This window comes from Corynebacterium meitnerae, from assembly GCF_027570075.1.
Classification (GTDB): Bacteria; Actinomycetota; Actinomycetes; order Mycobacteriales; family Mycobacteriaceae; genus Corynebacterium; species Corynebacterium meitnerae.
Genome location: NZ_JAKMUS010000012.1, coordinates 1 through 56367 on the forward strand (window position 1 = coordinate 1; position 56367 = coordinate 56367).

Sequence of the window (56367 nt, forward strand, 5' to 3'; positions counted from 1 at the left end):
GGCGATGTAAAATTTTACACAGCTCCCCCTGGCCTCCCGCCCGCCCAGTGGTACAAAAGTGGGAATGTTTCGGGCGGTGGGTAGGCTGTAGGAATTGTTAACCCGCTAATGAACTCCTACGGCTGAGAACCCACGAAGGCTAGATGAAAAACAAGACCAACAAAAACGTTGTGCGCTACGGCATTTTCGCTGCCGTTGTCCTCATCCTGCTGTATTTGACCACGCTGATCGGGGATCCGACGCGTAATTACACACAGGTGGACACCTCGATCGCTCTTGAGCAGCTGAACACGAAGAACGTGAAAGAAGCTCAGATCGACGACCGGGAGCAGCGCGTCCGCTTGACTCTGCGTGAGCCCATCAAGGTGGAGGAGCGTGAGGGGATTGAGGAGATTCAGGCTCAGTACCCGGCGCGTACGACACCGGACATCTTTAATGCGGTGAAGGGCGCGGAGGCTGATAAGTACACCACGAATGTGACGCAGGAGTCCTTCCTGATGTCCATGCTCGGTTTCATGCTGCCGATGATTTTGGTCTTCGGCCTTATCTTCTTCTTCATGTACCGGATGCAGGCCGGTGGCGGCATGTTCGGCATCGGTGGTTCGCGGGCGAAGCAGCTGACCAAGGATATGCCGACGAATACGTTCGCGGATGTCGCTGGTGCTGATGAAGCGGTGGATGAGCTGCAGGAGATCAAGGACTTCTTGCAGGATCCGGAGATCTACGAGAAGTTGGGCGCGAAGATCCCGCGCGGTGTGCTTCTCTACGGCCCGCCGGGAACCGGTAAGACGCTGCTGGCCCGCGCCGTTGCTGGTGAGGCAGGGGTGCCGTTCTACTCCATTTCGGGTTCGGACTTTGTGGAGATGTTCGTTGGTGTCGGCGCCTCCCGCGTCCGCGACCTGTTCAAAACGGCGCGGGAGAACAGCCCGTGCATCATCTTCGTGGATGAGATTGACGCGGTGGGTCGCCAGCGCGGCTCCGGCACCGGTGGTGGCCACGATGAGCGTGAGCAGACGCTGAACCAGCTGCTCGTGGAGATGGATGGCTTCGGCGACCGCGAAGGCGTCATCCTCATCGCCGCCACGAACCGCCCGGACATTCTCGACCCGGCGTTGCTGCGCCCGGGCCGCTTCGACCGTCAGATCCCGGTGACCAACCCGGACCTCGCCGGCCGCGAGAAGATCCTGAACGTCCACGCGAAGAACAAGCCGTTGGGCCCGGACGCGGACTTGAAATCCCTGGCCAAGCGCACAGCCGGTATGAGCGGTGCGGATCTAGCCAACGTGCTCAACGAGGCCGCGCTGCTCACTGCCCGCATCGGCGGCAACGTGATCACGGCGGACGCACTCGAGGAAGCCACCGACCGCGTGATCGGCGGCCCGCGCCGCAGCTCCAAGGTCATCTCCGAGAAGGAGAAGAAGGTCACGGCCTACCACGAGGGCGGCCATACTCTCGCCGCGTGGGCGCTCAAGGACATTGAGCGCGTGTACAAGGTCACCATCCTCGCCCGTGGTCGCACCGGCGGCCACGCCATGACGGCGCCTGAAGATGACAAGGGCATGTACAACCGCGACGAGCTCTTCGCCCGCCTCGTCTTCGCCATGGGCGGCCGCGCCGCGGAGGAGCTCGTGTTCGGCGAGCCCACCACCGGCGCGTCCGCGGACATCGAGCAGGCCACGAAGATCGCCCGGGCGATGGTGATGGAATACGGCATGTCCTCCACGCTCGGCGCGGTCAAGTACGGCGACGAGGCCGGCGACCCGTTTGCCCGCGCGATGGGCGGCGGCGTGCTCGAGTATTCGCCAGCAGTCGCTGAGACGATCGATCGCGAAGTGCATGAGCTTATCGACGAAGCCCACTCCCGCGCCTACTCCATCCTCGAAGAACACCGCGACTACCTGGACACCCTCGCCTCCAAACTGCTGGAGAAGGAGACCCTGCGCCGCGGCGACCTGGAGGCCATCTTCGATGGCATCGAGCCGCAGGGCTCCGGTCTGCCGCCGGTGGATGCGCGCTTCGGCCGTCAGATTGGCCGCGAGCCGGTGAAGACCCCGGTAGAGATCGCAGAGGAGCGCGGCGAGGAGCCGCCGAAGAGGTTCTCGCTGCTGGAAGCATCGCAGCAGGCACGCGCCCGCCGTCAGGCTGAGCGTGAAGCGCAGAACGCACCGACCAGGCCGACCGCACCGACCGGGCCGCGCAAGCCAGGCACCCAGCCGCGTTACGACGGCCCCCAGCCCCCCGCCGACTGGTCCTTCCCCGGTGACAAGCGCGGACCCCAACCACACCCGGGCAACCGTGCGTACCCAGCTGGACCTGTCGGGCCGACAGGCCCAGCAGGAGCACAAGGCCCAGCAGGAAATGCGGACACCGAGGTCATCGGTTTCCGTCTGCCGGAGAACGAACAGCCGGACCATGAATGGGATGACCGCGAGGACCGTGACACCCGCGAGACCCGCGTGATCAAGAAAGACGCTGGCCCTCGCCACCTCAAGCCGGAGGAAGAAGAATAATGACTGATCCTTTGAATGCTGCGATTGCTCGCGCGGTGAACCCGAACGCGGGGGAGCCTGCGGAGAAGAGGCAGGCTGAGAAGAAGCCAGCGCCACAGGCTGAACAGCGCCCCGCTTTTGACCGGGCGCGCGCGGAGGCAGCGGTGCGTGAACTGCTGCTGGCGGTGGGCGAGGACCCGGACCGTGAAGGTCTGGTGGACACACCGGCGCGTGTGGCGCGGGCGTATGAAGAGGTGTTCGCAGGTTTGCACACGGATCCGACGACGGTGCTGGAAAAGACCTTCGCGGAAAACCACGAGGAGTTGGTGTTGGTGCGTGATGTGCCGATCTACTCCACGTGTGAGCACCACTTGGTGCCGTTCTACGGTGTCGCCCACATCGGGTACATCCCGGGGGAGGACGGCCATGTGACGGGCTTGTCCAAGCTGGCGCGACTGGCGGATATGTACGCCAAGCGGCCGCAGGTGCAGGAGAGGTTGACGAGTCAGATTGCGGATGCGCTCGTCGATAAGCTTGGGGCGCAATCTGTGATCGTGGTGATCGAATGTGAGCACCTGTGCATGGCCATGCGTGGGATCCGGAAGCCGGGCGCGACGACCACGACGTCGGCGGTGCGCGGCGGATTTAAGCGCAACGCGGCATCGCGCGCCGAAGTGTTGAGCCTGATCAGGGGTTAAAAATGGTCACTGTTGCAGATCTGACCACGCCCGGCCGCACGATGGTCATGGGCATTGTGAACGTCACGGAAGACAGTTTTTCCGACGGCGGGAAGTGGCTCGACCGCGACCGCGCGATCGCGCACGCGAAAGAGCTGGTGGCGCAGGGCGCGGACATGATCGATGTCGGCGCAGAATCCACCCGCCCGGGCGCGACGCGTGTGCCGGCCGAGGTGGAGGCGGAGCGCGCCAAAGAGGTGATCGCGGCGCTGCACGCGGAGGGAATCCGCACGTCGGTGGACACGATGCGCGCGTCGACGGCCCTTGCCGCGGCGGAAGCTGGCGTGGACATGATCAACGACGTCTCCGGTGGCCTGGCCGACCCGGACATGTACCGCGTCATGGCGGAGACCGCGCTGCCGGTGTGCCTGATGCACTGGCGGACGGTGGATAATGCGGATTTTGTGAATGCGTCGGGAAGCGCTGATCACGGCGGGGACGTGGTGGCCGATGTGCACGAGACGCTGAAACGCCTGACCGACAACGCCGTCGCCGCGGGCGTGGAGCACTCGCAGATTGTGCTCGACCCGGGCCTGGGCTTTGCCAAGACAGCGGCCGATAACTGGGCGCTGCTCAACGCGCTGCCGGAGTTCATCGCCGGTGACCTGCCGGTGCTCGTGGGGGCGTCGCGCAAGCGCTTCCTCACGGAGATCCGCGCGAACCGCGGGCTGGAGGCGAACCCGTCGCTGGCTGACCCGGCGACCGCCGCTGTTACCGCGATCAGCGCGCACCTCGGCGCGTGGGGCGTGCGCGTGCATGAGGTCGACGTCTCGCGCGACGCGGTCGACGTCGCTGCAGCTTGGCAAGGAGGAGCTCGTGGCTGACCGCATCCAACTCACCGGAATCAAGGTCTTCGCCGGGCACGGAGTTCTGCCGCACGAGGCGGAATTCGGCCAGCCATTTCTGCTGGACATCACGTGTTGGCTCGACTTCGCTGACGCCGCGCGCACGGATGACCTGACCAAAACCATCAACTACGCCGAGCTCGCCGCGGGCGCAGTCCGGATCGCGCAAGGCACGCGCCGGGAACTCATCGAAACGGTGGCCACGGAGATCGCCGACGACGCCCTCGCGCGCTACGAGCAGCTCCACGCCGTCGAGGTCACCGTGCACAAGCCGCATGCGCCAGTGGGCTTGCTTATCGACGATGTCGCTGTCACCGCCCGCCGCTCCCGCAAAACCCGAACCGTTCCTGGCCGGGAGGCGTAAACGCGATGCGTGCTGTCCTGTCCACCGGCTCCAACATGGAGGATTCCCGCGCCCACCTGGCTAGCGTGGCGCGCGCGTTCGCAGATGAGCTCGTCGCCGCCTCGCAGGTGTACCGCACCGCACCGTGGGGTGGGGTGGAGCAGGATGACTTCTTGAACCAGACGCTCATCGTGGACGTCGATTGCACGCCGCACGAACTGTTGGCGCGCTGCCAGGCCGCCGAGAACGCGGCGCACCGCGTGCGCGATGTGCGGTGGGGTCCGCGCACACTTGACGTGGACATCGTCGCGCTTTTCGACGACACGGGGCAGGAAATCTTCGTCGACACCCCCGACCTGATCGTCCCGCACCCGCGCGCGGATCAACGCGCTTTTGTCCTCGTGCCCTGGCTGGAACTCGATGAGCAGGCCACAATGGGTGGACAGAGTGTGCAGTCTCTGCTGCGCGCGCTTCCTAGTACCCCCGAGAACCACGTGAGTCCCGCATGACCCGCACGAACACGGCTGAACTCGTTGCTGTTGCCGGCTTCTTCGCCGCGGCGGCCGTTATTCTCGTGCGCCGGTTTTACGGCGCGTGGCAGACCGTGTCTCCGGTGTGGTCCCTGCCGTTGTGGGGATTCGCGCTGTTGTGTGTGTTTTTGACGGTGATGGTCCGGCGGCGTCGTGAAGAAGGCCGCGTGGGGTTGGATCGCTCGCAGATGAACCCGATGATGGTGGCGAACTTTATGGTCGTCGGTAAGGCTGCTGCCTGGGCTGGCGCGATTATTGGCGGCTGGTTCCTCGGCGTGGCGGTGTGGGTGATTCCGCGCGTGAACGTGCTGGCAGCAGCGGAGGCAGACCTGCCCGGAGTCATCGCGGGCACGCTTGGCGGCGTGGCGTTGGCTGTGGCGGGAGTGGTGCTGGAGAGGTCCTGTGAGGTGTCGCCACCAACCGAGGGTGAGCCTGCACGATAAGGTAGGCACCATGACTGGTGAGGACCGATCCCGCGACGGCGGCAATTTCTGGATGATCGTGCTGATCCTGCTCGCCCTCATCGCGACAGTGATCATGCTGTTCAGCAACTCTTCTGCATGGCTCCAAATTGCCCTCCTTGCCTCCCTGTGGGCGGCGATCATTGGTTTCCTGCTGGTGACGCGTGCCCGCAAGGACCGCGACCAGGCTGAAGCCCTCCTCGCCGCCCGTGAGCGCGAGTACGGCGCTGAGCTGGAAGCCCTGCGCGCCCACAACGAGGCAGCACGCGCCGCTGGTGGCTTGTCGCCCGCCGCTGATCCTGAGATCCTCCGCGAAATCCGCGCCGAGCTCGCCGCCCTGCGCGCCCAGCTTGAGGATCTTTCCGGCCGCGAGTTCGGTTACGAGCCCGCCGCCCTCCAGGCAGAGGCCCGCCGCATCATGGAGATTGAGGCGCGCGCCCAGCAGGCGCAGCCGGCTCAGCCTGCTCAACCCGCCCAACCTGCTCAACCCGCCCAGCCGGCCCAGCCAGATTCCACCTCCACCGAGGACACCACCCGCATCGCCCCCGTGCGTGACCGCGATGAGAACGAGGCGATCAACGCGCTGTCCCGCCCAACCCAGCCGGCCACCGCGCACATCAGTGGCGCCCCGTCGTCGGATGCTGTTGCTGGTCGCGTCGGTTCCCACCGCGCGCCGGAGGGCCGCAACCCGCTGACGGACCTGATCCGCGAGCGCCAGGAGGAGCGCGAGCGCGAAGAGCGTGAAGCCCGCGAACGCGCAGAGCAGGCCAAGCGAGCTGAGGCAGCAAGGCAGGCGGAGGCGGCAAAGCAGGCTGAGGCAGCAAGGCAGGCGGAGGCCGCAAAGCGCGCCGAAGCCGAAAAGCAGGCAGCGCAGGCAGCACAAGCCGCCCAAGCCGAGCAGGTCGAGCCGGAGGAGCCTGTGGAAGAGCGCCGCGGGCGTCGTCGCGCGGATGCGAACCGTGAGGGTGCGCTGACCGTCGCTGAGCTTCTCGCGCGCAGCAAGAAGAACAAGTAGAGGAGCGCGATGACGCAGCCACGCTTGACCATTGGGGTGCTCGGGGACAAGGAGACCGTCGAGCTGTTTGAGCGCGGCGGCCACACCGTGCGCCAGATCAACGGCGATGGGGATCACCTGGATGTGGACATGATTGTCCTGGATGTACCGGGTGTTCCGCTTGAGGTCATGGTGGATCGGTGGCTCGGCGAGGTGCGCCGCGGCCAGCTGGTCCTGCATACCTCGCTCGAGTATGGCGTGCAGGTGCTGGACCCGCTGGAGGTGCAAGGCGCGATCGTGATGGCGGCGCACCGCGTGTGGAAGGACTTCTGGGTCGCGTCCGCCGCCGACGAAATCGGGGAGTCGGTGCTCAGCCTGCTCATCCCGGAGATGGGCGGCAACCTCACCATGATTGAGGATTCGCAGCGCCCAGCCATCATGGCGGGTAAAAGGATGCTCAAGCTTGTCGACGTCGCCCGCCAAGACGCCTTCTCCCTCCTCGCCCACGCGCTTCCCGCCGTTGAGCTGGAAGTCGATGAATATTGGACGCTGCCCGGGGAAGGCCAAAACCTGCAGGTGAACGTGCCGCAGCTGGAGCAGATGTACCAGACCATCGAGGACCCGGGGGTGGGGAGGTTGTTTGTGGAGTTGGTGCGCAGAGAAGCATCGCGCAGCAGCGCGGCGGCCGTGGAGCTGTGGGCAATGGAGAAGAACTCGAAGTAGGGCCGTACCCTTGCGGGTATGACGTTTACACCGGGGAATGCGGTGGTCGTGACTGACCCCGCGCAGTTTGCTACGTATGGCCGGGCGTTCCGCAAGACCGGCAAGAGGGTTGTGTTGGTGCCGCTCGGCGCCGGGATTCATGCTGGTCACATCGCGTTGATTCGGGCGGCGAAGTCGCTGCTGGGAAGCATTGTTATGGTCACGTTTAGCGGCGAGGAGGTCCCGGAGGATTTCGCGCGCGAGGGCGTCGATGTGGTCTTCCACGGCAACTTCAACCCGCCGGTGCGCATCCGCCCGCAGCTGGATCACCTGGAGGATCCGGAGGAGATCAGCGCCAACATCACGCGAACGATCGCCGCGATCAACGCCGCGCACGCGAGCGATGTCGTGGTGGGGGAGAAGGATTTTGAGGAGCTCGTCGCGCTCCAGCAGGCAGTCAGCGCGCTCAACATGGAAGTGCAGCTGCATAGCTTGCCGACGATCCGCGCAACCGGCGGCGTCGCCATGTCCCTCCGCAATGACCGTGTCCCCGCTGACATGCAGGATGCTGCTCTGGCGCTGTCGGCGGCGTTGACCGCGGGTGCGCATGTGGCGGAGCGCGGCGTTGCCGCGATCGTGGAAACCGTGCGCGGCGTCCTCGAAGCCGGCGGCGTCACCCCCGATTACGTCGAGGTGCGCGATCTTGGCTTTGGCCCCGCGCCGGAAACCGGTGATGCGCGTCTGCTCGCCGCTGCCACGTTTGGCCCCGTGCGTCTGATCGACAGCGTGGGAGTTCCCGTCGGAGTCGGATTTAAAAACAGCTAACCCGCGCGAACGCGCTATGTTTATTGCAGCAACGCCCACCAGCCGGTGACGCCGGCCCGGAAAAGGAGAAGCCCACTACTGCCATGTCCCACCACAATTTCTATGAGTCCCTCGGTTTGGACCGTTCGAAGGATTCGGCCGCGCTGCGCGCCGAGATCAACGAGAAGTTAGGGGCCGGTGGGCTTACCGACGCATTGCGTGACGAACTCCAAGTCGCCTCCCAAGTTCTCGGCGACTCACGCCGCCGCGCCGCCTACGACTCCCGCCTGGATGACCCGAACGCGCCCACCATCACGGTGGCCGCGCTGCGTGAGTTGGCGCGCGTGGACTTCGGCCCTGAACCCAAGCCGGAGCCCAAGCCGGAGCCGAAGCCGGAGCCGAAGCCGGAACCGAAGCTGGTCAAGCCCAAGCCGAAGCAGTACTTCCCGGATACGGACCCGAGTGGCCGCGCGGTGACGGTGCAGCAGCCAGCGCAGCAGCCAGCACAGGCAGCACAGCCGCAGTCCCAGCCGTACGCCTACCCACCGCAGCCCCCGCAGGGTTACAGCTACCCGCCGCAGTACCAGCAGCAGTACCAACCACAATACCAGTCCCAGCCGGAGGAGAAGAAAAAGAAGAGCGGCGCCTCCGTCCCGCTCATCATGGCCATTGTGCTGGTGCTCGCCGGTATCGGCGCTGGTGGTTGGTGGCTCTGGGATAACGCGGGTGAGCCGTGGGAGGCGAATGACCAGGCGGTCGCCGACGCATTCCCGCGCATCCTGCCGGAGAAGAACGGCCAGCGTGGCTGGCAGAACATGAAGTGCGAATCCAAGGCGCCGGAGGACGGCCAGGAAGCTCGCATTCGCTGCTCCAACAAGGAGCTGGGTGTCAGCGTGATTGATTACGGCACGCCGGAAGCGCGCGATGCGGTGCTGCCGGAGGGGGAGCCGGACACGATCGGTAACGCGAAGTGCAGTGCTAAGTCCTACAAGATGGAAGGCGTGACTCCGCCGGCGTTCACCCTCGCGCCGGAGGGGGCGGATGGGCGCTACCTCCTCATCGTTAATGGCAATGAGGCTGAGTCCAAGCGCATGAACCTCAACATGTGCGATAAGACGCGCGAGTGATGTGGAAGAGGGCGGCGGTGGTGCTGGGGGCGTCGATAAGCTTGTGCTCCTGCACGACCATCGACGAACCGGAACAGGCGCTGATGACCTCGATCACGCCGACGCGTGAGGCGGATGTGCCGGTGAACCCGCAGGATTTTGAGCGCGCCGGGATGAGCGTGTTCAGCTACCGCGTCGGCGTGCACACCGGCGTGTGCGCGATCAGCCCGCACGGTGTGACCTGCCAGGGGCGTACCCCGCAGGACGCGCCGATGGTGACCGCGGTGCCGCTGCCGCCGCGCAAGGCTGATTCGATCTACGCGGGCGAGGACGGCATGCACTACACCGTGTTCGAAGGCGTCGGCCCGGCGCAGGGCGAATTGCGGCCTGGCCAGTCCATTCGCGTGAATGAGAACTTCTGCCACTACCCGGACGATGCGACGCTGCGCTGCACCTCCGGCGATGCGCTGAGCTACACCATCACCGACGAAGAGGGCGCGATTTATCCGAGCGGCCAGCTGGATGACCCGCCAGTGTGGACCCTGCCCGAGTATTGGTGAGCTAAACCGACTACGGTAGATACCCGTGACTACCCAGGACCTTTCAGAGCAGCAACAGATCCGCCGCGCAAAGCGCGAAAAGCTTCTTAGCGAGGGGCACGAGCCGTACCCCGTCGTCGTGGACCGCACCACGTCGCTGAAGGATCTGCGCAGCAAGTACAACGTTGTGACAGAAGAGTCGCCCGAGCTTATCGACGGCACCGTGACCCTCCAGCCCGGCGAAGAAACCGCCGACGAGGTGGCCGTTGCCGGACGCATCATGTTCCAGCGCAACACCGGCAAGCTGTGCTTTGCCACCCTCCAGGAGGGTGACGGCACCCAGCTGCAGGTCATGTTGTCCCTGGCTGAGGTCGGCGAGGAATCCCTGGCGGCGTGGAAGTCTGACACGGACTTGGGTGACATCGTGTCCGTGCGCGGCCGCGTCATCGCGTCGAAGCGCGGTGAGCTGTCCGTCATGGCGAAGTCCTGGCGCATGACGTCCAAGGCGCTGCGCCCACTGCCGGTCGCGTTCGCTGACATGAACGAAGAGCAGCGTGTGCGCCACCGCTACACCGACCTGATCATGCGCTCCGATGCCCGCAAGAACGCCATGACCCGCATCAAGGTCATCGCGGCTGTGCGTAAATTCCTCACGGGCCATGACTTCGTCGAGGTGGAAACCCCGATGCTGCAGACGCTGCACGGTGGTGCTGCGGCGCGCCCGTTCATCACGCGTTCCAACGCGCTGGACATGGACCTTTACCTGCGCATTGCGCCGGAGTTGTACCTCAAGCGTTGCGTCGTCGGTGGCATTGAGCGCGTCTTCGAGCTCAACCGCAACTTCCGCAACGAGGGCATTGACTCCTCCCACTCGCCGGAGTTCACCATGCTGGAGACCTACCAGGCATGGGGCACCTACAAGGACGGCGCGCAGACCATGAAGGACCTCGTGCAGTTCTGCGCGCAGGAAGTCTTCGGCTCCACCACCGTCACGCTTGCCGACGGCACCGAGTACGACCTCGGCGGCGAATGGAAGGTCATGGAGATGTACCCGTCTTTGAACGAGGCTTTGGCGCGCAAGTTCCCAGGGCAGCCGGAGGTCACCGTCGACTCTTCCGTTGAGGAGCTCAAGGGCATTGCCGACGTCATCGGCCTGAAGGTGCCCAAGGACGAGGGCTGGCTCCACGGCAAGCTCGTCGAGGAGATCTGGGAGCACCTGTGCTCCGACCAGCTCTACGAGCCGACCTTCGTGATCAACTTCCCGGTCGAGACCTCGCCTTTGACCCGCGACCACCGCGAGCAGCGCGGCGTGACCGAGAAATTCGACCTCTACGTCCGCGGATTTGAGCTGGCCACCGGCTACTCCGAGCTCGTTGACCCGGTCATCCAGCGCGAACGCTTCGAAGACCAGGCCCGCCTCGCCGCCCACGGCGACGACGAAGCCATGGTTCTCGACGAGGACTTCCTCGCCGCCATGGAACAGGGCATGCCGCCCACCGCTGGCTGCGGCATGGGTGTGGACCGCCTGCTGATGGCCCTGACCGGCCTGGGCATCCGCGAGACCGTCCTCTTCCCGCTGGTCCGCCCGGAGGCCTAAACCTCATGCGTCTCAATCGCTGTACCGGCGGCTTTGCCATGCTCGCACTGGCCGCCGGGCTTGCCGCCTGCGCCAGCGAGGGGCTGGAGGAAGCGGAGATGACGTTGATGCCAACCACGTCGAGCACATCGAGCACGGCTGCGGCGGAGACGACGGCGGCGGAGGAAACGTCGACAAGCAGCGGTGACAATGATGGCTACATCACGCGCGTCGCGCTAGGCGAGGCGACGAAGGACGCGTCGTTTCCTGCGTGCGATGGGCGCAACATCCTGATTCTTACCTCTGTCATCGATGAACGCCGTGAGGAGGACACGCACAGGCAGCTCGCGGAGGCGACGCTGGTCGGGGAGCCTTTCGGTAAGAAGTTCACCGTGCCGGGGCAGTGCTCCTCGCTGCGCAAGAGTGTTGATGGGAACCTGATTTACCCCGTCTACCTCGACTTTGGTTCTGATGAGGCGGCGATGTGCGCGGCGAAAGCTCGCCATGGTGGCAACGCCCGCACCCTGAACAACGACGCTGATTTCCACGACCCCTGCTAAGCGGCCGGGAAAGGAACACTCATGGCCAACAGGCATGTCTTTCACGGCACGGGGGTGTCTGCCGGCATCGCGTGTGGCCCTGCCGTGCTTGTTGCGCCCGCGGTGGGCGTTGACCTGCACGAACCGGCCTGCACCGACCCGGAGGCTGATGGCCAGCGGGTGCGCGCGGCTTTCGATGACGTCGCCGCCAGCCTGCTTGCGCGCGCGGAGAACGCCCCGGAAGCGTCGCCGATCCTGGAGGCCACTGCGACTCTAGCGAAGGACCGCGCGCTCGCTAAGGCCGTGGACAAGGAGCTCGCCGCGGGTACTGGAGTCACGGCTGCGGTGCACGCCGCCGTCGAGGTCTATGCGCAGAAGCTGCGTGACCTCGGCGGATACATGGCGCAGCGCGTGACCGACCTCTACGACATCCGCGACCGCACCATCGCCCGACTGCGTGACCTGCCGGAGCCGGGGGTGCCGCCGTTGCGGAGGCCGTCGGTACTCGTTGCGCACGATCTCGCGCCCGCCGAAGCCGCGCTGCTCGACCCGGTGATGGTGCTCGGCCTGGTCACCGAAATCGGCGGGCCCACGTCGCACACGGCGATTCTCGCAGCTCAGCTAGGTGTTCCCATGATCGTCCAGGTCGCAGGAATCACCGAGTTGCTTATCGACGCCACCCCCATCACCCTCGACCCCACCACCGACACCGTGATCCTCGCACCCACGTCCGACGAGGTCGCGGAGCTGCGGGACCGTGAGGAGCGCCGCGCCGCCGCTTTGGCTGATTCCGCTGGGCCGGGCTCCACGAAGGATGGGCATGGGGTGAAGCTGCTGGCCAACATCGGTACGGCGGCGGACGTTGCGTCGGCTGCTGCGATGGACATTGAGGGCACGGGTCTGTTCCGCACTGAATTCCTCTTCCTTGATCGCGCTGAGGCGCCCAGTGTGGAGGAACAAGCGGCAGCGTACACCGAGGTTCTGCGGGCTTTTGGGTCGCGCCGGGTGGTGGTGCGCACGCTTGATGCGGGTGCGGATAAGCCCTTGGCCTTCGCTGATCTTGGGCCGGAAGACAATCCAGCGCTGGGACGTCGCGGCATTCGCCTGACACAGGTGAGGGAAGATCTTCTCTGCGTCCAACTCACCGCCCTCGCCGCCGCACACGCCGCCGTGCCGGAAGCGGACTTGTGGGTGATGGCGCCGATGGTGGCGGAGGTGGGGGAGGTTGAGTGGTTCGTCGATAAGGCGAAGAAAGCTGGACTTCCGCGCGCCGGAATCATGGTGGAAACCCCGGCTGCCGCGATCTGTGCGGGGGAGTTGTTGGGGGTGGCGGAGTTTGCGTCGATAGGCACGAACGATTTGGCGCAGTACACGATGGCCGCGGACCGCCTCGCGGGCAGTGAGCTGCTGACCCCGTGGCAGCCGGCGGTGCTGGCGCTGATGCGCGCGACATGCCGCGGTGCGAACGGGACTCCCGTCGGCGTGTGCGGCGAGGCTGGCGGTGACCCGCTGCTCGCGCTCGTCCTGGTGGGGCTGGGCGTGACGTCGCTGTCGATGGCGCCGTCGAAGATTCCGGCTGTGCGCGCTGCGCTGCGCATGCATGACCTTGAGGCGTGCAAGGAGATGGCCAGGCGTGCTTTGGCCGCACGCACGGCGGATGATGCTCGCGCCGCCGCCCTCGCCGCGGCCGCTCCTGACTTGCGCTCCCTGCTGTGAAAACCGCATGAAAAAGGGTGTTCGCTACTGGCGAACATGCTCCTGACCTGCTGTGATGACTTTTTCGTGTGAAAGCGTGGGAAGTCTTCCAGCGGCCCCGCGTTATGGTGGGTGGAACGAATTCACTTAGCCACAAAGGGGTAGCCACATGTTCGAGCGGTTTACTGACCGTGCACGGCGCGTCATCGTGCTGGCCCAGCAAGAAGCGCGCGATCTGAACCACAATTACATCGGCACTGAGCACATCCTGCTCGGGCTGATCCAGGAGGGGGAAGGCGTTGCTGCCAAGGCCCTCGAATCCATGGGGATTAACCTTGACGACGTCCGCCGGGAAGTCGAAGAAATCATCGGCCGCGGCACCCAGCCGCACACCGGACACGTGCCGTTCACGCCGCGTGCGAAGAAGGTCCTGGAGCTCTCCCTGCGCGAGGGCCTGCAGATGGGGCACAAGTACATTGGCACTGAATTCCTGCTGCTCGGCCTCATCCGCGAAGGTGAGGGCGTGGCTGCGCAGGTGCTGACCAAGCTGGGCGCTGACCTGCCGCGCGTGCGCCAGCAGGTTATCCAGCTGCTTTCCGGCTACGAGGGCGGCGAGGGCCAGAACCCCGAAAGCCCCGAAGGCGCACAGGGCCCCGGTCTGACCGGTGCTGGCGCTGGTCCGAGCATCGGTGGCATGGGGGGCCCGCGCGGTGGTGGAGAACGCTCCAACTCCCTGGTGCTTGACCAGTTTGGCCGCAACCTCACCGCCGCCGCCAAGGAAGGCAAGCTCGACCCAGTGGTCGGCCGCGACAAGGAAATCGAGCGCATCATGCAGGTGCTCTCCCGCCGCACCAAGAACAATCCGGTGCTCATCGGTGAGCCCGGTGTGGGTAAGACCGCGGTGGTGGAAGGCCTGGCGCTGGACATCGCTAACGGCAACGTGCCGGAGACCTTGAAGGACAAGCAGGTGTACTCGCTGGACCTCGGCTCCCTGGTTGCAGGTTCGCGTTACCGCGGTGACTTCGAGGAGCGCCTGAAGAAGGTGCTCAAGGAGATCAACCAGCGCGGCGACATCATCCTGTTCATCGATGAGATCCACACCCTCGTCGGCGCTGGCGCAGCAGAGGGAGCTATCGACGCGGCCTCCCTGCTCAAGCCCAAACTCGCCCGCGGTGAGCTGCAGACCATTGGTGCGACCACGCTCGATGAGTACCGCAAGCACATTGAGAAGGACGCCGCGCTGGAGCGCCGCTTCCAGCCGGTGCAGGTGGATGAGCCGAGTGTGGAGGACACCGTCCAGATCCTCAAAGGCCTGCGCGACCGCTACGAGGCGCACCACCGCGTCTCCTACACCGACGACGCGCTGGCAGCGGCTGCGAACCTGTCGGACCGCTACATCAATGACCGCTTCCTGCCGGACAAGGCCGTTGATCTCCTCGACGAAGCCGGTGCCCGCATGCGCATCAAGCGCATGACCCAGCCGGAAGGCCTGCGCGAAGTGGACGACCGCATCCAGGAGGTCCGCCGCGAGAAGGAAGCTGCGATTGACGCGCAGGACTTCGAGAAGGCCGCTGGTCTGCGCGACACTGAGCGCAAGCTCGGCGAGGAGCGCGCGGAGAAGGAAAAGAAGTGGCGCTCCGGCGAGCTCGAGGACATCGCGGAGGTCGGAGAGGAGCAGATCGCCGATGTGCTGGCCAACTGGACTGGTATCCCGGTGTTCAAGCTCACCGAGTCCGAGTCCTCCCGCCTCCTGCACATGGAGGACGAGCTGCACAAGCGCATCATCGGCCAGGACGAGGCAGTCCGCGCCGTCTCCCGCGCTATCCGCCGTACCCGCGCGGGGCTGAAGGACCCGAAGCGTCCGTCTGGCTCCTTCATCTTCGCCGGCCCGTCCGGTGTGGGTAAGACGGAGCTGTCCAAGGCGCTCGCCGAGTTCCTCTTCGGTGATGAGGACTCCCTGGTCCAGGTGGACATGGGTGAGTTCCACGATCGCTTCACCGCCTCCCGTCTCTTCGGTGCGCCTCCGGGATACGTCGGCTATGAGGAGGGCGGCCAGCTGACGGAGAAGGTTCGTCGTAAGCCGTTCTCTGTCGTGCTTTTCGACGAAATCGAGAAGGCCCACAAGGAGATCTACAACACCCTCCTCCAGGTACTCGAAGAAGGCCACGTCACCGACGGCCAGGGCCGCATGGTGGACTTCAAGAACACCGTGCTCATCTTCACCTCGAACCTGGGTACGTCCGACATCTCCAAGGCTGTCGGCCTGGGCTTCAGTGGCTCCAACGCCACCGACGCGGATGCGCAGTACGAGCGCATGAAGCAGAAGGTGCACGACGAGCTGAAGAAGCACTTCCGCCCCGAGTTCCTCAACCGTATCGACGAGATCGTGGTCTTCCACCAGCTCACCCAGGAGCAGATCGTTCAGATGGTGGAGCTGCTCGTTGGCCGCCTGGAGAAGAACCTCGCCGCGCAAGACATGGGCATTGAGCTTTCCGACGCAGCGAAGAACCTCCTTGCCACCCGCGGCTTCGACCCCGTCCTTGGTGCCCGCCCGCTGCGCCGCACCATCCAGCGCGAAATCGAAGACGTGCTGTCGGAGAAGATTCTCTTTGGCGAGATCGGTGCCGGCGAGATCATCGAGGTCGACGTGAAGAACTGGGACGGCAAGACCGAAAGCCCACGCGACTACGAGAAGGCCGAGTTCACCTTCACCCCGAAGCCGAAGCCACTGCCGGCGGAGACCTTCGCGGGACTTGATGAGGATGAGGTCCGCGACATCGCCCCCAAGGAGACCCCTGAGGAGGAGCTGGTGTCCGTCCGCGAGACGAACGCGCCGGCTGACGGAGATACGGAATCGTCTGAGGATTAATCAGCGAAGCGCTCGTTCATCCAGGCGATCACTTCTTCGTTGTGCGTGATGGCGGGCACCACGTGGCCGATGTTGGAAGAAGACTCCGGCACCTCGACGGAGCGGAAGGTGACGGGGGAGCCGAGGGCGCGGTAGTCGTCGGCAAGCTGTTTGCCCTGGCCGTAGGGGACGAGGTTGTCCTGCGGCGAGTGCACGATGAGGATCGGCGCGCGCACCGGCACGTTGCCTAGGCGGTTGTGGGCGAGCACGCTGCGGATGCGCTCATCTTTCGCGACGATGTGCGCCATCGTCTTGCCGCTGAACTGCGTGATCGGTGCGGACGACAGCGTAGTCTCCGCGAGGCAGCTGCCGCCCACCGCCGCGAGGTAGCGGAACGCAGCAGGGCCCGCGTGGTCGGCGATCGCGTCGCGGAATTCGGGGTAGGAGTACGCGTAGCTCGCGATGACGAAGGACGCGACCCCCTCCAGCGACTTCGGGTCCCCCTGTTCCAGCACCGCGATCGGATCAGCTGGCGGCGCACCCGCGAACACGCCAACGAGGTTGAGCTCCGGCGCATACTCCGGCTGCAACTCACCTGCCGCGGCAGCCGCGCCACCGCCCTGGGAGTAGCCATAGAAGAAGACTTTTTCGCCGGGGGCGGCGACGGCGCGGGCAGCGTCAATAACCGCATGACCTTGATCAACGCGGTTGAGGTACGTGTGCAGCCCACGCGTGCCCATGCCGATGTAGTCGGTGACCACCACGCGGTAGCCCTCGCGCACGATGCGGCGCACATGCGGGCGCTCATAATCCACGCTCACCGAGGACCCCGACATCGACGAGCCCAGCGACGGCGCACACTGATCACCCATGCCACGCGTGCCCGGCGCGACCACGACCGTGCCCTTCGGCGTCCCTTGCGGCATGTACACGGTGCCGCTGACCGGCACGCTTTCGCCGCGCTCGTTCGTGGAGGTGTACGTGATGCGCTGATCGCTTGTCGACGACTGCCCCTCCGCAACCGCCCCTCCCCACACCGGCGACACCATCGACACCGTCGACAGCATCGCCGCCATGGCGATGGGCGCGACGAACTTGCTGAAACGTTTCATGGTGACCTCCTGTTAGAAGCTTCCGCAGTTAGATGCGTTGGGTACGCCGTTGAAGCGGTCCACGAGCCACATCAGTGAAGGCCCGGTGTGGGCGATGACTCCGATGGCGTGGTTGGCGCCGATTTTGTGGGGTGGGGTGAGGGGCGGGAGGGCGTCGTTAAGCAGGGTGACGTTGGCCCCCGCGGCGCAGTAGTCGCGTGCGAGCTGGACGACCTGAGGTGTGGGCACGACCTGGTCACCGCCCATCGTGGACACCATCACTGGTGCCTGCGGGGCGCGGTTGCCGAGCTTCTGTTCATCGAGCTTGCGGCGAATCTCCGGGTCGCGGGTGAGCACATCCACCATCGGCTCGCCAGACACGGTGAACGTCCGCGAATCCTGGAAACCCCATCGGAACGCACTATCCGCCATACACGCATCGCGCGTGGTATCGAGGAATTCGCGGCCGCGGGCGTTCAAGTTGGCATCCAGCGCCGCCTGGAACTGCGGGTAGCGCTCCGTCCAACCGTTGAGAGCGAAGCCAACCACGGCGAGGATGGAGGATTGGTCCACCCCGCGCATCGTTTCCACGAGGTTGGCAGGTGGTGCGCCGGCGAAAGCGCCCTTGACGTTGAGTTCCGGCGCGTAGGTCGGCGCGAGTTCTGCCGCGGCTGCTGAGGCGCCGCCGCCCTGCGAGTAGCCCCAGAAGCCGACGGGGTGGTGGGGTTGGGTGGTGGCGCGGGCGGCGTCGATAAGCGCGTGGCCCTCTTCGGTGTGCAGCACGTACGTGTGCGCGCCGGGCGTGCCCAGGCCGATGAGGTCAGACACGACAACCCGCATGCCCATGAGCGCAGCAGCCTGGTGGTGCACGTTCTCGTAGTTGGAGCCCACGGCGGGCTGCGCCGGGTCGATCTGGCCCATCATCCACGGGCCGCGCGACGGGGCACACGCGTCACCCGCGCCGCGCGTGCCGGGGCCGAACACCACCGTCGGTGTCGGACCAGCACCACGCCACGGGTTCGCCGGCTCGATGACGTAGCCCGACACCGGCACAATGCGTCCATCGACCGTGGTGGACGTGTACAGAATCCGCTGCGCGTAGCCGGGGAAGTTCGGGCCGAGGATGTTCAGCAGGTGCGGCGCCGGCTGCGTGCGCAGGATTTTGCCGGGGCGGTCGAGCTGCTCTGCGGGGACGGGGTCGTCGTAGAACGGGTCATACTGTTTGACCAGTGGTTTGTCAGGGGTGCTGGCGGCGTGGGTGATGCCGGCATGAAGCTGCTCGACACTTGGCTGAGCATGCGCCGGCTGCACGCTAACGGCGGCGAGAACGAGGGCCGCCACCGCCCAGCGGGTGAAACGAGACACGGGGTTATGCATGAGTGAATCCTAAAATAAGCCTTGGATTTTGGTGGGCATTCTGTGCACGATTCGTTTCCGCGGCGGGTGCTCTAAGATTCTGTAGTTATGGGTTTGCTGTACCGCGATAAGAAGAAGCTCGGTAAGAATTCGTGGCTGAACATCTCCGGTTCCGGGGCGTCGGTGTCCACGAAGGTGGGGCCGGTGACCTTTAACTCCCGCGGCGGAGTGTGGGTGAACTTGCCTGGCGGGATGACGTACCGGGGGCGCTGGAAGTAGTTACGGCAGGTGGAAGAGTCCGTCGTCGTTTTGCACGGCGAGCCCGTCTTCCAGCAGTGAATAGAGGGCCCGGGAGCGCTGCGGCGCGTCGGGCCACACCACGTCGATCTCTGCCTGCGGCACCGGCGCGGATGCCTCACGCAGCACTTTCATGATCTTGCCACGCACTTGCCGGTCGGTGCCTTCGAATTTCTGCACCTTCTTGCCGGCCAGCTCCTCGTCCGTCGGCGGCGGGGAACCAGCGGCTAGCCACGCACACGAGGAAGCGAGCGGGCAGGCCTCACACGCCGGCCTCGTCGCCGTGCACACGAGCGCGCCGAGCTCCATGAGCCCCGCGGAGAACACGTGCGCATCCGTCTCCGGCAGCAACGCGGCGACCCACTCCAGCTCGGCCTTCTGTGGTTTTGCCAGCGGCCGGCCCAACACCGCTCGCGTGTACACGCGCCGCACGTTCGTATCCACCACGGGCACTGCCTGCTCAAACGCAAAAGCCGCCACCGCACGCGCCGTGTAATCGCCGATCCCCGGCAGCTCCAAGAGTTCAGTGACCCCGCTTGGCACGTTGCCGCCGTGCTTATCCGCGATCTCCTCCGCACACTCCTTCAACCTCAACGCCCGCCGCGGATACCCCAAGCTGCCCCACGCCCGTAGTACCTCCGCGGTCGGCGCCGCCGCCAGGTCAGCCGGGGTGGGCCAGCGCTCCATCCACTCTTCCCACTGCGGGGCGACGCGAGCGACGGGGGTTTGCTGGCTCATCACCTCACTGACCAGCACACCCCACGCGCTGGTTTCCGGGTTGCGCCACGGCAGATCGCGCGCATTGGCCGCGAACCAAGTGGAGACAATAGAAGGATCAATCACAGTACGTGCCACAATAGTGGTCATGCCGTTTAGGACTATTCCGCGGGACGCCTGGGACCACCTTCTGGAGGGCAACCAGCGTTTCGCCACTGACACATCCGTTCATCCGCACTCGGGGTCTTCGCGCCGGGAGGAGCTCCGCACCGGCCAGGCGCCATTCGCGGCGGTACTGGCGTGTTCGGATTCGAGGGTGCCCGTCGAGATGCTTTTCGACGCCGGCCTCGGCGACCTCTTCGTCGTCCGCACCGCCGGCGGCTGCGTCGATGCCGCTGTGACTGGTTCTTTGGAATTCGCGGTGACCACCCTGGGCGTGTCCCTCATCGTGGTGCTTAGCCACGAGGAATGCGGCGCCATTGGTGCCGCGGTGTCCTCCTTCGAGGAGGGGGATTTGCCGTCGGATTTGACGAGGGTATTCGTCGAAAAGATTGCTCCCAGCGTGATCCGCGCAAAGCGTGACGGGCATGAGGAGCGCTCCGCCATCGAAGAAATCCACGCCGCGGAGACCGCAGAACACCTCGTTCACCGCATCCCGCCGGTGCAGGCGCGGATCGCAGACGGCTCGCTAGGGGTCGTTGCCGCAAGATACAGGCTTGAAGATGGCCGCGTCACAAGCGTCGAGGAGCATTTCGCGGGTTAGGATCGCGGTGTGACCTACCAGCCGCGAACCCCACGAACACTCAATACCCCGCAGGATCCCCACGAGCAACGCGGGTCCCGCCTGCCCGAGGAGATCTACATGCGCCGGCGTGTTGCCGCGCTGGCGATCGTCCTGGCAGTGGTGGCCCTACTGGTGTGGGCGCTCACGTCGTTTGCCCGCTCCGGATCGAACGATGATAAACCAACGACCTCGGCGTTGCCCACCACCTTGGTGACAACTCCGACCGAGCCGGACCCCGGCGCCGCCAAGGAGTCCACCGAGGCCACGGACACCGAGGCCACGGAGACAGAGCCGAGCGAAGACTTCGACCCCACCGCCAAGCAAGAACGCCCGGACGATGAGGAACTCGCCGCCAAGAACTCCTGTGAGCTCAGCGACCTCCAGCTGACCATCCAGTCCAACAAGACGAACTTTGACGTCAACAACCCGAAGGACCAACCGGAACTCAACGTCCAGGTGAAAAACCCGACGGGCGCGGACTGCGTCATCAACGCCAACGATGAGAAGCTGCGCTTCGAGGTCTACTCCATCGCCCGCGAAGGCTTCCAGCCGGTGTGGGGTGACACGGACTGCTACGAGCCGGTGATCAACGGTGAGCAGACCTTCGCCGCTGGCGAATCCCGCACCTTCCGCGCCACCTGGTCCCGCCTGGCTTCCGCGCCGGGTCAGTGCTCCAACCGTCAGGCCGTGCCTGCCGGTGCTTACGTGGTCACCGCGACGCTGGGCAACAACCACGCGGAGGGCGTGACCTTCAACATCCGCTAGCCGGCAGCGCTAGTTCACAGCGCTAGGCGTTGCGCCGCAGCCCCTCCACGATGTGGCGCGCCCACAGCGGCGAGACGTTCTTCGCTTCCGCGAGCCGTTCTGCATCGGCAGCGCGGATGGCGTCGAGGTCGCCAAATTCGGCCACGATGTAGTCGATGAGGGATTTCTGCACCCGCGGAATACGCGACAGAGCCCGGTAGCCCCGCGGCGTCACCGATTCCATGAGGTTTTCTTCCGTCGCCGGCAGCCCCAAGACCTGCGCGAGGGTGGCCGTGTTCAGCAGTTCGCGGTCGGGGAGGTGGTCGAGGGTGTCGATGGTGGCGTCGATAAGCTCATTGCTCGGCGCACCCTCCGCGACGAGGTAGTCGCACACGAGCATGGCAATGTCGTGGTAGATCGTGCCGCGCAACTCGGTGAGCTGGAGACGCAGCTGGCGCGCGTCGGTGCCGAGCTCCACGATCTGATCATCCATATCGCGCGCGGCGCGCTGCAGCAGAAGCTGACGTTGCAGCAGGTGCAACACATCCTCGACGGCGGCGTAGCGGTTCATCTCCGCCACGAAGAGGCGCTGGTTCGCCTTGTCCACGCGGATGCGGTACTGCTCCACGGTGGCGATCGCCTGGCGGGCCCGCGTGAGAAGCACCGCCGGCTCCTCGATGATGTGGCGCTTCCCGTCGGCGTACACCGTGACAATGTTCATCGATCCGGACACCGACACGACAGGCACACCCGTGTGCAGCGCCGTACGCTCCGCGGAGCGGTGGCGCGTACCAGTCTCCGACGTATGGAAAGTCGGCGACGGCACCAGCTGCACATTCGCACGCGTGATCCGCGTCCCGTCCTCCGACAGCACGACGGCGCCGTCCATCTTGGACAGCTCACGCAGCAGCGTCGGGGAGAAAGGGACGTCGAATTCAATGCCGCCGTCGCACACACCGGCCACCTCGGGCCCATCGCCCAGCACAATCAGCGCGCCGGTGTGCCCGCGCTTGATGCGTTCGAGCCCGTCGCGCAATTCCGTGCCGGGGGCGAGCCGCAGCAAAACATCGCGCATGGTCATAGCTTTCAGATCTTACGCATTTTGCTTATCGACGGCCCCAATCGCCTCCCTCACCGTCCCCACCTGTACCACCTTCATGCCGGGGATCTTCTTGGTGAGTCCCGTGGGCACGATCGCATTCTCATATCCCAGACGGGCTGCTTCGGTGAGCCTGCGCTCCAGGTTGGGTACGCGGCGCACTTCGCCGGCGAGGCCGACTTCCCCGATGACCACTGTCTTTGGTGGCAGAGCAGTGGTGTGCAGGCTCGACCAGGTGGCCAGTGCCACGGCGAGATCCGTGCCTGTCTCGGTGATGCGGACGCCGCCGACGGTAGCCACGTACGCGTCCTGGTCATTGGTGCGTTCCCCGCAGCGGGCTTGGAGGACGGCGAGAACCATGGGCACGCGGTTGTAGTCCAAGCCGGTGACCACGCGGCGCGGTGACTTGTTTACCGGATCCACCGTCAACGCCTGCACCTCGGCGAGAATCGGGCGCACCCCGTCCATGGCTACGGTGACTGCCGAACCATCCGGCGTCTGTCCGCGGTGGGAGAGGAACAATCCGGACGGGTCCGGCACCTCGCGGATGCCGTCGGCGGTCTGCTCGAAGCAGCCGACTTCGTCGGTGGCGCCGAAGCGGTTCTTCATACCGCGCAGCATGCGCAGGCTGGTCTGGCGGTCGCCCTCGAACGCGAGGACGACGTCTACCAGGTGCTCCAGTACGCGTGGGCCCGCGACGTTGCCGTCTTTGGTCACGTGGCCGACGAGCAAGATTGGCAGATTCGTCGTCTTCGCCAACGCCGTCAAGGCTGCCGTGACTGCCCGCGATTGTGCGACGCCGCCGGCCACGCCTTCCACGCCGGCTGCCTGCATCGTCTGCACCGAGTCCACGATCAGCAGACTGGGTTTCACCTGGTCCACGTGGCCAAAGACCACATCCAGGTTGGACTCGGATGCCAAGTACAGGTTTTCGTTGAGTCCCCCGGTGCGTTCCGCACGCCCGCGGACCTGGGCTGCGGATTCCTCTGCCGTGACGTAGAGGGCGGTGCGATCCCCCGTTGCCGCCCAGCGGCTAGCGACTTCGAGCAGCAGCGTCGATTTACCCACGCCCGGTTCGCCGGACAGCAGCACCACTGACCCCGGCACGACGCCCCCGCCGAGCACGCGGTCAAGTTCAGAAATCCCCGATGTCACACGCCCAGCAGCGCTGGCGTTGATCTTCGTGATGGGCTGCGCCGGTGACGCCGGCGCCAACCCCTTCGGCGCGCCAGCACTGATGCCGGCGCGTGCCTTTGTACCCCCTGCGGTGCTGGTGACAGCAGCCGCTGATTCCTCGAGTGTACCCCACGCCCCACACTCGGGGCAGCGCCCCAGCCACTTCGGTGACGAATACCCGCACTCAGTGCAGGTGTGGACGGTGCGCTGCTTCGCCACAGTTTCTGTGAACTAGTGCTGAACTAGTGCTTCTTCTCCGGCTGACGGTCCGTCTCACCAGACTTCACGGTCGGAGCAGCGACGGTAGCCACTGTCTCCACCTTGCCGGTGTCAAACGTGAACGTCACCGGGACGTTGCCGCCGTAAGCGAAGTTGTCATTGTCCACCGAGGTCTTCACGTACTCGATGCACGCGCCCTCAGCCTGCGGCATCTCCTGCAGACCATCAGCGGAATTACCCACGATGGAGCAGTTGTAGCCCATCGGCTCCGGGGTGGTCATCTCCACCGTCTCGCCGTTCACAGCGACGGACTGCAGCTTGTGCTCGTGACGGTCATAGTCCTGGTTGGATGCAGTGAACTTCACCGCTGCGTCCCCATTTTCGTCCAAGACGATGGTGACGTCCTGGACGGTGATGGAACCATCCTCCGTCTGCGCGCTGGCGCCGTTGACGGCAGCGACCTGGGACGAAGTCTGGGTGACCTGGCCCGCAGAGCATGCAGCGAGCAGAACAGCAGAAGCAGCTGCGATAGAGACGGCACCTGCGCGGCGGATAACCGGCTTCAGGGAGTTCACGTCGATGTCCTCCTGTTAGGAATTTTTAGGCGTATCAACGATTCAGCCTAGTCTTTTCTCCTTGACTATTCACAGTTAGCCATCAGTATGTGGGTGCAACCGGGGGTATCCATAATGGGGCCCGGTGTGTGATTGGGGGCGATGGTAGGATCGGGACGTTATTCGTGTGGCGGTAGTCGTCGATAAGCATGCGCGAAGGAGAGCGAATGGATTTCAAGGTCGGAGAAGTAGTTGTCTACCCGCACCACGGTGCAGCTCGGATCGCGGACATTGAGAAGCGAGAGATGGGCGGGGAGACGCTGGACTTCCTCGTGCTCAACATCCTTCAATCTGACCTGTCGGTGCGCGTGCCTATTAAGAATGCGGAGCTCGTCGGCGTGCGCGACGTCGTCGGCGAGGAAGGTCTGCGCAAGGTGTTCTCCGTGCTGCGCGAGACCGACGTGGAGGAGGCCGGTAACTGGTCCCGCCGCTACAAGGCGAACCAGGAGCGCCTGGCGTCCGGTGACATCAACAAGGTCGCGGAGGTTGTGCGCGACCTGTGGCGCCGTGACCAGGGCCGCGGCCTTTCCGCTGGTGAGAAGCGCATGCTGGGTAAGGCTCGTCAGGTGCTCGTGGGTGAGCTCGCGCTCGCTGAGCCTGTGGACGAAGCGAAGGCCGCAGGCATGGAAGAGGAAATCCAGGCCATCATCGCGCGCCACGTGGAACAGGGGCTCGTGGCTAAGCCGGTGGGCGATGTTGACGTGGAAGATGACGTCGATCTGGACGACCTGAGCTTCGACGACGAGGACTAGACCATCAGCATGAACAGTCGGCGCGTCGTCGCGCTCGTCGCGGCGGCGGGGCGCGGGACTCGGCTGGGCGCGGAGATCCCTAAGGCTTACGTGCAGCTGCGTGGGCGCTCGCTGCTGGAGCGTTCGGTGACGGCGATGGAGACGTCCGCTGTCGTTGACCACATTGGCGTGCTGGTCAGCCCCGACATGGAGCCGTTTGCGCGCGAACTGCTGCGCGACCACGACGTCCAGTTCATCCACGGCGCCGGCGAGCGCGCGGATTCCGTGTGGGAGGGCCTGCAAGCTTTGCTTTTCGACGACGCCGTGGTCCTCGTCCACGACGCCGCCCGCGCGTTGACGCCGCCGGGGATGATCGCGCGCGTCGCACGCCAAGTGCTCAGCGGCGCCCCAGCCGTCGTTCCGGTTGTGCCCGTCGCTGACACCATCAAGCTTGTCGACGCCTCCGGGGCCATCCTCTCCACCCCCGACCGCTCCCGCCTACGCGCTGTGCAGACGCCGCAGGGCTTCGACCTGGCCACGTTGCGGGCGGCGAATGAGGCCTATTTCGCGGCTGATGCTGTTGATTTCACCCCGACCGACGACGCGAGCCTCATGGAATGGTTCGGTGTTCCCGTGACCACGGTGCAGGGCGACCCGATGGCGTTTAAGATCACCACTCCCATCGACTTAGTGCTGGCACAGCGCATCACGGATGAGGCGGAACCCACCGTTTTTGACGTGCCCGGCAACCCCGGCGTTTAAAAACCCCCAACCTTACTTAGACTGCCTTAGACCCCCGTTTGGTTCCATAGAATTTGAAAATGTGGGAAATCTCAAAAACCCTTGTAGAAGGGCACTTTTGAGCAATACCTTTGTGGCATGAACTTTAATTCAGTGATGCAAGCCCTATCGGGGGGCGCAATAGACATGTTGGAAGGGTTTGACCGCGAAGCCGCGTTGGACGCTGGGATGTCGCAGGCGACTGCGAATAACTGGAAGCTCGTGCACGAGGCGTATTACGGTCCGACGACGTCGCCGTCGAAGCAACGACAGGCGCGGGAGAAAGCTCGTGCGGAGGGGGTGAGCTTGGACAAACTCGTCCACATTGAGAAGAAACTCAAGCCGATCAAGAACAACCGGACGCGCAACAAGCTTCGGCTAACGCTGCTTTCGGTGCGCGGCACGTACAAGGCGCTCTTAGCTCTGGCTAGGAAGCTTTTGCCCGGCGCGGACAAGCCACCGGAGAAGAAGATGACCATTTCGCCGTCGCGTCACGGCCGCCGCCGGGTGGTGTTCTGGGCGGATGAGCGCGATGTCGCCGATTTAGAACACGCGCTGTTGCAGAAGGTGGACCCGGACTTACCGCTGGCGTCGCAATTATTGGAACACTTCTTGGCGCTCATACGAAGCGGCGGGGGAGTGCCGCACGCGGTACCGCGGCCGCAGTTGCTCATTCCGTTGCCCGAGTGGGTGCGCATCATCCGCGGCGAAGGTGATGACGTGGTGCTCGGGCTTACCGACGGCACCACCATCACCGGCGCCGACTTCCTCACCACCCACACCGCCAACCCAGACAACGAATTGGAAGCAGTGGTCTTCCATCCCACAGAAGGCGCGGTAAACCAGTACCGCTTGGAGCGATTTGCCAACGCGAAGCAGCGTGACATGGCGCGGGCAACGCAGCCGATCTGCACCAGCCCGGATTGCCGCCGTGGCGCGGACCAGTGCGAAATCCACCACATCAAAGCGTGGAAGAACGGTGGCGAAACCAACGTGAACAACCTGGCGCCGCTGTGCCGCTACCACAATCGGGTCAACGATGATGACGCGCATTTGGTCCGCCGCGGCCATGTGGAGATGCGGGGTGGGGCGCCGGTGTGGGTCTCCCCACGTGGGTTTGCCCGGGCGAATAAGTTACACCCCTTCGGCGGGATGCGGTCCCTGTTCAACCACGACCCGGCGAAGGTGCCAGCTCGCGCCAGTTAGGGCGAACTAGGATCGGAGCGCATGGACAACTCCCAGACCTCACATCCGCTTTCCGCTCTGCGCGTCGGCAGTGCTTTTGACGCCCACCGCATCGCCCCCGGCAAACCCTGCTGGATCGCCGGCCTCCTCTTCGAAGGCGTCGACGGATGCGAAGGCCACTCAGACGGAGACGTGGTCAGCCACGCCATCGTCGACGCGGTGCTCTCCGCAACCGGATTGGGGGACCTGGGCAGTTTCGTCGGTGTTGACCGCCCGGAGTACGAGGGGGTCACTGGGGTGCAGTTGCTTACCGAGTTGCGTGAACTCGTCGCCGCCAACGGCTACACCGTGCTCAACGCTTCAGCTCAACTCATCGGCCAGACCCCCAAAATGGGCCCGGTGCGCGAAGAGGCCGAGCGCGTCCTGTCCGAAGCACTCGGCGCACCCGTCTCCGTGAGCGCCACGACGACGGACCACATGGGCTTCACGGGATCGGGTGAGGGAAGGGCGGCGGTGGCGACGGCGCTCGTCGATAAGCGATAGCTAAACTGGGGCGCGTGACTCAACGCATTTTTGACACCGCGACCCGTGCACTCCGCGACTTCGAACCTCTCCGCGAGGGGCATGTCTCGATGTATGTGTGCGGTGCGACGCCGCAGTCCTCGCCGCACATCGGGCACCTGCGCTCCGGCGTGGCCTTTGACATCGTGCGCCGCTGGTTCCTGGCCACCGGCTACGACGTTGCCTTCGTGCGCAACGTGACCGACATCGACGACAAGATCCTCACCAAAGCCGCCGAAAACGGCCGCCCCTGGTGGGAGTGGGTGTCCACCTACGAGCGCGAATTCACGCGCGCCTACAACGCGCTGGGCGTTTTGCCGCCGAGCGTGGAGCCGCGCGCGACCGGGTTCGTGACTCAGATGGTCGACTACATGCAAAGGCTTATCGACGCAGGCTTTGCGTACGCGGCCTCCGGCTCCGTCTACTTCGACGTTGCTGCCTGGGTAGCGGCGGAAGGCTCGGATTATGGGTCCCTGTCCGGCAATCGCGTCGAGGAGATGGAACAGGGTGAAACCGACGTGGCCGGCAAGCGCGGCGCCCACGACTTCGCCCTGTGGAAGGCCGCGAAACCCGGTGAGCCGAGCTGGCCAACGCCGTGGGGCGATGGTCGCCCAGGCTGGCACCTGGAGTGCTCCGCGATGTCCACGTGGTACTTGGGTGGGTCCTTTGACATCCACGGTGGTGGGCTTGACCTGCAATTCCCGCACCACGAGAACGAGCAGGCGCAGTCCCACGCCGCCGGCGATGGCTTTGCCCAGTACTGGATGCACAACCACTGGGTGACGATGGCGGGCGAGAAGATGTCCAAGTCCTTGGGCAACGTGCTGTCCATCGACAACATGCTCGAGTCCGTTCGCCCGGTGGAGCTGCGCTACTACCTGGGGTCCGCGCACTACCGCAGCGTGCTGGAGTATTCGCCGGCTGCTCTGCAGGAGGCGGCGGCGGGCTACCGGCGCATCGAAGATTTCGTGGCCCGCGCTTCTGGCGGCGAGCCCGTGGCGGTTGGCGAGTGGACCCCCGCCTTCGCCGACGCCATGAACGAGGACTTCGGCGTTCCCAAGGCACTCGCCGAGATCCACAACACCGTCCGCGCTGGCAACAAGGCACTGGCGGACGGCGATGCAGCGTTGGCGCGTGACCTCGCCGGCGCCGTGCGCGCCATGACCGCGGTGTTGGGCATCGACCCAGGTGAGTGGGCGAGCGCTAGCGCCGGTGCTTCTGGGGCTGCGGAGGCGGCGCTGGACGTCCTCGTCCAGGCCGAACTGGAACGCCGGGCGCAGGCCCGAGCCGACAAAGACTGGGCTACCGCCGACGAGGTCCGCGATCGCCTCGCCGCTGCAGGAATTGATGTCACCGACACCGCAGATGGTGCCACGTGGGAGCTGAAGGGATAAAAACAATGGCTAAACCGTACGAGCGCCCCGACAAGCAGAAGAAAAACAAGAAAGGCGCCACCAAGGGCTCCGGCGGCAAGCGTCGCCGTGGACTGGCTGGTAAGGGGCCGACACCGAAGGCCGAGGATCGCGTGTACCACTCCGCGCATAAGCGGAAGTTGGAGCGGCAGCGTCGTGACCAGGGTCGTCATGAGCGGGAGCAGGCGGACCTCGTGGTCGGCCGCAACCCGGTCATCGAGTGTTTGCATGCGAAGGTGCCGGCTGAGGCCCTCATCATCGCACACGGCACGGGCCACGATGATCGCCTGAGCGAAGCCGTCCTCATGGCCAACACCCGCCAGATCCCCGTTCACGAGGTGCCGCGCCGGGACTTGGACAACATGACGGGCAACACCCTCCACCAGGGCATTGGTCTGAAGATTCAGCCGTACAAGTACGCCGATGTCTTCGACCTCATCGCGCAGGTGAATGAGCGCGGTGAAAACGGCATGTTCGTCGTCCTGGACAACATCACGGACCCGCGCAACCTGGGTGCGGTGATCCGTTCGACGGCGGCATTCGGTGGCCATGGCGTGATCATCCCGGAGCGTCGTTCGGCGCAGGTCACGGGTGTTGCGTGGCGTACGTCCGCTGGCACTGCGGCCCGCCTGCCGGTCGCACGGGCGACGAATCTCACGCGCACGATCAAGGAGTTCAAGGACAACGGCTACATGGTCGTGGGCCTTGACGCGGGCGGGGAGCACACCCTGGACACGTTCAACGGCGCTACCGATCCGGTGGTCATCGTCGTCGGCTCCGAGGGCAAGGGCATTTCCCGCCTGGTGCGTGAGAACTGCGACGTCATCATGTCTATCCCCACTGCGGACTGGGTGGAGTCCCTCAACGCCTCCGTCGCCGCGGGTGTTGTGCTCAGCGAGTTCGCCCGCCAGCGCCGCACGAGCTAGAGCTGCCGCGTTGTGGTGGCGGGCTGTATCGTCTGCCGTGCGCAGAGGGGGTGCGGTCAGGGACGGGCGCGGCCCTGGATCCAGAAAGGACTCCAGAAGATGTTCTTCGGGGCAAGTCCCAGTTCTTCTTTGGCAAACCGGCGCGCTTGTTTCGCTAACGCGGATTCGCAGCAGGCGTAGACGTAGCGGATGCCGTCAAACTTGCGTTCAACACGGAGCTTGCAGGTCAGGCACTGTAGTAGAGCATCGACGTGATCGGAGTAGCCGGCATACACGATGTCCATGCTGGCCACGCGTGATCGCCAATTGAGGAACTCCGGTGAATGATCGGCGGACGATTCGGACACGAGAACAACGTGCGTTTGCGCCAGCTCGGCAGGGTGGAATTCGTCGAGGAATTCGAGAATGCCCAAGATCGACGGGGCGGAGGTTGCGTCACCGACGAGCAGCTGCGGCTCCGCACGATTGAACGGGGCGTACGACGGCCGGTGCCACAGCCCGTTTGCCGCCACAATGCCCACCTTGTCGCCGGGAGTGGCGGAGAGTACCCATCGTAGGCCGGGGCCTTTCGCATCGGCGACGTTGTCTACTCCGTGAGTGACGATCTGTGTGGATAGAGTGTTGTCACGCCAGTTCAAGTGGCGGATTGTGTACCAGCGAAGATCGGGACGGGTGGCACTGGGCAGCGACGCGACATGGCCGCGGATGTTCGCCGTTGCCTGCGGCGGTATCGGCGTATAGTCCTGGCCGTGCTGTGGCATGAGCAGGCCGAAGAATTCGTCGGGTCCTGTGATGCCGAAACTGGCCAGCTCAGGGGCATAGAAAGTGATCTCCCGAACGTGTGGCGCGATTAGTTTGTTGGACACGACTTCCGCTGTGAATACTTCCGCGCCGTCGCGGGTGGGGATGGTGTTGATGTGGGGGTCGTTAAACGCCACCGATGGTGAGACAGCCATGGTGTCACTCCTTTCCCGCCGGGGCTGCGGGGATGATGAGCGGGCCGCCGACGGCAGGATCTTTTTCGACCAGCGCGTCGAGGTCGAAGACGCTGCGCAGTAGCGCAGGTGTGATCACGTCAGTGGGGGAGCCGGAAGCCTGCAGCGCGCCGTCACGCATGACAAGGAGATGGTCGGAGTAGCGGGCGGCGAGGTTGAGGTCGTGTAGCACCATGACCACGGTGCGGTCGCTCTGGGTGTTGAGCCGTCGTACGAGGTTAAGTACGTCGATGGAGGTGGAGAGGTCGAGGTAGGTGGTGGGTTCGTCGAGAAGCATAGTGGGCGTTTGTTGCGCGAGGACCATGGAGATCCAGACGCGTTGGCGCTGCCCGCCGGAGAGCTGGTTGATGTCACGGTCCGCCAGGTCGGTCGATTGGGTTTGGGCGAGCGCGTCTGCGACGACCTCGCGGTCTGTCGATGACCATTGGTTGAACCACGTTTGATGCGGGTGTCTGCCCCGCCCCACCAGGTCTTTGACCAGTAGTCCCTCGGGCGCTGTGGGGCTTTGAGGCAGCATGGACAACAGCGTGGCGAGCTGTTTGCGGGGCATCGCGCGCACGTCGCGGCCACCAAGAAGCACTTCGCCTGACGACGCCACTAGTCGCCCCACCGCCTTCAACATTGTCGACTTCCCGCACCCGTTAGGCCCGATGACCGTGGTCACTTTGCCGGCAGGGATGTTTACGTCGAGTCCGTCAATGACTGTCTTCGTTCCGTATGAGACCCGTAGGTTGCGCACGGTGATGCCGTCCATTAGATCGAATTCCTCCGGTTGTTTTGAATCAGCACGTAGATGAGGAAGCTTCCGCCAAGCACTGCGGTGAGCAGGCCCACCGGAAGGGCGACGGGCAGAGCGTGGGTGGTGACCAAGTCGGACGCTGTGACGAGCAGTGCGCCGGTGAGCGCTGAAGCGGTCAGTGGCGGTGAAGAAACCGCGCACAGACGCAACGCCACCTGCGGCGCGACGAATGCGACGAACCCGATTGGTCCTGCCGCTGCCACCGCCACGGCTGCAAGAACGGCCGAGCAGGCGATGAACGTTAATTGGTTCCGGCGGGGGTTCTGCCCCAATCCGGTGGCGAAATCAGGGCCAAGCTCCATCGCTTTGAACTGGTAGCTGATCCAGGCTATGACAGGGATAAATACTCCCAGCAGGACGAAGACGGGGGTGGCGGTATGCCAGTTGGCGGCGTTGAGGGAGCCGGTAAGCCAGACAGTGGCTGCTTGGGCGTCGCGAAGATCGGCGCGGATGAGAAGGTAGCTGACGTACGCTTGGAGCAGCGCATTGATGATCACGCCGAAGAGGACCAGACGGAAGGAATCGACATTGCGCCGGAACGCAAGCAGCCAGATCACCAGCGCCGACGCCATTGCGCCGACTGCTGCCGCAGTGGAGATGCCCAGCCCACCGATCCATGACGTGACCACGCTCGCGCTTCCCGTGCCAATCACGATCACAGTAACGGCTGCAGCGGACGCACCCATCGTGATGCCGAGGATATCGGGACTAGCCAGCGGGTTCCGCGTGACAGACTGCATCAGCGCACCAGATAGCCCCAGTGTGGCGCCCACGCCGACGGCTGTTGCAGCGCGTGGCATACGCCATTTGAGCACCACGAGTTTCTCTGTCGTCTCACCCCCGCCGAGCAGAACGTTCCAAACGGCGCCAAGTGGCAGGTTGTAATCGCCCACAGCGAGCTTGAGGGCGAAGATCACAAGCACAGTCAGCGCCAGCAGCACTGTGGCTAGGAAGACTCGCGGCCGCCACGCTGCGCTCATCTGTCCCACGCTTATCGACGTCCTCGTTTCCCCCCTCACAGCGCCATCACCTTATTCCTGTACATCATCCATATGAAAAATGGTGCGCCCACAAACGCCAGCACGATGCCCACTTGCACTTCCGCTGGGCGGGCGATGAGGCGTCCGGCGATATCGGCGTACAGCAAAAAGTTCGCCCCAATGACACTGGAGAGGGGGAGGATCCAGCGGTAGTCCGGACCGCAGATTGTGCGGCTGATGTGCGGAACAACCAGGGCGAGGAAGCCGATTGGGCCTGCCGCTGCTGTTGCGGAGCCGGCTAGTAGAGCGATGATCGCCATCCCGGCCACCCGGTGTCGTTGCACATTTACGCCTAGTGAGCTGGCTACGTCTTCGCCCAGCGTCAACAGGTTCAGCCCTGGGGCCGAAGCGAATGCCGCCACCACCCCGAAGCCGATGAACGGCAGCACACCCCAGAAGACGTCGAGGCTGCGGCCTGCCACGGAGCCTACGTTCCAGAAACGCATTTGGTCGAGGGAGTTGGCGTCGATAAGCACAAAGGCGGAGGTGGCTGCCCCCATCACCGCCGACAACGCAGCCCCGCCAAGTACCAGATTCAACGGGTTGACATGGCCGTTTCCCGCAGCGGCGAGCGCGAAAACCGCTACCGTGGCTAGCCCCGCCCCGATGAACGCCACGACCGCTGACCCGGTCACGCTTGTTACCCCGAGGAACGTGAATGACACCACCACCGCCAGCGCCGCCCCTGCAGACACCCCCAAAATCCCCGGATCCGCTAACGGGTTGCGTGTGTGCCCCTGAATCAACGCGCCCGCTACCCCAAGGGCCGCTCCCACGAGGATGGCCAGCAGCGTGCGCGGGAATCGTAGCGCCGCAACAGTGAGTTCGTCCTGCGAAATCGTGTCCATGTTGCGGTGGAGGTCACGGATGTGGGTGAGTGCGTGCCAGACGTCGACAAGCGCGATGCTGCGCGCGCCAACCGCAAGACTGAGCATGAATCCCACCGCGAGCAATGCGAAAAGTACTGCTAGTGCACCACTTTTCCCCATCAGACTGAAACTGGTGCGCACCGTGTGGGGTGGCAGGTCCGCCTGCGTCGCAGTTTTCATGACAGGCAGTCTAGACCACCTGTTAAGAGTTAGGGTAGCCTGGCCTATCGAACTATGTATGGATGAAAGGATTGATTATGAAACGTCTCGCCAGCCTTTTCCTAGCCTGTGCAACTGCGGTGGCACTCACCGCATGCTCTGGCACCGCGAATGACGCGAACGACGCCAGCTCCGCAAGCGGTGCGCCCGCAGGCGACTTTAAGCCCGTGTCCATCAAACACGCGCTCGGCACCGCAGAAATCAAGGAGAAGCCCGAACGCATCGTCACCATCGGCCAAGGCTCCGCCGAAATCGCCATCGCGATGGGCCACACCCCTGTTGCCATCCAGTCCTACGCCTGGGGGTCCGACGAGTCCGGCTACCTGCCCTGGATTAAAGAAGCTGTCGAAGAACGCGGCGATGCGCTGCCTAAACAATTCGAAGGCGATGACGCGCTTAGCGCAGAGGAAATCCTCGGATACAAACCCGACGTGATCCTCGCGCCTTGGTCAGGCATCACGCAGGAGCAGTACGACCAGCTGTCCGAAATTGCCCCAACCATCGCCTACGAGAAAGAGCCGTGGACGATCACCTGGGAAGAGCAAGTTGACGTGATTGCTAAGGCACTTGGTGAACCTGACAAGGCCCAAGCCGTCAAGGACGATGTCAAAGCTGCCTTCGAGGAACAGTCCGAAGAAAACTACGGCAACTACACCTTCAGCTACATCTACAACGACGGACCCCAGAACTTGGGTATTTTCCTTCCCGGCGAGCAGCGCGTCGCGTTCTTGTCCAACTTGGGCCTGAAAGTCGACGACGTGTACAAGCAGTTCCCGGAAGTTCCCGGCACCGACTCCGCTGAACTGTCCAAAGAGAACGCCGACGCGCTTAGCAGCTCTGATCTCATCTTCACGTTCTACTCTGATGAAGCTAACCGTGATGAGATGCACAAGGACCCCGTCTACTCTCGCATCAAAGCGGTTGAGAAAGGTGCCGAGGTCGCATCGACGGATCAGTCGCTGGTCACCGCGTCGTCGATCATCAATCCGCTGACCGTGCGGTGGGCAGCGCCGCGCTTCAAAGAGCTTATCGACGTCGCCATCGCCAACGCCAACAAGTAACCCCAGGCACTAGTCGCACTGGCTCGACCTGAGCTATTTATCTAGAGCCCAAAGAAGTGCGCGACGAGTTCGGCCCCCACGACCTTGTTCGTGCTGGGGCCGAGCTTTTTGTCCATTTCTTTCGGGTTGGGGACGACATGGCCCATGCCCTCGATCGTCCACAGCTCGACTGGTGCCGCTCCACCCGCGGGTGATTCTGGAGCCCCTGGGCCGAAACGGTCCACTCGTACCCCGTCGATGGGGCGAGTAGAGAGAGGTTCGGCGTTGACAGGGGTCGGCGTTAGGCCGTCGGTTTCCGTGTGCGCGTGGTTGTTCGTATCCTCCGTGCCCAGGCCGTTGAGCTGTGCGAAGAAGCGTGCCGAATCCACGGCGCAGCGCGCCACCCCGCGGTTGGAATTACCAATGCCGGAAGCACCGCCTTCATAAGGCACAAGGGGATCTGCCGTCCCTTGGACAGACAGGACGGGGACTGGGACCCAATCCTTGTAGTGGGTGGCAAGCTCCGGCAGCACGTTATCGGCCGCTGGCCACGGCGCCCCAAAACACGCGATGCCATCCAGGAAACCGGGCGCCTCCAATCCCAATCGCTGCAGCATCTGGCCTCCGTTAGAGAAACCGCAGCCGATGATCTGGCCAAAGTTGAGATCAAACTCTGCGGCGAGGAGGGAGGGGAGGGAGGTGAGGAAGGAGGTGTCGCGGATAAGCAACCTGCGCGCGGCCTCGTTGAAGCCGACGCGATGATCATTGAAATGCCTGTCCACACCGTCCGGGTACACAACGACGCAGCCACGCGAGGTCAACTCGTCGAACGTGTTGCCCGTGAAGCGCCGCGCCACGGAGCCGGACTGCAGCGAACCGTGCAGAAACAGCACGAGATCCGCGCCGGGCTGCACCTCTTTGGGCAGGACACAGGTGACGCGGCGATCACGGCCGTCGTGGGACAGGTTCAGGCGTTGGACAATCACGTTTTACACACTAGCGATACAGTGGCCACATGAGTCAGAAGAAGGGCACACTCGCCTCCATCGCCGCTGAGCTGGGGATTTCGCGTACGACGGTGTCGAACGCCTACAACCGCCCCGAGCAGCTATCGGAGGAGCTGCGCGAGAAGATCTTCGCCGTGGCCCGTGCCCGCGGCTACACCGGGCCGGATCCGATGGCGCGCAGTTTGCGCACGCGCCGGGTGGGGGCGATCGGGGTGATTCTGACGGAGCATGTGTCGTATGCGTTTGAGGATCAGGCGTCGATAGATTTTCTGGCCGGGCTCGGCGAGAGTTCGGCGGGTACGAACACGGCGCTGACGCTTATTCCGCTGGGGCCGAGCGAGACGGGAGAGATGAGCCCGCTTATCGCCGGCGCGCTGGTGGACGGCTTTGTGGTTTATTCCGTGCCGTACGGCGAGCCACACCTGGAAGCGGTCCGTGCGCGTGGTTTGCCGATGGTGGTGTGCGATCAGCCGTACGCGGACGGCGACGTTGCGTTCGTGGGCATCGATGACCGCGAGGCCATCAAACCTGCCGCCCGCGCACTCGTGGAGGCGGGGCACCGCCGGATCGGGATCGTGGGCAAGCGCCTGTTCAAGGATGCCTCGCGCGACGGTGCGGTCACCCCGGCGCAGGTCGAGGCCGCGGACATGCACGTCCAGCGTGGCCGTGTCCTGGGTGCGCTCGATGTGTTCGCGGAGGCTGGCATTACGGACGTCCCCGTGGTCACCCGCCACTTCAACGACTACGGGTCCGCGACGGACGCCGCGCGTGAGCTGTTTGCGCTCGCTCCGGATCTCACCGCGGTGTTGTGCACGACGGATTCGATGGCGTTCGGCGTGCTCGAGTACTGCCTGGAGCATGGCCTTGACGTGCCCGGGGATATCTCAGTGACGGGCTTCGACGGCGTTGAGCCTGCGCTCGCGCGTGGCCTGACCACGGTGATTCAACCCAACAAGCGCAAAGGGGCGACGGTGGGGAAGGTGCTCTCGGAACTCGTGGAAAGCTCGCTTATCGACGAATCCCCCCACCCCCCTCACCTCATCCTCCCCACCCGCTTCAGCCCTGGGCGGACCGTCGCGCCGCCGCGAGATTAACCAGGAACTGCGCCATCTCCTCCACCGACCCGAGTCGGTTCTGTGCGCAGGTGTCTCCGCTTCCGATCTTGATGCCCACATCCCCGCGCGCCGGGTCGAGGACGGCGAGCGCAGTTTCATCTGTGACGTCATCCCCCGCGAAGACGGTGGCGTCGAAGCGGGTTTTTTCTGCCGCCAGCCACGTCCCCTTCGTGGTGGTCACGGCGGAAAACTCCACCACGTTGTGGCCAGGCGTCGGCGGAATACGCGATGGAAGTGTCAAAGCCCTGCCCAGCATCGCGGTCTTGAGCACGGGGTCTTCCACCTTCGCCACGTGCAGAACGCGCTGATACGGCTTTACTTCCACGAAGGCAGGCGACTCCGCAATCCGCTCCAATTCGGCCCCGATGCGGTCCAATTCCGCCTGCTCATCGGCGCTCAACGTCGGCCCGCCCTGCGTTGGCTCCGCGCCATGTGAACCGACGAGGATCACCGGCTCCCGCAGCGGACACACGCGCCGCAAACCCTCCAGGTGACGCCCAGACAGCACCGCAACCGTCGTCCCCGGCAGACCCACGAGCTCTTCCAGAGCCGCTATCGCAGCCGGATGCGGCTGCACCGCATAGGCATCCGGGCCGAGCTCGCAGATCGTTCCATCAAAATCGACGCAGACCAGCAGGTTATCTACCTGCGCAAGCTCCTGAATCACTGGGCCACAAGCCTTATCGACGGCCTCTCCACCCCATCCGTCCTCTTCGTCAACACCAATTCCGTGGGTGCATCCTTACCGTATGTGCGGACATCAAACTCGGAACCTTCGGTCAACAGGGAGGTGAGGTGGGTGTGGAGGGTGCGGGTGCCGCCAAAGCAGTCGTCGATAAGCGGGCCCTCTTTGATCTCCACCAACCGGACATAATCATCGGAGACCTCAGCCCGCGCCTGCAGCGGGGCGCACCCCGTCTGAACAGCAACCGACGAGGGGCCAAACGCGACGATCGCACGCCCCGCAGCATCCGGTGTCACTCCGCCCGGCGTCGACGGATCAACGTACACCGCGACGACCTCCCACGTCGTCTCCTCCAGTTCTCCCGGCTCCTGCGCGCATCCGGCGAGCGCAAGACAAGAGGCCAACGCCAACACCCGCTTCATCGGTTCCTCCTCACTGCGGCGAGCTCGCTCAAAAACGCCTCCGCCCAACGCGACACGTCATGTTCGCGGACGTGCGCATTCATCTGCACCATCGCGTCGCGCGCGGCGGGGGAGTCTTGCGCCTCGATCGCGGAGACGATTGAGTTTTTCACCGACTCCACATCAAACGGATTGCACACGTGCGCGCGGTTCAGCTCCACTGCGGCACCGGCGAACTCCGACAAGACCAGCGCGCCGGAACCATCCGGGTGGCACGCCACGTACTCCTTGGCTACCAAGTTCATCCCGTCCTTGAACGGCGTGACCAGCATGATGTCCGCGGCCGAGTAATAGTTGCGAAGCTGGGACTTCGGCACCGCATGGTGTTCGTAGTGCACCACCGGGCGGCCGAGCTTGCCGTAGCGGCCGTTGATACGGCCCACGGCTTCCTCCACGCCGGCGCGAGTGGCCTTGTAACTATCGATGCGCTCCCGCGACGGCGTCGCCACCTGAATCAGCGCTGCCGATTCCAGCCGGCCCTCTTCCAGTAGCTCTTCAATCGCGGTGAGGCGCTGCAGGATGCCCTTGGTGTAGTCGAGACGGTCCACTCCCAGCATGAGCGTGCGCGGATTGGAGACAAGCTCGCGGACCTTCGTGATGGCAGCGTCATCAGCCTTATCGAACTCGCTCGCATCGATGGAGATCGGAAACGTCCCTGTTCGCGGGGTGTGTGCTTCGGGGTCGCTCGCGGCGAGGTCGAGGAAGTTCGCTTCATCACGGCGGCGCTGGAAGCCGATGAGATCCGCGCCCTCCAGCCCCCGCAGGACCTGGGTGCGCCACGGCAACTGCCGGAAGAGATCTGGGTTGGGGAACGGGATGTGCAAGAAAAACCCGATCGTCACATCTGGCCGCATCTCCCGCAGCAACCCGGGCACGAGCTGTAGCTGATAGTCCTGCACCCACACCGTCGCGCCTTCCGCGGCAGCGTCGGCGGCTGCGCGCGCGAACTTCTCATTGACCGCGCGGTAACGCTGCCACCACTCGCGGTGATAGCGAGGCGTGACAATGAGGTCGTGGTACAGCGGCCACAGCGTGGAGTTGGAAAAGCCCTCGTAGAACTCCTCGAAGTCGTCCGCGTCGAGTTCGACGGGCTGGAGCCGGATGCCGTCGTGAGTAAAAGGCGAGAATGTCGCATCGGGCTCGCCGGGCCAGCCGACCCAGCAGCCACTATTGCGTTTCAGCACGGGGGCAAGCGCCGCCACGAGTCCGCCCGGGGACGCCACCCACTGCCCATCGACTCGGTCTACTGGTAGCCGATTGGCCACGACAACGAATGCGTTGTCCCCGCTCATCAATCGCCCTCGAACTTTCTAGCTGCTCGTGGTCTTTTTGGCGGTTTTCTTCGTGGTCTTCTTGGTCGTCTTCTTGGCGGCCTTCTTCGCTGCCTTCTTTACGGTCTTCTTGGCCGTCTTCTTCGCAGCCTTCTTGGCTGTCTTCTTGGCCGTCTTCTTTGCAGCCTTCTTCGTGGCCTTCTTCGCCGGCGCCTTTTCGGCCTCCGCGTTGGCCAGGTCTTCTTCGTACTGCTTGTACACGAGGCCTTCCGGCTCGACGCCGAGCATGCACATGAGGGTCACACCGTCGGTGAGGTCCTCAGCGTAAGTAGCCACGACACTGCGCGCGCCCGCAGCGGTTTGTTCCTCGACCGTATGGACGGCTTCCGGGTTCGGGCGGCTGTCAGTGATCTTGGGGGGCACAGTTACCTCCATCGGTGTCGGGTTGATTGCTTTTCGACGAGCCCTCTCGGCCCGTCCATCCTACGCTATTGCCCAGCCGGCGGTGTGTTCGGACGCTTGTGCGGCTTGCCGGTGAGGCGTCGAGAAGCAGCTTGCTCGGCGCGTCTGATCTGCTGGAATGTGATGCGACCGGCGGCGCGGAAGGCGTTGTACGGGTTGAAGAGCTCGGGGCGGCGGATGCGGCGGGTGAGCCACTCGCCAAGTACGACGCCACCTGCGAGCGCCATACAGGTGCCGATGGCTAGGAAGAGGTTGTTCAGCCCCAGCACTGTTTGCTCGTTGAGCAACGCGTACATACTGCGGTACACGCCGGAGCCGGGGAGGAACGGCGTGACGCCGGCGACTTCGGTGATGAGCGGCGCGATGAGGAAGCGACGAGCCAGCAAACCGCCGGCGAGGCCGACCATGACAGCACACAGCGACACGGCGAAGAGACGCCCAGCCCCGAACGGGATGAGCACCGCGTAGTAGGTGAATCCACCGACGAGCGCCGTGGCTGCAGAGGCGATGATCGCGCGGACTTCGGCGTAGGCGGCGAGCGCGAAACCAGCGGCGGCGATGGCGCCACCGATCACGCGCACGGCGGCGGAACTGTACGTCGGCGTGGGTGGTTGCGTCTCAATGGGCGGTAGACCTGCGCCCATGATGTCGGCGATTTGGATGCCACCGGCGACACCAGCGACGATCGCGCCAGTAAACAGGATCGCTTGGAAGAAGCGCCCACTCGCGGTGACGGGTGAGCCGGTCACGCCGTCTTGGAGTGATTGCACGAGTGTCAGGCCGGCCAGCAGCACGACGATGCCGGTTGCGATGACCTGGCTAGGCACGATCGTCGTTCCAGCGCGTGTGGCCAGGGTATAGAAGATCGCGGCCGGCACCGTGGCTAGGAACCCGCCCACAACGCAGTGGTAGAAGTACGGCAGTTCGTTTTTGCCCAGCCACAGGTTGATGGAGGTGATCAGCGCCGCGGTGATCGCGCCGAGGGCAGACATGGACAGGTCGCCGCCCAGCAGGATGGCCACGGCAGCACCGAGCATGGTCCAGCCGCCGATGGACACCCACCAGGGGTAGGGGGGTTTGGCGCTGTAGATGTCGTCGAGAATCTTCTCCGCCATTTCGGGCGGGGTGGCGCCGGCACGGATGGAGCGGATGAGGCGGTCGACTTCCTGCAGCTTGGTGTAGTTCTCGGTCATGTCGGTGACCACGCGGAACACCCCGACGGGTTGTTTGCGGGTGGTGCCGATGATCGAGTTCACGGTGATGGTGTTCAGCGTGATGTCCACGTGGCAGTAGTGCAGGCCGTACGAGGAGGTGACGGCGTGAATCTGCGCTTTCGCATCGGAGCTGGTGGTGCCGTTGGCGATGAGGATTTCGCCGACGCGCGCGCCGATCGTCATCACGGCGGCAACTTGCGCCGGGTCTGTCAGGTCGACGGGTGCGAGAACGGACGGCGGGGGAGAGGTGCGCGCCTGGTCGATCGTTGCGACTGGACCAGAGGAGCGCAAAGCTTCGCGTAAGTTCTTCATCACCGGTGCCACATCGGACACAGTATCTTGTTGGGGGTCTCCCCGTCGCCTTTTGTTGCGCGGGGCGGGCGGCTTGTATGATTGCGGGTCAGTGCTTTCTTGCACGGGTGCTGGAGTGGCGCAATCGGTAGCGCAACGGTCTTGTAAACCGTAGGTTGCGAGTTCAAGTCTCGTCTCCAGCTCATTTTTTCGCTTATCGACGAAAACCCCTCACCCCCATCCAGTCAACGTTCAGGAAACGTTCAGGGTGGGGTTGTTTACTGTTGGGAGCAATACGCGCGTTTTTAAACCGAGAGAAAGCGAAACAACAAACATCATGGCTGAGACCACAACCCCGCAGAACGTGAAGGTGCTCGTTGTTGATGACGAGCCGAATATCGTTGACCTCCTTACCGTCTCCCTGAAGTTCCAGGGTTTTGATGTGATCACGGCTGATTCTGGCCAGGAAGCGTTGGAGCTGGCTCACGAGCAGAAGCCGGACGCGTACATCCTGGACGTGATGATGCCGGGGATGGACGGCTTTGAGCTTTTGTCCAAGCTGCGTGCTGAGGGCCTTGATGCTCCGGCGTTGTTCCTCACGGCGAAGGATGCGGTGGAGGACCGCATTCACGGCCTGACCATCGGTGCGGATGATTATGTGACTAAGCCGTTCTCCCTCGAGGAAGTGATTACCCGTCTGCGCGTGATTCTGCGGCGCGGCAACGTCACCGATGAAGAGGGCAAGGACGCCACGATTCGTTACGCCGACCTCACCCTTAATGATGAGACGCACGAGGTGACGAAGGCCGGCGAGATCGTGGAGCTGTCGCCGACCGAGTTCAACCTGCTGCGCTACCTCATGCTCAACGCTGAGGTGGTGCTGTCCAAGGCGAAGATCCTGGATAACGTCTGGCACTACGACTTCGGCGGGGACGGCAACGTCGTGGAGTCCTACATCTCCTACCTGCGCCGCAAGGTGGATCAGGGCGATCCGCAGCTCATCCAGACTGTTCGTGGTGTGGGTTACGTGCTGCGCACTCCGCGCCAGTAGGCTTCACCTTTTATGGCATCCCCTTCATCCCACGCCCAGCCGGCGACGCTTTTGCGTCTCGCTACCGGCTGGGTCTCGCGTTATCGCCTGGCCACGCGGTTGCTGGTCATCCTCATGGTGGTATCCGGACTGGGTCTCGTGGGCATGTCCATGGCGGTGTGGGGGCTCACGCGTAGCCAGATCTACGAACGCGTGGACGCGGACCTGCGACGCAGCCTGGACTCGTGGGCGCTCAACCCAGATACGCGCATGATCAACACGACGTTGCCGAGTGAGTACATGCTCATCTCCTTCGTTGGCGGCGAGATCCGATCGATTAACGCGTCGGGCGCCATCCCTAACCTGAGCGAGCTGGAGTTTGACCGCCAACCCCACACTGTTGCCGCCTTCTCCGCGAATGGAACGCAGGAGGATAGACAGTTCCGCGTCATCGCAGTGCGAGCAGTAGACGGCACCGCCACCATCGTGGCGAAGCAGCTGGACGATGAGGTGCGGTTGTTGGATGAGCTGGGGGTGGTGTTGGCGTCGATAAGCATTCTTGTGCTCGCGATGATGGGTGCGGCGGGCACATTCTTCGTGCGGCGCGCGCTGCTGCCGATTAAGGAGCTTGAGAACACCGCGATGGCGATCGCCGACGGCGACACCGACTGCCGTGCGCCGAATTGGTCGCGGAGTACAGAGGTGGGGCAGCTGTCCTACGCGATGAACACGATGATTGAGCAGCTGCAAGAGACGCTCGAAGAATCGCAGGAGAAAGAGGAGCAGATGCGTCGTTTCGTGGGCGACGCATCGCATGAGCTGCGCACTCCGCTGACGAGTATTCGCGGCTACACCGAGCTGTATCGCGCCGGCGCCACCGACGACGCGGATATGGTGCTGAGCAAGATCGACGAAGAGTCTGGCCGCATGAAACTACTGGTTGAGGACCTGCTGGCGCTCACGCGCGCGGAGGGTTCGCGCCTAAACATGCGCGACGTGGACATGCTGGAGCTCGTGCTGTCCGTCGCGGGTTCTGCGCGCGCAGCGTTCCCGGGGCGCACGCTGAAGGTGAACAACGCCTCCGACGATGTCCCGATGGTCTCCGGCGACCCGGACCGCCTGCACCAGGTGCTGCTCAACTTGATCGCGAACGGCTTCAAACACGCTGGTGACGACGCTGAAGTGACGGTGACCGTGCGCGACTACCTCGACCGTGTCTACATCGACGTGGAGGACAACGGCGTGGGCATGTCGCACGAGGACGCGGCCCACGTCTTCGAGCGCTTCTACCGCACTGATTCCTCCCGCAACCGCTCCAAGTGTGGTGGTGGTTCGGGTTTGGGCTTGGCTATTACGAAGTCGCTCGTCGAGCAGCATGACGGCGCGATCACCGTCGACTCAGAGCCAGGTCAGGGTGCGAAATTCACCGTCAGCTTGCCTAAGCTTTAATGCTTATCGACGTCCATCTGGCCCCGTCCCCAACTCCTCCCTCAGCTTCTGAGCGGCCAGGTCCATTTGGGCGGGGTCGGTTTCGTCGGGGCGCATAACGTTGGCCAGGCTGTAGCCCGACATGTCGTCGGCGGGGAAGACGTGAATGTGGGCGTGGGGTACCTCAAAACCGGCGATGAGGTAGCCGGCGCGCTGGGAGCCGAAGGCGTTGATGACAGCCTTGCCGATCTCTTGGGCGACCTCGTTGGCGTGCAGCCAGACCTGCGGGTCAAGGTCGGTCCACTTGTCCACCTCTGCGACAGGGATGACCAGGGTGTGGCCGTACGCGATGGGCTCGATGGTCAAAAAGGCAGCGACGGTTTCATCGCGGTAGACGAAGCGGCCGGGGATCTCGCCGTTCAGAATCTTTGTAAATACTGTGCTCATGCCTGCCCAGGGTAGCGATACAATCGCAGGCATGCGCATCCTTGTCATCGGTTCGGGCGGCCGCGAACACGCCCTGCTAACTGCCCTGTCCCGCACGTCTGCTGGCGAGCACGAGCTTCACGTCGCACCTGGAAACGCAGGTATGCGCGCCACAAGGCACGACGTGGCTGGCGATGACCCGGCTGCCGTGACCGCCTTGGCCCGCGAGATTGAGGCGGACTTGGTGGTCATTGGCCCGGAGCAGCCGCTGGTGTCCGGCGTAGCTGACGCGCTGCGTGAGGCTGGGATTCCCGTCTTTGGTCCGTCGCAGGAAGCGGCGCAGCTGGAGGGCTCCAAGACGTTTGCCAAGGAGATTATGGCCACCGCCGGCGTGCGCACCGCGCGCGCGAAGCAGGTGACGGATCCGGACATGGTGAAGGTGGAGTTGCGGGAGTTTGGACCGACCTTCATCGTGAAGGATGACGGCCTGGCCGGCGGCAAGGGGGTCGTGGTCACCGACGATGTGCGTGAGGCCGTAGCCCACGCGAAGGCCGTCATCGAGGGTGGTAACCCGGCGTTGCTGGAGACTTTCTTGGGTGGCCCGGAGGTATCGCTGTTTTGCCTTGTCGACGGCGAGACCGTCGTCCCATTGTTGCCCGCCCAGGACCACAAGCGCGCCTACGACGGCGACGAAGGCCCGAACACCGGCGGCATGGGCGCCTACACCCCGCTGCCGTGGCTGCCGGAAGACGGTGTGCAGCGCATCGTCGATGAGGTCGTTACGCCGGTCGCGCGTGAGATGGTGCGCCGCGGTACCCCGTACTCCGGCCTGCTCTACGCCGGCTTGGCGTGGGGTGATGAGGGCCCGGCTGTCATTGAGTTCAACGCCCGCTTCGGTGACCCGGAGACCCAGCCGGTACTGGCGCTTTTGGAGTCTTCTTTGGCCGACGCGCTCTACGCCACCGCGACGGGCACCCTGGCGGACCTGCCGCCACTGAAGTGGAAGGACGGCTACGCCGCCACCGTTGTGTTGGCTGCCGAGGGCTACCCGGCCAACCCCCGCAAGGGGGGAGTGATTACGGGGGAGGGGTTGGAGGATCCGTCGATAGTTCTTCACGCTGGCACCGCAGAGGGTGAGAATGGCGGCTACGTTGCGGCAGGTGGGCGTGTGCTGAATGTCGTCGGTACTGGCGCAACCTTGGAGGAGGCCACGAAGGTGGCGTATGACGCGATTGAGAAGATTTCGCTCGATGGCTCCTTCTACCGCCACGACATCGCGCGCCCCGCGATCGACGGAAAGATCACGGTAGGCACCTCCCACTAGGACTCATGCGATAATGGGCCGCGTGAGTAACGCGAAGCCCAATAACGCCAACGTCCTGTCCAACCGCTACGCCTCGCCGGAGATGGCGCGGCTGTGGAGCGCCGAGCACAAGATCGTGCTCGAGCGCCAACTGTGGATCGCCGTCATGCGCGCTCAGCGCGACCTCGGCGTGGATATCCCTGAGGAAGCCATCGCGGCCTATGAGGCCGTGGTGGACCAGGTGAACCTCGAGTCCATCGCTGACCGTGAGCGCGTGACGCGCCACGACGTGAAGGCACGCATCGAGGAATTCAACGCGCTGGCTGGCCACGAGCACATCCACAAGGGCATGACCAGCCGCGACCTGACGGAGAACGTCGAGCAGCTGCAGATTTACCGCTCGCTGGAGCTCGTGCGTGGTCGTGCGCTGGCCGTGCTCAACGCTGTGGGTAACCGCGCGGCGGAGTACCGTTCTCTGGTCATGGCGGGCCGCTCCCACAACGTTGCGGCGCAGGCGACGACGCTGGGCAAGCGCTTTGCTTCGGCGGCAGATGAAATGCTGGTGGCCCTCGACCGCGTCGAGGACCTGCTGGGCCGCTACCCGCTGCGCGGCATCAAGGGCCCGATGGGTACGGCACAGGACATGCTGGACCTCGTCGGCGGCGATGAGGCGAAGCTGGACCAGCTGGAGCGCGCGATTGCGAAGCACCTTGGCTTTGAGCGCATCTTCGATTCGGTGGGCCAGATCTACCCGCGCTCCCTGGACTTCGACGCGATCTCCGCGCTCGTGCAGCTCGGTGCCGGCCCGTCGAGCCTGGCCACTACCATCCGCCTCATGGCGGGCAATGAGACCGTCACGGAGGGCTTCAAGGAAGGCCAGGTCGGCTCCAGTGCCATGCCGCACAAGATGAACGCGCGTTCCTGCGAGCGCGTCGGCGGCTTCCAGGTGATTCTGCGTGGCTACCTCACCATGGTCGGTGACCTCGCTGGCCAGCAGTGGAATGAAGGCGACGTGTTCTGCTCTGTCGTGCGCCGCGTGGCGCTGCCGGATGCGTTCTTTGCCATCGACGGCATGATGGAGACCTTCCTCACCGTCCTCGCCGAGTTCGGCGCGTTCCCGGCGATGATCACGCGTGAGCTGGACCGCTACCTGCCGTTCTTGGCCACCACGCGCATCCTCATGGCCAGCGTCCGCGCGGGTGTTGGCCGCGAGACCGCGCACGAGGTGATCAAGGAGCACGCCGTGGCCATGGCCCTGGACATGCGCGAAAACGGCGCGGAGCAGAACCTCGTGGAGCGTCTCGCCGCCGATGATCGCCTGCCACTTGACCAGCAGCAGCTGGAGGAGGCACTCGCGGACCGCCACGCATTCATCGGCGCCGCAGAGTCCCAGGTAGACAACGTTTTGGCGCGGATTCAGGCGTGGGCCGAGAAGTACCCGGAGGCCGTTGCCTACACTCCAGGCGAGATCTTGTAGGGAAAGGCGTAACATCTCACGCATGCGTCCAGAGCTTTCTGACTATCAACATCTCTCCGCGGGCAAGGTCCGCGAGATCTACGAGATCGACGATGACACCCTTTTGATGGTGGCCACCGACCGGATCTCCGCGTTCGACTTCGCGCTCGAGCCGGAGATCCCGGACAAGGGCAAGATTCTCACCTACACCAGCGATTTCTTCTTTTCGCTTCTCAGCGGCGTCCCGAATCACCTCGCTGGCCCCCTCGATGACGAGAGGATCCCGGAGGAGGTGCTGGGCCGCGCCATCGTGGTGAAGCGTTTGCAGATGATCCCCTTCGAGTGCGTTGCCCGCGGTTACCTGACGGGCTCCGGCAAGAAGGAGTACGACGCCGGCGGTGCCGTCTGTGGCGTTGCGCTGCCGGAGGGCCTCAAGGAGGCGTCCAAGCTGCCAGAGCCGATCTTCACGCCCGCGACCAAGGCGGAGCAGGGGGATCATGATGAGAATGTGCGGTTTGAGTACGTCGTGAAGCATCTTGGCGCGGAGCTCGCGGAGAAGTTGCGCGAGGCTACGCTGGAGATTTACACGCGCGCCGCGGAGTACACCGAGACACGCGGGATCATTCTCGCCGACACGAAATTCGAGTTCGGCCTGGACAAGGACGGCACGCTCGTGCTTGCCGACGAAGTCTTGACCCCCGACTCCTCCCGCTACTGGCCCGCTGACTCCTATGAGGAGGGGCAGGTCCAGCCCAGCTTTGACAAGCAGTACGTGCGCAACTGGCTGACCAGCCCGAAGTCCGGTTGGGACCCAGCAGAGGGCACCCCGCCGCCAGAGCTTCCGGGCTCTGTCGTGGAGGCAACGCGCGACCGCTACATCGAGGCGTACGAGCGCCTGTCGGGCCGCAAGTTCGTGTGATCTCACGGGGGCTAGACTCGGTGGGCATGACTGACAAGCTCACCCCACCTTCTGCCCCGAAACACCCGATCACGCGCTCTTTCCATGGCCGTGACTTCGTGGATGATTATGAGTGGCTGCGCGACAAAGAGTCGCCGGAAACCCTCGCCTACCTTGAGGCGGAGAATGAGTACACGAAGCAGCGCACCGCGCACCTCGATGGCCTGACGGAGCAGATCTACACCGAGATCAAGTCCCGCGTGAAGGAGACGGACATGTCCGTCCCGGTGCGCCAGGGTGACTGGTGGTACTACGGCCGCACGGAAGAGGGGAAGAACTACGGCATCAGCTGCCGCATTCCCGTCGCTGAAGGCGGGGATCCGTGGCTGCCGCCCACCCTGCCGGAGGACGGTTCGGGTTTGCCGGGGGAGCAGATCCTGCTCGACCTCAACGAGTTGGCGGAAGGGCACGACTTCTTCGCGGTTGGCGCGTCTAGCGTGACCACATCCGGCCGCTACCTCGCCTTTTCGACGGATACCGCCGGCGACGAACGCTTTGACCTACAGATCAAGAACCTCGAGACCGGCGAGCTGCTTCCCGACACCATCCCCGGCATCTTCTACGGCGCGACGTGGGCGGGGGAGGACTACCTGTTCTACATCCGCGTCGACGAGGCGTGGCGCCCGCATCAGATCTGGCGCCACAAGATCGGCACCCCCGCTAGCGAGGACGTGCTGGTGTACGAAGAGCCGGACGCGAAATTCGGCGTTGGTATCGCTGCGGATCGCTCCGAGTCCTACTTGCTCATCCTGTCTTCGTCTTCGCTGACCACGGAGTACCGAGTCCTTCCCCTCAACAACCCCGAAGGTACCTTCGAGGTCCTCTGGCCCCGCGAATCTGGCGTGGAGTACCACGTTGACTACGCCGCTGTTGCCGGGGAGGAGTACTGGGTTGTCACGCATAATGCGGGTGGGGTGAATTCGGGGGTGGGGGTGACGCGCATAAGCAATCTTGCGCCCTTGCGCGAGCTGAATGAGCTCATTCCGCACAACGATGAGGTGCGCATTGAGGGTGTGGACACGTACCGCGATTTTGCCTTCGTTGCTTATCGACGTGGCGGCATCGGCCGCCTCGCCGTCGCCGATCTGCGCAGCGGCTTCGGCGAGTTCCGCGAGCTTGACTTCGACGAGGAGCTGTACACGGCCTCTTTGGGCGGCAATCCCGAGTGGGACACACCTGTTGTGAGCGTGGTCTACACGTCCTTTACGCAGCCGGCGCAGGTGCTGAATTACCGCGTGGACAGCGGCGAGTTCACGCTGCTCAAAGAGCAAGAAGTGCGCGGCGGCTACAACGCGGCGGATTATGTGGCCACCCGCATGTGGGCGACCGCGGCGGATGGTACGCGCGTGCCCATGTCGGTCGTGCGCCGCGCGGATCTGGACATGACGCGGCCCAACCCGACGCTGCTGTACGGGTATGGGTCGTACGAGGCGTCGACGGATCCGGGCTTCTCCGTCGCGCGCCTGTCGCTGCTTGATCGCGGCATGGTGTGGGTCTGCGCGCACGTGCGCGGAGGCGGCGAGATGGGCCGCCTGTGGTACGACAACGGCAAGATGCTGGCGAAGAAAAACACGTTCACGGACTTTGTGGCCTGTGCGGATTCGCTTTTCGACGCTGGCGTAACTGACCCCTCCATGCTCGTCGCCGAGGGCGGCTCCGCCGGTGGTCTGCTCATGGGGGCGGTGGCGAACCTGGCGCCGGAGAAATTCGCTGGGATTCAGGCGATCGTGCCGTTCGTGGACCCGCTGACGTCGATTCTGAAGCCGGAACTGCCACTGACCGTGGGGGAGTGGGAGGAATGGGGCGACCCGTACCACGACCCGGAGGTGTACGACTACATGGCGGGCTATGCGCCGTACGAGAACGTGGAGGCCAAGGACTACCCGAATATTCTGGCGGTGACCAGCATCAACGACACGCGCGTGCTGTACGTGGAGCCGGCGAAATGGATCGCGAAGCTGCGCGCCACGGCGACGGGTGGCGAGTTCCTGCTCAAGACCGAGATGGCTGCCGGCCACGGCGGCGTGTCGGGGCGGTACGCGAAGTGGAAGCAGACCGCGTTTGAATACGCGTGGACCCTGCACGCTGCCGGCGCGGTGAGATAAATCACGTAAGGTCCACCTCAATGCGATGAAAGACAGTGCCCAGGAGTATTAATGAGCTTAGAGATTCCATTTCTAAGGGAGGGACCGATGTCCACTGTCACGCCCGCTGGCGGACCGCAGATTGCGGAACCGAAAAAGCGTAAGGACAACACGCACTGGCTCTACATCGGCGTCATCATCGCCGTGGTCGCGGGTATCACCCTCGGCCTTGTCGCACCTGATGTTGCGGTGCAGCTGAAACCACTGGGTGACACATTCGTCTCCCTGATCAAGATGATCGTGGGGCCGGTGATCTTCTGCACCATCGTGCTGGGAATCGGCTCGGTGCGCTCGGCTGCGACGGTGGGTAAGACCGGTGGCTTGGCGCTCATGTACTTCGTGGTGATGTCCACGTTTGCACTGGCCATCGGTCTGGCCGTGGGTAACTTGATCAAGCCGGGTGAGGGCCTGGGTCTCCACAGCGATGCAGCTGTTGGTGCTAAGTATGCGGAGCAGGCCTCAGAATCCGGTGGTCTCGTCGGCTTCGTCCAGGGCATTGTGCCGGACACGTTCTTCTCCGCTTTCATTTCTGGCTCGATTCTGCAGGTGCTGTTCATTGGCCTGCTGGTGGGCTTCGCGGTGCAGTCCATGGGTAAGCATGGTGAGCCGATCCTCGGTTTCGTGGCGCACCTGCAGAAGTTGATCTTCAAGATCTTGAGCTGGATTCTCTGGCTCGCCCCCATCGGCGCGTTCGGCGCGATGGCAGCCGTGGTGGGTAAGACCGGTATCCAGGCCGTGGTGCAGATGCTGGTGCTCATGGTGGCCTTCTACATCACCTGTATCCTCTTCGTCTTCGGCGTGCTGGGTACGGTGCTGTGGGTCGTGGCGAAGGTCTCGCCGTGGTCCCTGTTCAAGTACCTGGGCCGTGAGTTCCTGCTCATTCTGGCCACGTCTTCGTCTGAGTCGGCGCTGCCGAACCTCATGCGCAAGATGGAACACTTGGGTGTGGACAAGTCCACGGTGGGCATCGTTGTGCCCACGGGCTACTCTTTCAACCTCGACGGCACCGCTATCTACCTGACCATGGCTTCCATCTTTATTGCGGACGCCATGAACATGCCGATGAGCATGGGTGAGCAGGTGTCCCTCCTCGTCTTCATGATCATCGCCTCCAAGGGTGCCGCCGGCGTCACCGGCGCTGGCCTGGCCACCTTGGCTGCTGGCCTGCAGGCCTTCCGTCCGGATCTGCTGTCCGGAGTGGGCATCATCGTGGGTATTGACCGCTTCATGTCCGAGGCACGTGCCCTCACGAACTTCGCCGGTAACTCCATTGCCACGCTCGTGGTGGGCACCTGGACGCACACCGTTGACCACGAGCAGGTCAAGCGCGTGCTGTCCGGCGAGGACCCGTACGTCGCCGTGGAAGAGGACAGCCACGTGGACATGAGCAACCCGACGGTGGAGAACCCCGCCACCGCGCACCTGCAGCCGACGCCGCAGGTGGACCTGTCGCAGTACACGAAGCCGACGTCCTAAGCCTTCACGCTTTGCCCCCGCTCGCTTGTCCAGCGGGGGCTTTGTCGTCGAAGTAGAATAATCGTCATGCCTGGCCACCTGCTCGTTTCCGTTTCTTCGATTTTCGACGAGACCCGCAAGGACGTCCACAAGCTCGTGACCACCCTGGACCGGGAGGGGATTCCGGTGTCGTTGTTGGTGGCACCGCACATCGATAAGACGTGGCGCCTGGCCAAAGATGACAAGACCCGCGATTGGCTCAGGGAAGAGATGGAGGGCGGCCGCGGGCTCATCCTCAACGGCTTTGACCAGGCGGTGCAGGGCCGGCGGGCGGAGTTTGCGTCGTTGGAGGCGCATGAGGCGTCGTTACGCTTGAAGGGCGCAACCCGGCAGATGCGCAAGCTGGGCTTCAATTTTGATGCTTTCGCGCCGCCGCGTTGGCGCATGTCGGAGGGCACGCTGGTGGCGCTGCAGGACTTTGATTTCCGGCTGGCGGCGTCGACGAAGGGGATTCATTTCCTGCGTACTGGCGAGATTGAGCAGGCGCGTAACCTCTCCGTCGGTGAAGGTTTTGGCGCTGCGGGGTGGTGGCGCCGGAACATTATCGACGCCGCCGTGCGCAACGCCGAGCGTGGCAACACCGTGCGCCTGTCTGTCTCTGGCCGCAACCTGGGCAAGAAGAAGGTGCGCGCGGACTTCATCGCGGCTGCCGTTGCCGCAGCTAGCGAGGGTTTGAAGCCGGTGAGCTACCGCGACCTTTAAAGTCTCGTGCACGCTGTACGCGCCCGATGACGCGGCATACGAGGTAGATGCCGAAGGAGATGAACGCCACGAACACGCTCACCGGGATTCCGGGAGCGAGTGAGATGATCATGCCGCCGACCGCGGCGAGCTCGGCGAAGATGACGGACCACACGACCGCGTGGACGGGGTTCGCGGTGATCTGCGCGGCTGCCGCGCCGGGTGTGATCATGAGCGACATGACCAGCAGCGCGCCGACGATCTGCACGGATTGAGCAGACGCCACGCCGACGAGCACAGCGAACGCGATGGCCATACCGCGCACGTTCACGCCGGTCGCCGCCGACATCACCGGGTCCGCCGACGCGAAAATCAGTGGTCGCCACAGCACCACGACGGTGATCACCACGGCCACGGTTGTCGCAGCTAGAAGCCATACGCTTGACGACGACACCCCCACAATCTGCCCCGTCAACAACGCCAACGCCCTGTTCGAATTACCGGGGTAGAGGTGAATGAACAGCACCGAGAGTCCCATGCCGAAGCTCATGACCACGCCGACGGCGGAGTCTTGCTGGCCGCGGAATCCTAGGACCGCAAGGGTGAGCGCGGCGACAATCGCGCCGGCGATGGCACCTACCCCCACGTTGAGCCCGAAGAGCAGCGCGGCGGACGCTCCCATAAGGGCGAGCTCTGAGGTGGCGTGCACGGAGAACGACATCTGCCGCAGCACAATCAGCGGTGCCATAACTCCAGACAGGATGCCCAGCAGTGCGCTGGCCACCAACGTCACCTGCACAAAATCGAGGCTGAGCAGGTATTGGGTGGTGGTGATTGCTTCGTTCACAGGACCACCATCCGTCCGTTCGCCTCGACGACGTCGACGTGGGTGCCGTAGAGCTCACTGAGCACGTCAGAGCGCATGACCTCCCGCACCGGGCCGGTGACGTGGCCTTCGGGGCCGAGGTAGAGCACCCGGTCAACAGCGTCCAAGAACGGGTTGATGGAGTGCGTCACGCACAGCACAGCCGCGCCGTTATCAGCCAGCGTGCGGAAGCGGGTGACGGTGTCGCGTTCGCGGGCGATGTCGAGGGAGAGGAGGGGTTCGTCGGCAAGCAATAATGCGGGGTTGTTGACAAGCGCTTGGGCGTGGCGCACGAGCTGCTGCTGCCCGCCCGACAACAAGCCGACGCGCTGATCCGCGAAGGCGAGCGCCCCCACGCGATCGAGGGCGTTGTCCACGTCTTCTTTTCGCGGCCCGCGGCGCAGCACGCGGTGCTCCATCGCCAGCGACACCAGATCGCGCGACCGCACCGGCAAGTCCTGCGGAAACATGGACTGCTGCGGGATGTACCCCACGCGGCCGTTCACCGTGACAGAGCCATGCGTGAGGGCTTGGGTGCCCAGAATCGTGCGCAGCAGCGTCGACTTGCCCACCCCGTTGGGGCCGAGCACGCACACGATTTCGCCGCCATCCAGCGCGAGGTCGAGGCCCGACCAGAGCGGCTGAACAGCGGCGTCGTTGAACTGCAGAATCACGGTGAAAGTCTAACCGGCAAAGTTTCCCAGTTGGGCATCAGTGCGCGGATCTGCCTCATCGACGATCTTCTGCACCTCATCCACGATCTGCTCGAAGTAGTCGAGGAAGTCCATGTCGGTCGGCGGGGTCTCATTGATCTCGACGATCGGCAGGTTCTTCTTCTCCGCCGCCTCCTTCAAGCGCTGCGTGGCGTTGTTCGTGGACTGGGAGTTGACCACGAGGAAGTCCAGAATCCCGCTGTCGATGAGCTCGAGGAATTCCGCGACCTCACCCGCAGACGGCTCGCTCTCATTGAGGGTGGTCAGCAGGTACTTCTCCGGTGTCAGATCGTGCAGCTCAGTGCCCCAGATCATCGGCGCGGCGATCGGCTCCGTCATGGCCAGGTGCACGTGTGGCATCGCGTTGAGCTTCTCGGTGATCGCGTCCATGCGGCGGTCAACCTCGCTCGCATCACCGCCAGTTCGCTTAGCGACGGCATCCGCCACCTCCTTCACCTTCCCCGGCGCCAACCAAATGTGCTCGAGGTCATTGATGTCCGTGGGGATCTCGGTGAAGTTGTGGCCGTGGTCATGCCCGTGGTCATGGCCGTGGTCGTGGTCATGCCCGTGCTCGTGGTCATGCTCATCATGAGCATGCTCGTGGTCATGATCCTCGCCGGAGAGCGGGATGGCGTGGATGATGCGGTCTTGTTCGGCGACGCGGTACAGGTCGGCGTCGTAGTGCCCACCATTGGCTACGACGGTGCCGGCCTCACGGATCTTGGCTAGGTCGGCTGCGGTGGCCTCGTAGGTGTGCGGGTCAATGGACTGTCCCGAAATGATGGCGGGCACCTCTTTGCCGGTGACGGCGGAGGCAACATCGGCCCACACGCTGGTGGTGGCGATGATGTTGGTGGGGTCGGTGGGAGGGGCGTCGTTAAGCGTGCTGTCGGACGAACAAGCGGTGAGGCCGGCGCCGAGAGTGAGCGCGGCAAGCGCGGCCGCTGAACGGTGAAGAATTCGTTTCTGCATGGGGTGATTTAACCAATATTGAAAACTGTTTTCAACTCTTTTGTTGGCGGTAAGCCGGGTGTCCGGGGAGTCCGATATACTGAATCGCGTCTTCAGACCGCCAAGACTGTGAAGGATTCTCATGGCACGAGTCGTTGTTAATGTCATGCCCAAGGCTGAAATTCTGGATCCGCAAGGACAGGCTGTGCACCGTGCGCTGGGGCGCATTGGTGTGAACGGGGTGACGGATGTCCGCCAAGGTAAGCGTTTTGAGCTTGAGGTAGAGGACTCCGTGACCGATGAGCAGCTGCAACACCTCGCGGAGACGCTTCTGACCAACACTGTGATCGAGGACTTTGTTGTCGTTCGGGAGGACGCCCAGTGAGCGCAACCATCGGTGTAATCACCTTCCCCGGCACCCTCGACGATGTTGATGCGGTGCGCGCGGTACGCCTCGGCGGGGCAACCCCGAAGGAGCTGTGGCACGCGGACGAGGACCTGACGGGCGTTGACGCTGTCATTGTCCCCGGTGGTTTCTCTTACGGTGACTACCTGCGTTCCGGCGCGATCGCGGCGATGGCCCCGATGATGAAGGCTGTTGTGGAGGCCGCCGGCAAGGGTATGCCCGTGCTGGGTATCTGCAATGGATTCCAGATTCTCACGGAGGCTGGCCTGCTACCTGGCGCCTTGACCCGCAACCAGGGCCTGCACTTTCACTGCACGGACACGTACTTGGAAGTGGCTAACGCGGAGACCGCGTGGACGAACCGGTTTGAGTCCGGCCAGAAGATCCTCGTTCCGGCGAAGCATGGTGAGGGTCGCTTCCAGGCGGACCAGGCCACCATCGATGCGCTGGAGGCTGAGGGTCGTGTCGTGTTCCGCTACACGGATAACTTCAATGGCTCCATGAATTCTATTGCGGGTGTGACGAGTGAGAACCGTCGTGTTGTTGGCCTCATGCCGCACCCGGAGCACGCGATTGATCTGCTGACTGGCCCATCGCAGGACGGTCTGGGTCTGATCCATTCGGTGCTGAACGACATCTCGAAGATCGGAGCGTGATCCACATGCACGTGAAAAATGACACCGTCGAGGCCGCAAAGGCCACTCCGGACCTGGAGCAGCCATACGCTGCATTGGGCCTGCAGGACGATGAGTACGCCCGCATTCGTGAGATCCTGGGCCGCCGTCCAACGGACGCTGAGCTCACCGTGTACTCCGTGATGTGGTCGGAGCACTGCTCTTACAAGTCTTCTAAGGTGCACCTGCGCTACTTCGGCGAGACGATGACAGACGAGATGGCCTCCAAGATCCTCGCCGGTATCGGCGAGAACGCTGGCGTGGTGGACATCGGTGGCGGCGACGCAGTGACGTTCCGCGTGGAAAGCCACAACCACCCCTCCTTCGTGGAGCCCTACCAGGGTGCTGCCACCGGCGTCGGTGGCATCGTGCGCGACATTATGGCCATGGGTGCTCGCCCGATCGCTGTGATGGACCAGCTGCGTTTCGGCGCCATGGACGCGGAGGAC

57 protein-coding genes and 1 tRNA gene (1 of these 58 only partly in view) are annotated in these 56367 nt (G+C 64.0%); 38 read left to right on the forward strand and 20 right to left on the reverse strand.

Translation table 11 applies throughout. The features are described from left to right. The first annotated feature begins 143 nt into the window (after positions 1-143). The 15 genes from ftsH to L8U60_RS07925 all read left to right on the forward strand — a co-directional run bounded on the left by ftsH (position 144) and on the right by L8U60_RS07925 (position 16229). Complete coding sequence (gene ftsH, locus L8U60_RS07855) at positions 144-2510, forward strand: ATP-dependent zinc metalloprotease FtsH (RefSeq protein ID WP_269965815.1); 2367 nt, start codon at positions 144-146, stop codon at positions 2508-2510. Further along, positions 2510-3187, forward strand: coding sequence for a GTP cyclohydrolase I FolE (folE, locus tag L8U60_RS07860; RefSeq protein ID WP_269965816.1), 678 nt, complete (start codon positions 2510-2512; stop codon positions 3185-3187). Before ftsH ends, folE begins: the two co-directional genes overlap by 1 nt. Before the next feature lie 2 nt (positions 3188-3189). Beyond that, positions 3190-4050: a dihydropteroate synthase gene (gene folP / locus L8U60_RS07865; RefSeq protein ID WP_269965817.1), complete on the forward strand. Its 861-nt coding sequence runs from the start codon at positions 3190-3192 to the stop codon at positions 4048-4050. Further along, positions 4043-4435 carry a dihydroneopterin aldolase gene (gene folB / locus L8U60_RS07870; protein ID WP_269965818.1) on the forward strand — a complete coding sequence of 131 codons (393 nt, stop codon included), beginning with the start codon at positions 4043-4045 and terminating at the stop codon, positions 4433-4435. Before folP ends, folB begins: the two co-directional genes overlap by 8 nt. 5 nt (positions 4436-4440) lie before the next feature. Further along, positions 4441-4923 (forward strand): 2-amino-4-hydroxy-6-hydroxymethyldihydropteridine diphosphokinase, encoded by a 483-nt coding sequence (gene folK, locus L8U60_RS07875; protein WP_269965819.1) that lies wholly within the window; start codon positions 4441-4443, stop codon positions 4921-4923. Further along, entirely contained in the window at positions 4920-5387 is a 468-nt protein-coding gene (locus L8U60_RS07880) for a DUF3180 domain-containing protein (RefSeq protein ID WP_269965820.1), read from the forward strand. Before folK ends, L8U60_RS07880 begins: the two co-directional genes overlap by 4 nt. Positions 5388-5397: 10 nt before the next feature. Then, the gene (locus L8U60_RS07885; RefSeq protein WP_269965821.1) at positions 5398-6420 is read left to right on the forward strand and encodes a DUF6779 domain-containing protein; all 1023 of its coding nucleotides are present in this window, start codon (positions 5398-5400) and stop codon (positions 6418-6420) included. Positions 6421-6429: 9 nt separating this feature from the next. After that, positions 6430-7122 (forward strand): 6PGD fold domain-containing protein, encoded by a 693-nt coding sequence (locus L8U60_RS07890; protein ID WP_269965822.1) that lies wholly within the window; start codon positions 6430-6432, stop codon positions 7120-7122. Between the two features lie 18 nt (positions 7123-7140). Further along, positions 7141-7926 carry a pantoate--beta-alanine ligase gene (locus tag L8U60_RS07895; protein ID WP_269965823.1) on the forward strand — a complete coding sequence of 262 codons (786 nt, stop codon included), beginning with the start codon at positions 7141-7143 and terminating at the stop codon, positions 7924-7926. Positions 7927-8009: 83 nt separating this feature from the next. Beyond that, the gene (locus tag L8U60_RS07900; protein WP_269965824.1) at positions 8010-9032 is read left to right on the forward strand and encodes a hypothetical protein; all 1023 of its coding nucleotides are present in this window, start codon (positions 8010-8012) and stop codon (positions 9030-9032) included. Continuing rightward, entirely contained in the window at positions 9029-9571 is a 543-nt protein-coding gene (locus tag L8U60_RS07905; RefSeq protein WP_269965825.1) for a hypothetical protein, read from the forward strand. Before L8U60_RS07900 ends, L8U60_RS07905 begins: the two co-directional genes overlap by 4 nt. A gap of 25 nt (positions 9572-9596) precedes the next feature. Next, on the forward strand, positions 9597-11147 hold the full coding sequence (lysS, locus tag L8U60_RS07910; RefSeq protein ID WP_269965826.1) for a lysine--tRNA ligase: 1551 nt from the start codon (positions 9597-9599) through the stop codon (positions 11145-11147). Positions 11148-11152: 5 nt separating this feature from the next. After that, the gene (locus L8U60_RS07915; protein WP_269965827.1) at positions 11153-11686 is read left to right on the forward strand and encodes a hypothetical protein; all 534 of its coding nucleotides are present in this window, start codon (positions 11153-11155) and stop codon (positions 11684-11686) included. A gap of 21 nt (positions 11687-11707) precedes the next feature. Then, positions 11708-13381 (forward strand): phosphoenolpyruvate--protein phosphotransferase, encoded by a 1674-nt coding sequence (ptsP, locus tag L8U60_RS07920; protein ID WP_269965828.1) that lies wholly within the window; start codon positions 11708-11710, stop codon positions 13379-13381. Between the two features lie 148 nt (positions 13382-13529). Next, positions 13530-16229, forward strand: a complete 2700-nt coding sequence (locus L8U60_RS07925; RefSeq protein WP_269965829.1) for an ATP-dependent Clp protease ATP-binding subunit — start codon at positions 13530-13532, stop codon at positions 16227-16229. On the opposite strand, the gene L8U60_RS07930 is transcribed toward L8U60_RS07925, so the two are convergent. Further along, positions 16226-17320 carry an alpha/beta fold hydrolase gene (locus L8U60_RS07930; RefSeq protein WP_269965830.1) on the reverse strand — a complete coding sequence of 365 codons (1095 nt, stop codon included), beginning with the start codon at positions 17318-17320 and terminating at the stop codon, positions 16226-16228. The two genes, L8U60_RS07925 and L8U60_RS07930, sit on opposite strands and share 4 nt — an antisense overlap. A gap of 12 nt (positions 17321-17332) precedes the next feature. Continuing rightward, the gene (locus L8U60_RS07935) at positions 17333-18676 is read right to left on the reverse strand and encodes a lipase family protein (protein WP_269965831.1); all 1344 of its coding nucleotides are present in this window, start codon (positions 18674-18676) and stop codon (positions 17333-17335) included. 87 nt (positions 18677-18763) lie between these two features. Between L8U60_RS07935 and L8U60_RS07940 the strand changes: the two genes are divergently transcribed. After that, positions 18764-18934 (forward strand): DUF4236 domain-containing protein, encoded by a 171-nt coding sequence (locus tag L8U60_RS07940; RefSeq protein ID WP_269965832.1) that lies wholly within the window; start codon positions 18764-18766, stop codon positions 18932-18934. Here L8U60_RS07940 and L8U60_RS07945 read toward each other — a convergent pair whose 3' ends face one another. Next, complete coding sequence (locus L8U60_RS07945; RefSeq protein ID WP_269965833.1) at positions 18935-19819, reverse strand: HhH-GPD family protein; 885 nt, start codon at positions 19817-19819, stop codon at positions 18935-18937. Between L8U60_RS07945 and L8U60_RS07950 the strand changes: the two genes are divergently transcribed. Both L8U60_RS07950 and L8U60_RS07955 read left to right on the forward strand, forming a co-directional pair. After that, a complete protein-coding gene (locus L8U60_RS07950; RefSeq protein WP_269965834.1) occupies positions 19818-20432 on the forward strand; it encodes a carbonic anhydrase in 615 nt (204 codons plus the stop codon). The two genes, L8U60_RS07945 and L8U60_RS07950, sit on opposite strands and share 2 nt — an antisense overlap. A 9-nt stretch (positions 20433-20441) precedes the next feature. Continuing rightward, complete coding sequence (locus L8U60_RS07955; protein WP_269965835.1) at positions 20442-21218, forward strand: hypothetical protein; 777 nt, start codon at positions 20442-20444, stop codon at positions 21216-21218. A gap of 22 nt (positions 21219-21240) precedes the next feature. On the opposite strand, the gene disA is transcribed toward L8U60_RS07955, so the two are convergent. Genes disA through L8U60_RS07970 form a run of 3 tightly spaced genes read right to left on the reverse strand, consistent with a single transcriptional unit; the run spans position 21241 to position 24266 of the window. Then, positions 21241-22278, reverse strand: coding sequence for a DNA integrity scanning diadenylate cyclase DisA (gene disA, locus L8U60_RS07960; protein WP_269965836.1), 1038 nt, complete (start codon positions 22276-22278; stop codon positions 21241-21243). A 12-nt stretch (positions 22279-22290) separates the two neighbouring features. Further along, positions 22291-23691, reverse strand: a complete 1401-nt coding sequence (radA, locus tag L8U60_RS07965; protein WP_269965837.1) for a DNA repair protein RadA — start codon at positions 23689-23691, stop codon at positions 22291-22293. Positions 23692-23714: 23 nt separating this feature from the next. Further along, a complete protein-coding gene (locus tag L8U60_RS07970; protein ID WP_269965838.1) occupies positions 23715-24266 on the reverse strand; it encodes a hypothetical protein in 552 nt (183 codons plus the stop codon). A 206-nt stretch (positions 24267-24472) separates the two neighbouring features. Here L8U60_RS07970 and L8U60_RS07975 point away from each other — a divergent pair, with 206 nt between their 5' ends. The 6 genes from L8U60_RS07975 to rlmB all read left to right on the forward strand — a co-directional run bounded on the left by L8U60_RS07975 (position 24473) and on the right by rlmB (position 29900). Then, positions 24473-25057 (forward strand): CarD family transcriptional regulator, encoded by a 585-nt coding sequence (locus L8U60_RS07975; protein ID WP_269965839.1) that lies wholly within the window; start codon positions 24473-24475, stop codon positions 25055-25057. A 9-nt stretch (positions 25058-25066) separates the two neighbouring features. Next, positions 25067-25798 carry a 2-C-methyl-D-erythritol 4-phosphate cytidylyltransferase gene (gene ispD / locus L8U60_RS07980; RefSeq protein WP_269965840.1) on the forward strand — a complete coding sequence of 244 codons (732 nt, stop codon included), beginning with the start codon at positions 25067-25069 and terminating at the stop codon, positions 25796-25798. Between the two features lie 165 nt (positions 25799-25963). Then, positions 25964-27022, forward strand: coding sequence for an HNH endonuclease signature motif containing protein (locus L8U60_RS07985; RefSeq protein ID WP_269965841.1), 1059 nt, complete (start codon positions 25964-25966; stop codon positions 27020-27022). A 21-nt stretch (positions 27023-27043) separates the two neighbouring features. After that, positions 27044-27544, forward strand: coding sequence for a 2-C-methyl-D-erythritol 2,4-cyclodiphosphate synthase (gene ispF / locus L8U60_RS07990; protein ID WP_269965842.1), 501 nt, complete (start codon positions 27044-27046; stop codon positions 27542-27544). 14 nt (positions 27545-27558) lie between these two features. Next, entirely contained in the window at positions 27559-28956 is a 1398-nt protein-coding gene (gene cysS, locus L8U60_RS07995) for a cysteine--tRNA ligase (RefSeq protein ID WP_269965843.1), read from the forward strand. Positions 28957-28961: 5 nt separating this feature from the next. Next, entirely contained in the window at positions 28962-29900 is a 939-nt protein-coding gene (rlmB, locus tag L8U60_RS08000) for a 23S rRNA (guanosine(2251)-2'-O)-methyltransferase RlmB (RefSeq protein WP_269965844.1), read from the forward strand. 56 nt (positions 29901-29956) lie between these two features. Here rlmB and L8U60_RS08005 read toward each other — a convergent pair whose 3' ends face one another. From L8U60_RS08005 to L8U60_RS08020, 4 genes are read right to left on the reverse strand one after another with little or no spacing between them, the layout of a single operon-like run. After that, positions 29957-30856: a siderophore-interacting protein gene (locus L8U60_RS08005; RefSeq protein WP_269965845.1), complete on the reverse strand. Its 900-nt coding sequence runs from the start codon at positions 30854-30856 to the stop codon at positions 29957-29959. A gap of 4 nt (positions 30857-30860) precedes the next feature. Continuing rightward, positions 30861-31649 (reverse strand): ABC transporter ATP-binding protein, encoded by a 789-nt coding sequence (locus tag L8U60_RS08010; protein ID WP_269965846.1) that lies wholly within the window; start codon positions 31647-31649, stop codon positions 30861-30863. Further along, complete coding sequence (locus tag L8U60_RS08015) at positions 31649-32674, reverse strand: FecCD family ABC transporter permease (RefSeq protein ID WP_269965847.1); 1026 nt, start codon at positions 32672-32674, stop codon at positions 31649-31651. The genes L8U60_RS08010 and L8U60_RS08015 overlap by 1 nt, the downstream gene beginning before the upstream one ends. Positions 32675-32709: 35 nt before the next feature. Beyond that, the gene (locus L8U60_RS08020) at positions 32710-33723 is read right to left on the reverse strand and encodes a FecCD family ABC transporter permease (RefSeq protein WP_420840181.1); all 1014 of its coding nucleotides are present in this window, start codon (positions 33721-33723) and stop codon (positions 32710-32712) included. 137 nt (positions 33724-33860) lie between these two features. Here L8U60_RS08020 and L8U60_RS08025 point away from each other — a divergent pair, with 137 nt between their 5' ends. Then, entirely contained in the window at positions 33861-34883 is a 1023-nt protein-coding gene (locus tag L8U60_RS08025) for an ABC transporter substrate-binding protein (protein ID WP_269965849.1), read from the forward strand. 41 nt (positions 34884-34924) lie between these two features. Here L8U60_RS08025 and L8U60_RS08030 read toward each other — a convergent pair whose 3' ends face one another. Next, positions 34925-35848 carry a CE1 family esterase gene (locus L8U60_RS08030; RefSeq protein ID WP_269965850.1) on the reverse strand — a complete coding sequence of 308 codons (924 nt, stop codon included), beginning with the start codon at positions 35846-35848 and terminating at the stop codon, positions 34925-34927. Between the two features lie 29 nt (positions 35849-35877). Here L8U60_RS08030 and L8U60_RS08035 point away from each other — a divergent pair, with 29 nt between their 5' ends. Continuing rightward, entirely contained in the window at positions 35878-36963 is a 1086-nt protein-coding gene (locus L8U60_RS08035; protein ID WP_269965851.1) for a LacI family DNA-binding transcriptional regulator, read from the forward strand. On the opposite strand, the gene L8U60_RS08040 is transcribed toward L8U60_RS08035, so the two are convergent. The 5 genes from L8U60_RS08040 to thrE form a co-directional block, all read right to left on the reverse strand. Further along, positions 36926-37651, reverse strand: a complete 726-nt coding sequence (locus L8U60_RS08040) for a trehalose-phosphatase (RefSeq protein ID WP_269965852.1) — start codon at positions 37649-37651, stop codon at positions 36926-36928. The two genes, L8U60_RS08035 and L8U60_RS08040, sit on opposite strands and share 38 nt — an antisense overlap. Next, on the reverse strand, positions 37648-38091 hold the full coding sequence (locus L8U60_RS08045) for a hypothetical protein (RefSeq protein WP_269965853.1): 444 nt from the start codon (positions 38089-38091) through the stop codon (positions 37648-37650). Before L8U60_RS08045 ends, L8U60_RS08040 begins: the two co-directional genes overlap by 4 nt. Continuing rightward, the gene (locus tag L8U60_RS08050) at positions 38088-39422 is read right to left on the reverse strand and encodes an alpha,alpha-trehalose-phosphate synthase (UDP-forming) (RefSeq protein ID WP_269965854.1); all 1335 of its coding nucleotides are present in this window, start codon (positions 39420-39422) and stop codon (positions 38088-38090) included. Before L8U60_RS08050 ends, L8U60_RS08045 begins: the two co-directional genes overlap by 4 nt. An 18-nt stretch (positions 39423-39440) precedes the next feature. Further along, the gene (locus tag L8U60_RS08055) at positions 39441-39824 is read right to left on the reverse strand and encodes a histone (RefSeq protein WP_269965855.1); all 384 of its coding nucleotides are present in this window, start codon (positions 39822-39824) and stop codon (positions 39441-39443) included. A 65-nt stretch (positions 39825-39889) separates the two neighbouring features. Further along, complete coding sequence (gene thrE, locus L8U60_RS08060) at positions 39890-41401, reverse strand: threonine/serine exporter ThrE (RefSeq protein WP_269965856.1); 1512 nt, start codon at positions 41399-41401, stop codon at positions 39890-39892. Between the two features lie 97 nt (positions 41402-41498). Here thrE and L8U60_RS08065 point away from each other — a divergent pair. From L8U60_RS08065 to L8U60_RS08075, 3 genes are all read left to right on the forward strand, one after another. Further along, positions 41499-41571, forward strand: a tRNA-Thr gene (locus L8U60_RS08065). A 134-nt stretch (positions 41572-41705) separates the two neighbouring features. After that, positions 41706-42419, forward strand: coding sequence for a response regulator transcription factor (locus L8U60_RS08070; RefSeq protein WP_269965857.1), 714 nt, complete (start codon positions 41706-41708; stop codon positions 42417-42419). 12 nt (positions 42420-42431) lie between these two features. Continuing rightward, on the forward strand, positions 42432-43847 hold the full coding sequence (locus L8U60_RS08075) for a sensor histidine kinase (RefSeq protein WP_269965858.1): 1416 nt from the start codon (positions 42432-42434) through the stop codon (positions 43845-43847). 3 nt (positions 43848-43850) lie between these two features. Here L8U60_RS08075 and L8U60_RS08080 read toward each other — a convergent pair whose 3' ends face one another. Continuing rightward, on the reverse strand, positions 43851-44273 hold the full coding sequence (locus tag L8U60_RS08080) for an HIT family protein (RefSeq protein ID WP_269965859.1): 423 nt from the start codon (positions 44271-44273) through the stop codon (positions 43851-43853). A 31-nt stretch (positions 44274-44304) separates the two neighbouring features. Here L8U60_RS08080 and purD point away from each other — a divergent pair, with 31 nt between their 5' ends. The 6 genes from purD (at position 44305) to L8U60_RS08110 (ending at position 52330) form a co-directional block, all read left to right on the forward strand. Then, positions 44305-45576 carry a phosphoribosylamine--glycine ligase gene (gene purD / locus L8U60_RS08085; RefSeq protein WP_269965860.1) on the forward strand — a complete coding sequence of 424 codons (1272 nt, stop codon included), beginning with the start codon at positions 44305-44307 and terminating at the stop codon, positions 45574-45576. Positions 45577-45589: 13 nt separating this feature from the next. Continuing rightward, a complete protein-coding gene (purB, locus tag L8U60_RS08090; RefSeq protein WP_269965861.1) occupies positions 45590-47032 on the forward strand; it encodes an adenylosuccinate lyase in 1443 nt (480 codons plus the stop codon). 22 nt (positions 47033-47054) lie between these two features. Next, the gene (locus tag L8U60_RS08095; RefSeq protein WP_269965862.1) at positions 47055-47930 is read left to right on the forward strand and encodes a phosphoribosylaminoimidazolesuccinocarboxamide synthase; all 876 of its coding nucleotides are present in this window, start codon (positions 47055-47057) and stop codon (positions 47928-47930) included. A gap of 26 nt (positions 47931-47956) precedes the next feature. Further along, positions 47957-50074, forward strand: a complete 2118-nt coding sequence (locus L8U60_RS08100) for a S9 family peptidase (RefSeq protein ID WP_269965863.1) — start codon at positions 47957-47959, stop codon at positions 50072-50074. 87 nt (positions 50075-50161) lie between these two features. Then, positions 50162-51589 carry a cation:dicarboxylate symporter family transporter gene (locus L8U60_RS08105; protein ID WP_269965864.1) on the forward strand — a complete coding sequence of 476 codons (1428 nt, stop codon included), beginning with the start codon at positions 50162-50164 and terminating at the stop codon, positions 51587-51589. Between the two features lie 66 nt (positions 51590-51655). Next, a complete protein-coding gene (locus L8U60_RS08110) occupies positions 51656-52330 on the forward strand; it encodes a DUF2334 domain-containing protein (RefSeq protein ID WP_269965865.1) in 675 nt (224 codons plus the stop codon). Here L8U60_RS08110 and L8U60_RS08115 read toward each other — a convergent pair. From L8U60_RS08115 to L8U60_RS08125, 3 genes are read right to left on the reverse strand one after another with little or no spacing between them, the layout of a single operon-like run. Further along, positions 52290-53156 carry a metal ABC transporter permease gene (locus L8U60_RS08115; RefSeq protein ID WP_269965866.1) on the reverse strand — a complete coding sequence of 289 codons (867 nt, stop codon included), beginning with the start codon at positions 53154-53156 and terminating at the stop codon, positions 52290-52292. The two genes, L8U60_RS08110 and L8U60_RS08115, sit on opposite strands and share 41 nt — an antisense overlap. Continuing rightward, positions 53153-53848, reverse strand: coding sequence for a metal ABC transporter ATP-binding protein (locus L8U60_RS08120; protein WP_269965867.1), 696 nt, complete (start codon positions 53846-53848; stop codon positions 53153-53155). Before L8U60_RS08120 ends, L8U60_RS08115 begins: the two co-directional genes overlap by 4 nt. A gap of 9 nt (positions 53849-53857) precedes the next feature. Next, a complete protein-coding gene (locus L8U60_RS08125; protein WP_269965868.1) occupies positions 53858-54859 on the reverse strand; it encodes a metal ABC transporter solute-binding protein, Zn/Mn family in 1002 nt (333 codons plus the stop codon). 121 nt (positions 54860-54980) lie between these two features. Between L8U60_RS08125 and purS the strand changes: the two genes are divergently transcribed. The 3 genes in view from purS to purL are tightly spaced (at most 5 nt apart) and all read left to right on the forward strand, a layout consistent with a single transcriptional unit that may run on beyond the window. Further along, the gene (purS, locus tag L8U60_RS08130; RefSeq protein WP_034662264.1) at positions 54981-55223 is read left to right on the forward strand and encodes a phosphoribosylformylglycinamidine synthase subunit PurS; all 243 of its coding nucleotides are present in this window, start codon (positions 54981-54983) and stop codon (positions 55221-55223) included. Next, a complete protein-coding gene (gene purQ, locus L8U60_RS08135; protein ID WP_269965869.1) occupies positions 55220-55900 on the forward strand; it encodes a phosphoribosylformylglycinamidine synthase subunit PurQ in 681 nt (226 codons plus the stop codon). Before purS ends, purQ begins: the two co-directional genes overlap by 4 nt. A gap of 5 nt (positions 55901-55905) precedes the next feature. Next, a protein-coding gene (gene purL / locus L8U60_RS08140) for a phosphoribosylformylglycinamidine synthase subunit PurL (RefSeq protein WP_269965870.1) crosses the window boundary here: on the forward strand, positions 55906-56367 show its 5' end (the start). 1836 nt of this gene lie beyond the right edge of the window; 462 of the gene's 2298 nt are visible here — the first part of the coding sequence; it begins with the start codon at positions 55906-55908; the stop codon falls past the right edge of the window.

What these genes read in the sequence shown, in the direction of transcription:
- disA (WP_269965836.1), bottom strand. Translation starts at nt 22,278, where the DNA reads ATGACCATGCGCGATGTTTTGCTGCGGCTCGCCCCCGGCACGGAATTG.
- L8U60_RS07975 (WP_269965839.1), top strand. Translation starts at nt 24,473, where the DNA reads ATGGATTTCAAGGTCGGAGAAGTAGTTGTCTACCCGCACCACGGTGCA.
- L8U60_RS07985 (WP_269965841.1), top strand. Translation starts at nt 25,964, where the DNA reads ATGTTGGAAGGGTTTGACCGCGAAGCCGCGTTGGACGCTGGGATGTCG.
- L8U60_RS08110 (WP_269965865.1), top strand. Translation starts at nt 51,656, where the DNA reads ATGCCTGGCCACCTGCTCGTTTCCGTTTCTTCGATTTTCGACGAGACC.
- L8U60_RS07945 (WP_269965833.1), bottom strand. Translation starts at nt 19,819, where the DNA reads ATGACCACTATTGTGGCACGTACTGTGATTGATCCTTCTATTGTCTCC.
- L8U60_RS08025 (WP_269965849.1), top strand. Translation starts at nt 33,861, where the DNA reads ATGAAACGTCTCGCCAGCCTTTTCCTAGCCTGTGCAACTGCGGTGGCA.
- ispF (WP_269965842.1), top strand. Translation starts at nt 27,044, where the DNA reads ATGGACAACTCCCAGACCTCACATCCGCTTTCCGCTCTGCGCGTCGGC.
- L8U60_RS08050 (WP_269965854.1), bottom strand. Translation starts at nt 39,422, where the DNA reads ATGAGCGGGGACAACGCATTCGTTGTCGTGGCCAATCGGCTACCAGTA.
- L8U60_RS08075 (WP_269965858.1), top strand. Translation starts at nt 42,432, where the DNA reads ATGGCATCCCCTTCATCCCACGCCCAGCCGGCGACGCTTTTGCGTCTC.
- L8U60_RS07925 (WP_269965829.1), top strand. Translation starts at nt 13,530, where the DNA reads ATGTTCGAGCGGTTTACTGACCGTGCACGGCGCGTCATCGTGCTGGCC.
- L8U60_RS07885 (WP_269965821.1), top strand. Translation starts at nt 5,398, where the DNA reads ATGACTGGTGAGGACCGATCCCGCGACGGCGGCAATTTCTGGATGATC.
- L8U60_RS07930 (WP_269965830.1), bottom strand. Translation starts at nt 17,320, where the DNA reads ATGAAACGTTTCAGCAAGTTCGTCGCGCCCATCGCCATGGCGGCGATG.
- L8U60_RS08015 (WP_269965847.1), bottom strand. Translation starts at nt 32,674, where the DNA reads ATGAGCGCAGCGTGGCGGCCGCGAGTCTTCCTAGCCACAGTGCTGCTG.
- L8U60_RS08125 (WP_269965868.1), bottom strand. Translation starts at nt 54,859, where the DNA reads ATGCAGAAACGAATTCTTCACCGTTCAGCGGCCGCGCTTGCCGCGCTC.
- purS (WP_034662264.1), top strand. Translation starts at nt 54,981, where the DNA reads ATGGCACGAGTCGTTGTTAATGTCATGCCCAAGGCTGAAATTCTGGAT.
- ispD (WP_269965840.1), top strand. Translation starts at nt 25,067, where the DNA reads ATGAACAGTCGGCGCGTCGTCGCGCTCGTCGCGGCGGCGGGGCGCGGG.
- rlmB (WP_269965844.1), top strand. Translation starts at nt 28,962, where the DNA reads ATGGCTAAACCGTACGAGCGCCCCGACAAGCAGAAGAAAAACAAGAAA.
- L8U60_RS07915 (WP_269965827.1), top strand. Translation starts at nt 11,153, where the DNA reads ATGCGTCTCAATCGCTGTACCGGCGGCTTTGCCATGCTCGCACTGGCC.
- L8U60_RS07895 (WP_269965823.1), top strand. Translation starts at nt 7,141, where the DNA reads ATGACGTTTACACCGGGGAATGCGGTGGTCGTGACTGACCCCGCGCAG.
- L8U60_RS08095 (WP_269965862.1), top strand. Translation starts at nt 47,055, where the DNA reads ATGCGTCCAGAGCTTTCTGACTATCAACATCTCTCCGCGGGCAAGGTC.
- L8U60_RS08105 (WP_269965864.1), top strand. Translation starts at nt 50,162, where the DNA reads ATGTCCACTGTCACGCCCGCTGGCGGACCGCAGATTGCGGAACCGAAA.
- ftsH (WP_269965815.1), top strand. Translation starts at nt 144, where the DNA reads ATGAAAAACAAGACCAACAAAAACGTTGTGCGCTACGGCATTTTCGCT.
- L8U60_RS07950 (WP_269965834.1), top strand. Translation starts at nt 19,818, where the DNA reads ATGCCGTTTAGGACTATTCCGCGGGACGCCTGGGACCACCTTCTGGAG.
- L8U60_RS07880 (WP_269965820.1), top strand. Translation starts at nt 4,920, where the DNA reads ATGACCCGCACGAACACGGCTGAACTCGTTGCTGTTGCCGGCTTCTTC.
- ptsP (WP_269965828.1), top strand. Translation starts at nt 11,708, where the DNA reads ATGGCCAACAGGCATGTCTTTCACGGCACGGGGGTGTCTGCCGGCATC.
- folP (WP_269965817.1), top strand. Translation starts at nt 3,190, where the DNA reads ATGGTCACTGTTGCAGATCTGACCACGCCCGGCCGCACGATGGTCATG.
- L8U60_RS07935 (WP_269965831.1), bottom strand. Translation starts at nt 18,676, where the DNA reads ATGCATAACCCCGTGTCTCGTTTCACCCGCTGGGCGGTGGCGGCCCTC.
- folE (WP_269965816.1), top strand. Translation starts at nt 2,510, where the DNA reads ATGACTGATCCTTTGAATGCTGCGATTGCTCGCGCGGTGAACCCGAAC.
- L8U60_RS08045 (WP_269965853.1), bottom strand. Translation starts at nt 38,091, where the DNA reads ATGAAGCGGGTGTTGGCGTTGGCCTCTTGTCTTGCGCTCGCCGGATGC.
- L8U60_RS07940 (WP_269965832.1), top strand. Translation starts at nt 18,764, where the DNA reads ATGGGTTTGCTGTACCGCGATAAGAAGAAGCTCGGTAAGAATTCGTGG.
- purB (WP_269965861.1), top strand. Translation starts at nt 45,590, where the DNA reads ATGGGCCGCGTGAGTAACGCGAAGCCCAATAACGCCAACGTCCTGTCC.
- folK (WP_269965819.1), top strand. Translation starts at nt 4,441, where the DNA reads ATGCGTGCTGTCCTGTCCACCGGCTCCAACATGGAGGATTCCCGCGCC.
- L8U60_RS08080 (WP_269965859.1), bottom strand. Translation starts at nt 44,273, where the DNA reads ATGAGCACAGTATTTACAAAGATTCTGAACGGCGAGATCCCCGGCCGC.
- L8U60_RS07890 (WP_269965822.1), top strand. Translation starts at nt 6,430, where the DNA reads ATGACGCAGCCACGCTTGACCATTGGGGTGCTCGGGGACAAGGAGACC.
- L8U60_RS08020 (WP_420840181.1), bottom strand. Translation starts at nt 33,723, where the DNA reads ATGGGGAAAAGTGGTGCACTAGCAGTACTTTTCGCATTGCTCGCGGTG.
- L8U60_RS08035 (WP_269965851.1), top strand. Translation starts at nt 35,878, where the DNA reads ATGAGTCAGAAGAAGGGCACACTCGCCTCCATCGCCGCTGAGCTGGGG.
- L8U60_RS08005 (WP_269965845.1), bottom strand. Translation starts at nt 30,856, where the DNA reads ATGGCTGTCTCACCATCGGTGGCGTTTAACGACCCCCACATCAACACC.
- L8U60_RS08070 (WP_269965857.1), top strand. Translation starts at nt 41,706, where the DNA reads ATGGCTGAGACCACAACCCCGCAGAACGTGAAGGTGCTCGTTGTTGAT.
- purD (WP_269965860.1), top strand. Translation starts at nt 44,305, where the DNA reads ATGCGCATCCTTGTCATCGGTTCGGGCGGCCGCGAACACGCCCTGCTA.
- L8U60_RS08100 (WP_269965863.1), top strand. Translation starts at nt 47,957, where the DNA reads ATGACTGACAAGCTCACCCCACCTTCTGCCCCGAAACACCCGATCACG.
- L8U60_RS07900 (WP_269965824.1), top strand. Translation starts at nt 8,010, where the DNA reads ATGTCCCACCACAATTTCTATGAGTCCCTCGGTTTGGACCGTTCGAAG.
- L8U60_RS08010 (WP_269965846.1), bottom strand. Translation starts at nt 31,649, where the DNA reads ATGGACGGCATCACCGTGCGCAACCTACGGGTCTCATACGGAACGAAG.